Annotated in this window: 48 protein-coding genes and 1 tRNA gene; 28 read left to right on the top strand and 21 right to left on the bottom strand. The window is 59.3% G+C overall.

The features are described 5' to 3' along the window. Nucleotides 1-217: 217 nt before the first annotated feature. The 3 genes from F8A88_RS15320 to F8A88_RS15310 form a co-directional block, all read right to left on the bottom strand. On the bottom strand, nucleotides 218-1,198 hold the full coding sequence (locus F8A88_RS15320) for a DUF3089 domain-containing protein (protein ID WP_151152059.1): 981 nt from the start codon (nucleotides 1,196-1,198) through the stop codon (nucleotides 218-220). 350 nt (nucleotides 1,199-1,548) lie between these two features. Beyond that, nucleotides 1,549-2,313: an EF-hand domain-containing protein gene (locus F8A88_RS15315; RefSeq protein ID WP_161598445.1), complete on the bottom strand. Its 765-nt coding sequence runs from the start codon at nucleotides 2,311-2,313 to the stop codon at nucleotides 1,549-1,551. Nucleotides 2,314-2,717: 404 nt separating this feature from the next. After that, nucleotides 2,718-3,629 carry an ABC transporter substrate-binding protein gene (locus tag F8A88_RS15310; protein ID WP_161598444.1) on the bottom strand — a complete coding sequence of 304 codons (912 nt, stop codon included), beginning with the start codon at nucleotides 3,627-3,629 and terminating at the stop codon, nucleotides 2,718-2,720. A gap of 352 nt (nucleotides 3,630-3,981) precedes the next feature. Between F8A88_RS15310 and F8A88_RS15305 the strand changes: the two genes are divergently transcribed. Continuing rightward, entirely contained in the window at nucleotides 3,982-4,785 is an 804-nt protein-coding gene (locus F8A88_RS15305) for a substrate-binding periplasmic protein (protein ID WP_151152056.1), read from the top strand. A 99-nt stretch (nucleotides 4,786-4,884) separates the two neighbouring features. Here the strand turns inward: F8A88_RS15305 and F8A88_RS15300 are convergent, their stop codons facing one another. Continuing rightward, the gene (locus tag F8A88_RS15300) at nucleotides 4,885-5,184 is read right to left on the bottom strand and encodes a hypothetical protein (protein ID WP_151152055.1); all 300 of its coding nucleotides are present in this window, start codon (nucleotides 5,182-5,184) and stop codon (nucleotides 4,885-4,887) included. Nucleotides 5,185-5,390: 206 nt separating this feature from the next. Between F8A88_RS15300 and F8A88_RS15295 the strand changes: the two genes are divergently transcribed. After that, nucleotides 5,391-5,484, top strand: a tRNA-Sec gene (locus F8A88_RS15295). 79 nt (nucleotides 5,485-5,563) lie between these two features. Here the strand turns inward: F8A88_RS15295 and F8A88_RS15290 are convergent. Further along, the gene (locus F8A88_RS15290; RefSeq protein ID WP_161598443.1) at nucleotides 5,564-6,493 is read right to left on the bottom strand and encodes a methyltransferase domain-containing protein; all 930 of its coding nucleotides are present in this window, start codon (nucleotides 6,491-6,493) and stop codon (nucleotides 5,564-5,566) included. A 142-nt stretch (nucleotides 6,494-6,635) separates the two neighbouring features. Between F8A88_RS15290 and F8A88_RS15285 the strand changes: the two genes are divergently transcribed. Further along, nucleotides 6,636-7,106, top strand: a complete 471-nt coding sequence (locus tag F8A88_RS15285) for a GNAT family N-acetyltransferase (RefSeq protein ID WP_151152053.1) — start codon at nucleotides 6,636-6,638, stop codon at nucleotides 7,104-7,106. A gap of 114 nt (nucleotides 7,107-7,220) precedes the next feature. Continuing rightward, a complete protein-coding gene (locus F8A88_RS15280; RefSeq protein WP_151152052.1) occupies nucleotides 7,221-8,879 on the top strand; it encodes an FAD-dependent oxidoreductase in 1,659 nt (552 codons plus the stop codon). Between the two features lie 258 nt (nucleotides 8,880-9,137). Here the strand turns inward: F8A88_RS15280 and F8A88_RS15275 are convergent, their stop codons facing one another. Further along, nucleotides 9,138-10,007: a LysR family transcriptional regulator gene (locus F8A88_RS15275; protein WP_241667500.1), complete on the bottom strand. Its 870-nt coding sequence runs from the start codon at nucleotides 10,005-10,007 to the stop codon at nucleotides 9,138-9,140. Here F8A88_RS15275 and F8A88_RS15920 point away from each other — a divergent pair. Both F8A88_RS15920 and F8A88_RS15805 read left to right on the top strand, forming a co-directional pair. Next, complete coding sequence (locus F8A88_RS15920) at nucleotides 9,975-10,346, top strand: hypothetical protein (protein WP_206666414.1); 372 nt, start codon at nucleotides 9,975-9,977, stop codon at nucleotides 10,344-10,346. The genes F8A88_RS15275 and F8A88_RS15920 overlap by 33 nt on opposite strands. 210 nt (nucleotides 10,347-10,556) lie before the next feature. Beyond that, nucleotides 10,557-10,724 carry a hypothetical protein gene (locus tag F8A88_RS15805; protein WP_161598442.1) on the top strand — a complete coding sequence of 56 codons (168 nt, stop codon included), beginning with the start codon at nucleotides 10,557-10,559 and terminating at the stop codon, nucleotides 10,722-10,724. Nucleotides 10,725-10,855: 131 nt separating this feature from the next. Here F8A88_RS15805 and F8A88_RS15270 read toward each other — a convergent pair whose 3' ends face one another. The 3 genes from F8A88_RS15270 to F8A88_RS15260 form a co-directional block, all read right to left on the bottom strand. Next, the gene (locus F8A88_RS15270) at nucleotides 10,856-11,767 is read right to left on the bottom strand and encodes a LysR substrate-binding domain-containing protein (RefSeq protein ID WP_151152050.1); all 912 of its coding nucleotides are present in this window, start codon (nucleotides 11,765-11,767) and stop codon (nucleotides 10,856-10,858) included. A 281-nt stretch (nucleotides 11,768-12,048) separates the two neighbouring features. Next, the gene (locus F8A88_RS15265) at nucleotides 12,049-12,903 is read right to left on the bottom strand and encodes a tetratricopeptide repeat protein (RefSeq protein WP_151152049.1); all 855 of its coding nucleotides are present in this window, start codon (nucleotides 12,901-12,903) and stop codon (nucleotides 12,049-12,051) included. A 101-nt stretch (nucleotides 12,904-13,004) separates the two neighbouring features. Next, nucleotides 13,005-13,799, bottom strand: coding sequence for a Mut7-C RNAse domain-containing protein (locus F8A88_RS15260; protein WP_151152048.1), 795 nt, complete (start codon nucleotides 13,797-13,799; stop codon nucleotides 13,005-13,007). 5 nt (nucleotides 13,800-13,804) lie between these two features. On the opposite strand from F8A88_RS15260, the gene F8A88_RS15255 reads away from it, so the two are divergent. Together F8A88_RS15255 and pgm are read left to right on the top strand one after the other, a co-directional pair. Continuing rightward, nucleotides 13,805-15,058 (top strand): M48 family metallopeptidase, encoded by a 1,254-nt coding sequence (locus tag F8A88_RS15255; RefSeq protein ID WP_151152047.1) that lies wholly within the window; start codon nucleotides 13,805-13,807, stop codon nucleotides 15,056-15,058. A 92-nt stretch (nucleotides 15,059-15,150) separates the two neighbouring features. After that, nucleotides 15,151-16,797: a phosphoglucomutase (alpha-D-glucose-1,6-bisphosphate-dependent) gene (gene pgm, locus F8A88_RS15250; RefSeq protein ID WP_151152046.1), complete on the top strand. Its 1,647-nt coding sequence runs from the start codon at nucleotides 15,151-15,153 to the stop codon at nucleotides 16,795-16,797. A 130-nt stretch (nucleotides 16,798-16,927) separates the two neighbouring features. On the opposite strand, the gene F8A88_RS15245 is transcribed toward pgm, so the two are convergent. From F8A88_RS15245 to F8A88_RS15235, 3 genes are all read right to left on the bottom strand, one after another. After that, nucleotides 16,928-17,254: a hypothetical protein gene (locus F8A88_RS15245; RefSeq protein ID WP_421958130.1), complete on the bottom strand. Its 327-nt coding sequence runs from the start codon at nucleotides 17,252-17,254 to the stop codon at nucleotides 16,928-16,930. Between the two features lie 60 nt (nucleotides 17,255-17,314). Further along, a complete protein-coding gene (locus tag F8A88_RS15240) occupies nucleotides 17,315-18,040 on the bottom strand; it encodes a DUF4198 domain-containing protein (protein ID WP_151152045.1) in 726 nt (241 codons plus the stop codon). A 177-nt stretch (nucleotides 18,041-18,217) separates the two neighbouring features. Continuing rightward, the gene (locus F8A88_RS15235) at nucleotides 18,218-20,608 is read right to left on the bottom strand and encodes a tetratricopeptide repeat-containing diguanylate cyclase (protein WP_241667499.1); all 2,391 of its coding nucleotides are present in this window, start codon (nucleotides 20,606-20,608) and stop codon (nucleotides 18,218-18,220) included. Between the two features lie 193 nt (nucleotides 20,609-20,801). Between F8A88_RS15235 and panC the strand changes: the two genes are divergently transcribed. From panC to F8A88_RS15195, 8 genes are all read left to right on the top strand, one after another. Further along, entirely contained in the window at nucleotides 20,802-21,653 is an 852-nt protein-coding gene (panC, locus tag F8A88_RS15230; RefSeq protein WP_151152043.1) for a pantoate--beta-alanine ligase, read from the top strand. Between the two features lies 1 nt (nucleotide 21,654). Continuing rightward, nucleotides 21,655-22,035 carry an aspartate 1-decarboxylase gene (panD, locus tag F8A88_RS15225; protein WP_151152042.1) on the top strand — a complete coding sequence of 127 codons (381 nt, stop codon included), beginning with the start codon at nucleotides 21,655-21,657 and terminating at the stop codon, nucleotides 22,033-22,035. A 44-nt stretch (nucleotides 22,036-22,079) separates the two neighbouring features. Further along, entirely contained in the window at nucleotides 22,080-23,252 is a 1,173-nt protein-coding gene (gene metK, locus F8A88_RS15220) for a methionine adenosyltransferase (RefSeq protein ID WP_151152041.1), read from the top strand. A gap of 541 nt (nucleotides 23,253-23,793) precedes the next feature. Beyond that, a complete protein-coding gene (locus F8A88_RS15215; protein WP_161598441.1) occupies nucleotides 23,794-24,828 on the top strand; it encodes a transporter in 1,035 nt (344 codons plus the stop codon). Nucleotides 24,829-24,847: 19 nt separating this feature from the next. Beyond that, nucleotides 24,848-25,822: an ABC transporter substrate-binding protein gene (locus F8A88_RS15210; RefSeq protein WP_151152039.1), complete on the top strand. Its 975-nt coding sequence runs from the start codon at nucleotides 24,848-24,850 to the stop codon at nucleotides 25,820-25,822. A 44-nt stretch (nucleotides 25,823-25,866) separates the two neighbouring features. Further along, nucleotides 25,867-26,361: a MarR family winged helix-turn-helix transcriptional regulator gene (locus F8A88_RS15205; protein WP_241667498.1), complete on the top strand. Its 495-nt coding sequence runs from the start codon at nucleotides 25,867-25,869 to the stop codon at nucleotides 26,359-26,361. A 52-nt stretch (nucleotides 26,362-26,413) separates the two neighbouring features. Next, nucleotides 26,414-27,427, top strand: a complete 1,014-nt coding sequence (locus F8A88_RS15200) for a class I SAM-dependent methyltransferase (protein ID WP_151152038.1) — start codon at nucleotides 26,414-26,416, stop codon at nucleotides 27,425-27,427. Nucleotides 27,428-27,529: 102 nt separating this feature from the next. Continuing rightward, on the top strand, nucleotides 27,530-27,961 hold the full coding sequence (locus tag F8A88_RS15195; protein WP_151152037.1) for a MarR family winged helix-turn-helix transcriptional regulator: 432 nt from the start codon (nucleotides 27,530-27,532) through the stop codon (nucleotides 27,959-27,961). Here the strand turns inward: F8A88_RS15195 and F8A88_RS15190 are convergent. The 3 genes from F8A88_RS15190 to F8A88_RS15180 form a co-directional block, all read right to left on the bottom strand. Next, entirely contained in the window at nucleotides 27,954-29,195 is a 1,242-nt protein-coding gene (locus F8A88_RS15190; protein WP_151152036.1) for an EAL domain-containing protein, read from the bottom strand. The genes F8A88_RS15195 and F8A88_RS15190 overlap by 8 nt on opposite strands. A gap of 100 nt (nucleotides 29,196-29,295) precedes the next feature. After that, nucleotides 29,296-29,628, bottom strand: a complete 333-nt coding sequence (locus F8A88_RS15185) for a P-II family nitrogen regulator (RefSeq protein ID WP_151152035.1) — start codon at nucleotides 29,626-29,628, stop codon at nucleotides 29,296-29,298. A 36-nt stretch (nucleotides 29,629-29,664) separates the two neighbouring features. Further along, nucleotides 29,665-31,029, bottom strand: a complete 1,365-nt coding sequence (locus tag F8A88_RS15180) for an ammonium transporter (protein ID WP_151152034.1) — start codon at nucleotides 31,027-31,029, stop codon at nucleotides 29,665-29,667. A 516-nt stretch (nucleotides 31,030-31,545) separates the two neighbouring features. On the opposite strand from F8A88_RS15180, the gene F8A88_RS15175 reads away from it, so the two are divergent. From F8A88_RS15175 to trpA, 12 genes are all read left to right on the top strand, one after another. Further along, nucleotides 31,546-32,343, top strand: a complete 798-nt coding sequence (locus tag F8A88_RS15175) for a 2-amino-3,7-dideoxy-D-threo-hept-6-ulosonate synthase (RefSeq protein ID WP_151152033.1) — start codon at nucleotides 31,546-31,548, stop codon at nucleotides 32,341-32,343. A gap of 19 nt (nucleotides 32,344-32,362) precedes the next feature. After that, entirely contained in the window at nucleotides 32,363-33,346 is a 984-nt protein-coding gene (locus F8A88_RS15170) for a 3-dehydroquinate synthase II family protein (protein ID WP_151152032.1), read from the top strand. A 3-nt stretch (nucleotides 33,347-33,349) separates the two neighbouring features. Further along, complete coding sequence (gene pheA, locus F8A88_RS15165; RefSeq protein WP_151152031.1) at nucleotides 33,350-34,450, top strand: prephenate dehydratase; 1,101 nt, start codon at nucleotides 33,350-33,352, stop codon at nucleotides 34,448-34,450. A gap of 1 nt (nucleotide 34,451) precedes the next feature. Continuing rightward, complete coding sequence (gene aroA, locus F8A88_RS15160) at nucleotides 34,452-35,816, top strand: 3-phosphoshikimate 1-carboxyvinyltransferase (protein WP_151152030.1); 1,365 nt, start codon at nucleotides 34,452-34,454, stop codon at nucleotides 35,814-35,816. Nucleotide 35,817: 1 nt separating this feature from the next. Beyond that, on the top strand, nucleotides 35,818-36,600 hold the full coding sequence (locus F8A88_RS15155; RefSeq protein WP_151152029.1) for a prephenate dehydrogenase/arogenate dehydrogenase family protein: 783 nt from the start codon (nucleotides 35,818-35,820) through the stop codon (nucleotides 36,598-36,600). A 78-nt stretch (nucleotides 36,601-36,678) separates the two neighbouring features. Next, entirely contained in the window at nucleotides 36,679-38,118 is a 1,440-nt protein-coding gene (locus F8A88_RS15150; RefSeq protein WP_151152028.1) for an anthranilate synthase component I family protein, read from the top strand. Then, nucleotides 38,099-38,671, top strand: coding sequence for an anthranilate synthase component II (locus F8A88_RS15145; protein WP_151152027.1), 573 nt, complete (start codon nucleotides 38,099-38,101; stop codon nucleotides 38,669-38,671). The genes F8A88_RS15150 and F8A88_RS15145 overlap by 20 nt, the downstream gene beginning before the upstream one ends. Before the next feature lie 11 nt (nucleotides 38,672-38,682). Continuing rightward, nucleotides 38,683-39,693, top strand: coding sequence for an anthranilate phosphoribosyltransferase (trpD, locus tag F8A88_RS15140; RefSeq protein ID WP_151152026.1), 1,011 nt, complete (start codon nucleotides 38,683-38,685; stop codon nucleotides 39,691-39,693). Beyond that, nucleotides 39,683-40,453 carry an indole-3-glycerol phosphate synthase TrpC gene (locus F8A88_RS15135; protein ID WP_151152025.1) on the top strand — a complete coding sequence of 257 codons (771 nt, stop codon included), beginning with the start codon at nucleotides 39,683-39,685 and terminating at the stop codon, nucleotides 40,451-40,453. The genes trpD and F8A88_RS15135 overlap by 11 nt, the downstream gene beginning before the upstream one ends. After that, nucleotides 40,450-41,070 carry a phosphoribosylanthranilate isomerase gene (locus F8A88_RS15130; RefSeq protein ID WP_151152024.1) on the top strand — a complete coding sequence of 207 codons (621 nt, stop codon included), beginning with the start codon at nucleotides 40,450-40,452 and terminating at the stop codon, nucleotides 41,068-41,070. The genes F8A88_RS15135 and F8A88_RS15130 overlap by 4 nt, the downstream gene beginning before the upstream one ends. A gap of 5 nt (nucleotides 41,071-41,075) precedes the next feature. Beyond that, nucleotides 41,076-42,248: a tryptophan synthase subunit beta gene (trpB, locus tag F8A88_RS15125; protein WP_151152023.1), complete on the top strand. Its 1,173-nt coding sequence runs from the start codon at nucleotides 41,076-41,078 to the stop codon at nucleotides 42,246-42,248. Nucleotides 42,249-42,250: 2 nt separating this feature from the next. Continuing rightward, nucleotides 42,251-43,021, top strand: coding sequence for a tryptophan synthase subunit alpha (trpA, locus tag F8A88_RS15120; protein ID WP_151152022.1), 771 nt, complete (start codon nucleotides 42,251-42,253; stop codon nucleotides 43,019-43,021). Between the two features lie 85 nt (nucleotides 43,022-43,106). On the opposite strand, the gene F8A88_RS15115 is transcribed toward trpA, so the two are convergent. From F8A88_RS15115 to F8A88_RS15090, 6 genes are all read right to left on the bottom strand, one after another. Next, entirely contained in the window at nucleotides 43,107-43,814 is a 708-nt protein-coding gene (locus F8A88_RS15115) for a hypothetical protein (RefSeq protein ID WP_151152021.1), read from the bottom strand. Between the two features lie 142 nt (nucleotides 43,815-43,956). Further along, nucleotides 43,957-44,328, bottom strand: a complete 372-nt coding sequence (tmcA, locus tag F8A88_RS15110) for an acidic tetraheme cytochrome c3 TmcA (RefSeq protein WP_151152020.1) — start codon at nucleotides 44,326-44,328, stop codon at nucleotides 43,957-43,959. Between the two features lie 12 nt (nucleotides 44,329-44,340). Beyond that, nucleotides 44,341-45,681, bottom strand: coding sequence for an electron transfer complex ferredoxin TmcB (gene tmcB, locus F8A88_RS15105; RefSeq protein ID WP_151152019.1), 1,341 nt, complete (start codon nucleotides 45,679-45,681; stop codon nucleotides 44,341-44,343). A 23-nt stretch (nucleotides 45,682-45,704) separates the two neighbouring features. Continuing rightward, a complete protein-coding gene (gene tmcC / locus F8A88_RS15100) occupies nucleotides 45,705-46,367 on the bottom strand; it encodes a TmcC family electron transfer complex membrane anchor subunit (protein ID WP_151152018.1) in 663 nt (220 codons plus the stop codon). Between the two features lie 11 nt (nucleotides 46,368-46,378). Further along, nucleotides 46,379-47,629, bottom strand: a complete 1,251-nt coding sequence (tmcD, locus tag F8A88_RS15095) for an electron transfer complex subunit TmcD (protein WP_151152017.1) — start codon at nucleotides 47,627-47,629, stop codon at nucleotides 46,379-46,381. A gap of 533 nt (nucleotides 47,630-48,162) precedes the next feature. Further along, a complete protein-coding gene (locus F8A88_RS15090) occupies nucleotides 48,163-48,924 on the bottom strand; it encodes a class I SAM-dependent methyltransferase (protein ID WP_151152016.1) in 762 nt (253 codons plus the stop codon). Nucleotides 48,925-49,073: the final 149 nt, after the last annotated feature.

Here is a 49,073-nt window from a genome sequence, read left to right as displayed (position 1 = left end):
CCCATCGTCTAGCCTGGCCCAGGACGACGGCCTTTCACGCCGTTAACAGGGGTTCAAATCCCCTTGGGGACGCCATCAAAAGTTCAGAGCAGTCGCTTCATGCGGCTGCTCTTTTTCGTGGTCAATCGTTCAACAAAACTTTCCACAAGAGGATGGTCAGTCCCCGGCCGATAAAACGAAAAAGGACCGGTGGATTTCCCCCCGGCCCCTTGCTGCGCTATTGTTTCAGATATGCGTCGATGCGGTCCCGGACATTCTGCTCCAGATTGCGGTACCAGAAGGCGTAATCGAACTTATGCAGAACGCCTTTCGGGAAATGGCCCAGTTCCAATTCATCCGGGGGCGTCGTGACCAGTGCGCCGCTCTTTGTATCGACCTGCGCACCAGTGTAATGTGGCACCTCGCGTTTCACGGTGCCTTTGAAATCATCAAAAAACACCGCACCCAGATTCAGACTCTTGTCTGCCGGGGTTTCATACGTGGTCCATGTGAGCGGATTGATGCAAATGGCGCCGGGACGCAACACCGGGGAACCGGTCGCTCCGGGAGCTTGTGTATTCCACGAAATGACCACCCCGGTATCGTTCGCCTTTTGTGCGGGTTTTATCCAGGGATAGGCTTGCAGATCCTTGTCCGTGACCGAGAAGCCGATGACGTAGGCCGCCACGAGTTGCTTCTGCAGTTTCGGGTCATGAAATCGGCTTCGCAACAGGTCGAGCATGACCACCGACCCCTGGCTGTGGGAGGCGAGAATGAAGGGGCGCCCATGGTTGAGAAAGGAAAGATAATGGTCGAAGGCACGGTGCACATCGTCCGCGCCGATACGGAAATAGCTGTTCAGGGTCATATCCTTGAGCGGGTCAAGGCAGGCAAAGGATACCTGCCGATAATACGGCGCAAAAAGATTGGCGGACGATGAATACACCCCGGCCTGAGCCTTGAGCAGGCCCTGAACGTCAGCGCGCAGTTCCGTGTTGAACACGTCCATGTTTTTCGGACAGGTTCCGGGGTAGATCGTGGGGTAAACGTAGAACACGTCGACCGGCTTATCCGGGCTGTCGGGCCTGGCTGCCCAGCTGATGTCTTTTGAATAATCGGGGCAGGCGGGAATATCGCACGATGCTTTTTCCTGCGCGGCCATGGCGCTTGTGCCCAAAAGAATACCCAGCAGACAGATGCTCATCAAAAGTGCTCGCATATTGATCTCCAGTGGTTGTTTACGACCACATAACAGCTATAAAAATATAGGAAAAGTATTATAACAGAATCGTCACTGGCCGACAAAACCGCCCCGCAGCAACCAACACGCAGGGAAAGCATGCGCTGTTTCCCCGGTTCCTTTTTTCCAGCACAACCTTAAAAAAACAAAGACGAGTCCTTTCCAGCATACAGAGAAAGAACCCGTCTTGATCTTCCAATGGAAAACGAATCGTAGCGGGGAATAAGCGCATCTCTCTCGTCCATGAGGGAGATGCTCTTGAAATGCCGCCGAACCCCAAGACGGACTTCCCGGCCACGGCTCTCCTGCCGCGCCCGGCGCTGCCCGCTCTAAATCAACTGCTGTTGCTGCTGATACGCTTGCGTGGCAAAACGCTGCGACATGGCCGAAAGCAATCCCTCGCCCATGCTCTGCAATTCAGATGCAGCTTCGGTATCGCCCTGGTTGAAGGCCTGCAGCAATTCTTCCACGGAAACAACACCGTCCTCATTCAGGTCGTACTCGTCGTATTCCTCTTCATCGGTCTCCCCGCTGGAACCGGACGATCCCGAAGACGCGGCGGCCGTCTGCTCTGCTCCTTCCGCCATGGACGGCGGGGGCGTCATGCCTTCGGCCATTTTGTCCTGCATGTCGGCGCTCAGCTCTTCGGCAGTAATGTAGCCGTCGCCGTCGCTGTCAATAATGTTAAAATGTTCCTCATCCAACGGCGTTTCCTCAAAGCTCAGCAGCCCGTCACCGTCCGCATCGTCCTGTTCGAAGATGGACGAAACCATATCCTCGACGTTGCCGGTCTGCATCAGAACGCTGAGTTGGCCCATGGCGGCGCTTTGTTCCATGTGCGCCTGCATGTCCGAACTCAATTCCTCCGAGGAAATGAAACCGTCGCCATCGGTGTCGATGGAGCTGAAACGGTCCTCGTCAAGGGGGGTCTCTTCAAGACTCAGCAGACCGTCGCCGTCTGCGTCGTCCTGCTCGAAAATGGACGAAACGACCTCGTCCGCCCCCGGCCTTTGCGTTTGCGAAGAACCAAATGCTCCCTGAAAGCTGAAGCACGCGCTCGACGTGCTTGAACCATCCATTGCCGAGATGCTCATCATGCTCTCCTTTCTGGTTGAAAATGACATGGCGGCAGGAATTGCCCGTTGCAATTCATGGACAGGGTGCAGCAAGGAACAGGCCCGAGAAGAAATACCGACCAGGACAAGACCGCCCAATTCCCATTGAAGCGAAACAGCGAGACATTTCACAAACAAAACAAAAGGAATCGGACCGCCTGTTTCCCGGCAGAGGCAAACACGTGAAAAATGAACACTGTTTCCACGGCATGTCGGCCAGTTAGCGGCAAAAAAGATTGTTGAATCTCGGCACGAATAAAGGCGGAAGGTTGTTCAGTTCACGCCCTGAAAATGGGTGAATATTCAGAATTGTTAAGTTTTATCAAGAGAACCCTCAACATCCCGAAAAAACGCTTTGCGGTAAAATTTTCCGGACATCACCGTCACTGGCCGATGGATGAACGGTAGATGGTCCTCTTCTCGATTTCGAGGGGAAGAACCAGTCCAAATCGCTGCAGTTGCCTGCGGTTGAATACGAACTGTCCCTTCTGGCTGCCGTTGACCAAGGGCAACCGCGGAGATTTGAGATCAAGAATGCCCAGAGCCAATTCTGCAGCCATGCGGCCATGCTCCTCGCCGCTGATCACATAGGCTCCAACCACACCATCGTCACCCACCGCATAGTCCTGACTGGCAAATACCGGCACCGGACTGTTTTCGGACGCCCAGCGCACCACACGCCCCACAGACACATGCTCGCCCCGGCTGTCCCTGAATGCATGGAACACGGGCATGAGGATGAAATCATACTCCGTTGCGCCAAGCATGGCTTCTTTCCACACGTCCCAATCCGCAGCAATCATGTAATCCACGTGAACGCCTTCCACGGACACATTTATCCGCCCGCCAAAGGTGGCATCCCGTATGGCCATGGCCGTCCGGCTGGAATCCATGAGCACCAGCGCCTTTGCCGCTTCGGGCATCACTTCTTTCAGGTAACGGATCCATGGAAAAAGAGGAAGCCGTTCCAGTATGCCGGTCATATTTGCGGGGAGTTCCTTGAAATACCGCCTGAGATTCTTGTTGATGCCAAAAAAGACCACGGGCGTACCGTAATCGCTTAACGGCTTCCAGAGCAGGGCCAGGGCATTGTCGTCTCCGAGCATGATCAGGTCCGGCCGGAAGGTTCGCACACGTTCCATGGCGGCTTCGGCCATACGCGCAAACCGGCTCTCAGGAATCCGTTTGGTATCCAGATAGCAGTATTCAACCACCATGTCGTCAGGAAAAACGGCCTCAAGTCCTTGGTTGCATTGCGTGGTCCACGGCATTCCCTCGTGATAACTGTGTATCACGAACACTCTTTCCTGCCCGGCCACAGCACTGGTTGCAAACAACACAACAACGATGCCGAAAAAAAAGTAACCAAACCTCATGCCCACCCCTGAAGCTGTATCCAGACACGCGCTCACTCTTCTGCCATTTGATCTTTTGATGAAACCAGAAACCATGCCTTGTGAACAGTATTTTATCGCACGCCCATACATGAACACTCCAAATCAACGTATATGGTAACAATTTGCTGGCAATCCGACTTTCGACAGCATAGGGTGCGGATTCATTTTTTCAGGACAACAGCAACAACGAACCCACCCCGCAGAACCATAATAATAGTTCGCTCCAACGATATTCTGATATTCATTCCTCATGTCGACAACCATCCGTCATACCTTCAGCCGGGCACAACGGCGCTCCGGACAGTTCTTCCTGGGATTGTTGGCCGCACTCATCCTGTTTGCCTGTCCGGCCAAGGCTGCGGAGGTCCTGCGCATCGGCTATACCGAATTCCCTCCCTTCCATTGGCACAACGACGAGGGCAATGTCTGCGGATTCTTCCATGAGATTATTCAGGAAGCCGCAAAACGCATGAATCTTGAAGTGGAATGGACACAATGCCCCTGGGGGCGGTGTCAGGAAAATGTGCGGCTTGGGGAACTGGACGGCCTGCTCACGGTCCCCACGACAGAACGGCTGGAATACACTGTCACCAACAAGACCCCGTTCTACGTCAAACACCGCCATCTGTTCACGTATGCCGGGCATCCGCGGCTCGATGCGATCCGATCCGTGAAAACCATAGACGACATCGCCCAAAAGGGTCTCTCGGTAATCACCTATGTGGGAAACGGCGCATTCAACCGCGAAATCAGCTCGTACGACATCAAGGTCTACACCACCACAACAATTCCCCGCATATGGAAAATGTTGGCCATCAAACGCGGCGACATCGTCATCGAATGGCCGACAGGCGCATGGGAAAACATTCGCCGCCTGGGCCTTGAAGGCAAAATCATAGAAACCGAATCCGTACTGGAATCGCTTCCGTTTCACCTCCTGATCCGCAAGGGGCATCCGTTGGCAAAAAGAACGGGGGAATTCGAAGCGACGTTCCGGCAGATGAAGCAGGACGGCACCATGGATCGCATACTCAAGGGCCACCATACCGAGTGACTCTCGCCCCGTGATCCCCTCGGCATTGTCATGGGGAGAACAAAGGCGGACGCAAGAAACGGGCCCGACAAGGGTCGGCCCATGCGGTTCTGGGCGGCGCTAACGGCACAAGGGTGCGGAACCCGGTGCAAGCCCGCTCAGATACTGGGCAACCGGGCCGGCGCTGTCCGGCGAAAGTTCGGCTCCGTTGGCCACCATGCGGCGCACGGTCTTTTCCCACCCGGCATCATCCTTGACGCCCAGCATGCGGCATATGCGCTTGGTCCCATGGCAACTGGAACATGCTTGCCGAACGCCCTCGCCCATGTCGTCCGCGCCCACGGCAACCGCACAAATGCACAGGCACATCAACAACGCCGCCACCACACTCAATCCCCTGAAACGAACAGTCCCTTTCATGCGCGAACCTCTCTTTTTCCGTGCCCAGCCGCCCATCGGCAGGGGCGATCACATGCATTCAGACAATCAACATACCACGCTGCGAAAAAAAGTATAGCGCGTTACAATGATTTTTTCACACGCGCACAGACAGGCTGAAGAGCCTGTTGGCCACGCACATTCTGTTGAAATCATGGTCTGTTCCTGCTATCCTGCATCTCCTGCAGGGAAGCGTTTCGTCACCGGTGTGGCGCCCGGGCTTCAAACCCGGTGGGCGGGCTAACCCTCGCCGGTAGGTTCGACTCCTATACGCTTCCGCCATAAACAAAAAAGGCCTGCACATGCAGGCCTTTTTTGTTTATGCGAACATACGGGGCGATGCCCGAAACGACAGAAAAAACTACGATTTACCCATTTTCTCATGGAGTCGCTTTGCCTTTTCGAGCGATCGCTGGAAACCGCTGGGTACGATCGGATGAGCAATGAGCGGCGGATTGTGTGCAAGCGGATTCGGGGTGATCAGCCGATACGACTCAAGATAGCAGTCTCGGGGCGTGGGTGCGCAATCCTCCGGGGTCCTGTCCTTGACGAGTGTCACAATCAGGGAAGTGGCCAGAAAGAGCGGATAGGTTTCACCAATGTCGTAGGGCATGGCAATGTCTATAGGCTTTAGGTCCATCTCCCCCAACTCCGGAGGAGGAAGCCGCAACACATGCATCTCCCTTTTTTCCTGCAGACGGGCAATATCCACATTATTCGGTATTTCGGGTATGTACATTTCCACCTTGAACCCGGCGACAAAAGCAATATCCACAAGACTCTTGAGCGTATACCAACGGATATGGGTGTAATCCCACGTTCCGCCGGAAACATATGGAAAATCTCCGGTCAAGACATGATACAGGCACGTCCATGACTGGGCATTGGGAACCTGAAGAATGACCTTTCCGCCATGGGCCAGGTACTTATTGAATTTCTTGAGAACATACCAGGGGTCATAGGTATGTTCCAGCGACATGGGGGCAAGAATGTAGTTGAAAAAATTCTCGTATTCCTCTTCAAGCCAAGCGTCTGGCTTATTCAGATCGATGAGCCACGCTCCATCCAAAAGCCCGTCCATCTGCGCGATGGCGTGGGGGCTCACCTCCACCCCGTACATCTCCCGGCAGCCCCGATCCCGTTCCAGCCCCAGCAAAAGCGAGCCGTCGCCAAATCCGTATTCAAATATACGCGTTGACCCCTCGGGAACCTGCATGGCTATCTCATGACGATAGTTCCCGGCCTCCAACCGTTTGTCGACGATTTCGTCTTTGCGTTTTTTCTTGTCCATATACAAATAGATACTTACCGCCCCTTCCGTGGTCAACAGTAAAAAAGAACACAGAAACCGATCCTGCCCCCCCTTCACCTTGGCCGCTTTCCTGTGATATGGGCAAAAAAAACGACATAAAAAAAACAGGCTGGCACATATCATGAGCGACATACGAGTCAGGACCATGTTCGCGGGCGAGGAGGACGCCGTGTGCGAACTGGTGAACCGATCCTTCATGCAGGCCGTGGCTCCGGGGTATTCGGGCGACGGCATCGCGGAATTCAGGAAACACGCCCAACCCGAAGCCATGGCCGCGCGCTGCGAAAACGGCAATATCGTGCTCGTGGCCGAAAAGGACTTCGAGACCGTAGGCATGATCGAGATGCGCGAAGAAAAACACATCTGCTTCTTTTTCGTGGATCCGGACGAACAGCGGCAGGGCATTGGCCGCGCCCTGCTGGACGAAGCCCTTGTCCTCTGCGGCGAATCCCGCGAGATCACGGTAAATTCATCGCCAAATTCCGTGGCCGTGTACGAGCGCTTCGGATTCCTTGCAAGCGGGCCGGAGCAGGAAAAGAACGGCATTCGCTTCATGCCCATGACCCTGAAAAATCCACGGGCATCGGTCTGACGAAAAACGTACACACGGCTTGACGCACGAAAAACCCCGTGCATAATACTCCTATGAAAGTAGGCTTCCGTCCCCTGCCCGAAGCAGGAGAACCAACCACGCCAAGGAGGACGCATGACCGCGCCCGACCATACGAGTAGTGAGAACCGAGAGTGGTTCATTCCCGAAGAATCGCGTCAGCAACTCGCCGAACATTTCGGCAAGCTCACCAACAACGTTGAAATCCTCGTCTTTACCGAAGACGGGGAAAATGAACCCTTCAACGAATTCGCGCACAAGTTCGTGGGGGATATCGGCCGGCTCTCCGACAAGGTCACCGCCCGATTCCTGTCCATGGACTCGGATGAGGCGCGCCAAGCCAAGGTCGACCTCTCGCCCACCATACTCATTGCCCCGGACCGCTACGACATACGCTTCCGCGGCGCGCCCATGGGCGAGGAAGGCCGCTCGTTCGTTACGGCCGTGGTATTGGCGGGCATGGGTGAATCCGGCCTTTCCAAGCAATCGAAACAACTGCTGGCGGAACTGGACGAAAACCGCGAGGCAATCGTATTTGTGAACCCCTCCTGCCCGTATTGTCCGGGGCAGGTCATCAATGCCATCAAATGCGCGGTGGAACTGCCGGGCACGGTTTCCGCACATTGCGTGGAAACCACGGAAAATCAGGAATTGGCCATGCAACACGACGTGGGTTCCGTGCCGCATACGATCATCAATGATTCCCATGAAATTCTCGGCTATATGCCCGAGGAACGATTCGTGGTAGAGCTGGCAACGCTCCAGGATGCCGAGGAACTGGCCGGGGAATTGGGCCGCGAACAGGGCGACCACCAACATGATGCGGCTGATGCAGCCGTGGAGGTGGACCTTGTGGTGGTGGGGGCAGGCCCCGCCGGGCTCACGGCAGGCATTTACGCGGAACGGGCCGGACTGCGCACCGTTGTGCTGGAAAAATCCGTGGTGGGCGGACAGGTGACCCTGACACCGGTGGTGGAAAACTATCCCGGCTTCACCACGGTTCCGGGCAAGCAGCTCATGGACATCATGAGCGAACACGCCCGCGAATACGTGACCATCATGGAAGGCGAACAAGTCGATGAAATCAAAATCGGCCGGAACATCGAGGTCTTCACGAACCGGGGCACCTATGTGGCCCGGGGGCTGATATTGGCCACGGGCGGCTCATACCGCAGTCTCGGCGTGCCGGGCGAGGACAAATACTACGGCAAAGGCGTCAACTACTGCGCCACCTGCGACGGCTACCTGTTCAAAGGCAAGAAGGTCGCCATCGTTGGCGGCGGCAACACGGCCCTGACCGATGCCCTGCACCTCAAGAACCTGGGCGTGGACGTGACCATCATCCATCGGCGCGACGAATTCCGCGCCCAGCAGCACCTTCGGGATTCCGTGGAGCAGGAAGATGTTCATGTTTTGTGGAACACGGTGGTGGACGAAATCCGTGGAGACGGCAAGCACGTGACCACGCTGGCCCTGCGCAACGTCGGGGACGATTCCGAGACCGAACTGCCCGTGGACGGGGTTTTCGTGGCCATAGGGCAGGATGTGAACACCGAGCTGGCAAAAATGATCGGCCTGACCCTGACCGACAAGGGATTCGTGCAGGCGGATGCGTCCATGCGCACCAACATCCCGCGCATCTATGCGGCCGGCGACATCGTGGGCGGAGTGCAGCAGATCGTCACGGCAATCGGTGAAGGCTCGGTGGCTGCCATGTCCGCATTCGAAGACATGAGCCATCCCTACTGGAAGTAGGAGCGCTCACAGCTCGCGCCGACAGCACAAGAAATCCCCGTGCGACTCCTGTGCGCGGGGATTATCTTTGCGGCACGTTGCCGCTATTGCGCCCGCAAAAGACATACCCCTGAACCATTGTCACTCCCCCCGACAGGCTGACGAAAAAAGTGCGCGGGCAAGACGCAAGAAAAGCGCAGGACCGACGCGTACCCCATATACGCGAAGGAATGCGCATTTTGCGGCAAACAAAGCCATCGTGTTTCTATCGCCAGCCAGCTAGATGGCGCAGCTCTCTCCCTGATGACAAAAGCGCTGCATGACCTTGATGAACATGTCCAGCCCTGCGGCCGTGTCGTTCCTGCGCCAGATCAGCCGCAGCTCGCTCATGGGGCGGCGCTCCTTCCAGTGCATGGAGACCAGCCGCACACTGCGCGGGCAAACCTGCGCCATGCGCGCCGGAACAAAACTCACGCCCATGCCTGCGGCCACCAACGCCAGCCGGGTCAGATGCGGGTCCACCTCCTGCACGATGCGGGGGCGGATATTGGCGGATTCGAACATGGCGTTGAGCGTTTCCCATGTGGCCGGATAGTGCTCGCGGGGCAGCATGATCAGCGGCTGCCGGTCCAGGGCGCGGATGCCTATGCGGCCACTGCGCGCCAAGGCATTGTCCTCACGCACGGCCAGCATATACGGCTCCAGCAGGAATGTAAGCCACTCCAATGAATTGTACCCTTCCTCGGCCCGGGACTGGATAATGCCCGCGTCCAGATGCCCGTCGCGCACCGCGTCGATCACGTCCTGCGAATGCACATCCTTGATATCGAGCACAATTCCGGGGTGCTGTTTGCGGAACTCGGCCATGGCTTCCGGAAAATGGGACTGCGCGGCCGAACTGATGAACCCGACACGCAGCCTGCCGATCTCGCCGCGCGATATCCGCCGCACCTGATCCGCACCGGCTTCCAGCACATCCAGCGTGTTGCGGGCAACGCTCAGAAACTGAATGCCCTCGCGGGTCAACTCCACCTTGCGCCGGTTGCGGTCCAGCAGACGCACGCCAAGGTCTTCCTCCAGCTTCTTGATCTGCTGGCTCAACGGAGGCTGTGCCATGTGCAGGCGCTCCGCAGCACGACCAAAATGCATTTCCTCAGCCACGGCAATGAAATATCTCAGCTGTCTCAGTTCCATGATATCGTTTTCGTCTCACACGTTGCGCAAAATAATATTGGACGCACGTTTTTTTCGAGCCATACTGAAGGCAAATTCCGGAATCCATGGGAATTTCCGGCAACCGCAACCTGTCGGGAGGAAGTCATGCATCACAATCCTTATGATGTCGAGCGGCAAATGCATCATGAATTATGCATGATTCAAACGCATTACAAACACCATGCACCAAGGAGAACAGCACCCGGAACAATTATCCGCGCCACGGCGGGGGTGGTCGGAATGGTGGGCGCAATCCTTGCGTTCACACTTTGACCATAGGCCCGAAACGCGCGACCGCGCAACAAAATGAATGCAAATCGGTATTTTTCTCTGTGGAAAATAATAAATCCGAAGCAAAACATGACTGGTAATACGGTTTTCATATCAGAAACCAATGAAAACAATATTGGACACAAATCGCTGCGGAGCCATAGTTGAACCACGCAAAGGCAAACAAACTCTCCAGAAACGGAGGAGACCACCATGGTTTACAGCATATTTGAACTTGAACACGACATGTGCAGGGAAATCCGGGAATCTGCCGGCTTCGTCAGCCAGGACCGTCCAACCAGGGAAGCTCCCCTGCGAGGCATCGTACGCGCCGCACTGGGAGTCGCCGCGTTCGCCGTGCTCGTGCCCCTGTGCTTCTGACCGGGAACAGCCACACATATTTTTCCAACGGATTCATTCCAAACATGCGCGAAAAGGCCCGGGTCACTTGATCCGGGCCTTTTCATTTGCCACACGCCCCAAAAAAGGAATGGCCACGTTCGTCACCCCCCTCAACAGTGATCGGGAGCGACAACGTCGGTACGCCGAAACACTTCCACCACGTTCAGAAAACGGTCCAGCAACGGCCCCTCGCTCTCCCGGTTCCAGACCATGGTGATTTCCCATGACGGCAAGGCCTGACGAACAGGTACAAAGCAGACATCCCTGCCATGGCCCCGCCGCGACGAATCCGGCACAAGGGCGCAACCCAACCCCGTGGCAACAAGCGCAATGGTGCTCTGTTCGGAATTGGACTCCTGCACGATTTTCGGACTGAATCCTGCCTCGCGGAAGCTGGCGATGAAGCTGTCGAACAACTGGGGCTGCAAATGACGGGGATAAAAAATCATGGGTTCGTCGCGAAGTTCCCGGATGTCCACAGACGCGCGACCCGCAAGGAAATGGCCGTCCGGTACAACCAGAACATACGGTTCCCGCAGAAACAGACGCGAGGGGAACTCTTCAAACTCCCTCCCCTGCGCATGGACGAACGCAACGTCCATGCGTCCACTGCGCAGCATGCGCAACTGATCGCGACTGGCGGCCGTGGTCAGGTCGAGCCGCACGTCCGGGTTCTCGCGCCGGAACACGCGGAGCGCTTCAGGCAAAAGGCTGAGCGACGCAGGCCCCATGAAGCCCACGGCAAGACGCCCATGCTTGCCCCTGGCCAGATCACGGGTCCTGTCCACGGCCCTGTCCAGCCCGGCCAGCAGGCGGCGCGCCTCATCCAGAAACAATTCTCCCTCCGGGGTCAGCTTCACGCTCCGGCTGGTGCGCGCAAAAAGCCGGACCTCCATTTCCTCTTCCAGTTGCCGTATCTGCTGGCTCAAAGGCGGCTGGGCGATATGCAGCCGTTTGGCAGCACGCCCAAAGTGCAACTCCTCGGCCACGGCCAGAAAATAGCGAATGTGTCGTAATTCCATGATCAATACTTAACAAATATCAATCATGATGTAAAAAGATATTGGACATCTTGGTCGGTTTGGGGAAAAACGTATTCACGGCGCACGGAGGAACACTCCACAGCCGCACACGATCATTGATATACGAATAATATTTTTCGACCGGCTTCCTGTCGAAGGGAAGAAATCAAATGCCGGGGCGGTCCCGGCACATTGTCTGGTGGTGTTGCGACCCGGTCGGAAAAAAAGGCCCGCGTTTCCTTACGGAACGCGGGCCTTTCTATTTGCTGTCGGCAAAACGGCTAGAAATCGAGCTTGATGGCGCCGCCCTTGCCTTTGGAGACCTTTCCGGCCGCATTGAAAATTTTTGGTTCCACGCGTTTGAGGATCTTCTTGGCGTCTGCATTGAGCGGATTGCGCTCCAGGACTCCCTGAGCCTGACGATGCGCCTCGGCCCAATCCCGGCGGGAAAGGCTGATCTTGGCCAGCTTGAGCATCAGGCTCTCGGTTCCCCCCAACCGCCGCATGGCGTCCTTGACCGCATCCGCGGCCTTGTCCAGTTCTCCCTGAGCCTCGAACGCGGCGATCAGCCCGCCATGTGCCCGCTGGTCCGAACCGTTGCGTTCCAGCCCGCGCTTGAAATATTCCACGGCCTCTCCCGGCAGTCCGCCCATAAGCAGCCGGTTGCCGATGTCGGAATCAATCCCCTCGATATCCGAATAGTATTCGGAAGCCTTGCGAAAAATCTTGCGCGCCTCCAGAGGGTCGCCCTTGCTGATGAGTTCCTGCGCCTTGAGCAGGTTGTCGTCCAACACGCCCAAACGCTTGCGCTGGCGGGCCACCTTGGACTTTTCTATGGCTTCCTTGAGCTTGTCGTGCAAACGCCTGAGGGTCTGGTAAAAAAGCTTTTCCTTTCCTCGCACATAGCTGAGTCCGTTAGGAAAAAGCTTCCGAATCATGGTCATGCCGTTGAGGTCCTTGATGGCTTCTTCCAGCAGGGCCTGAACCTCGAATTTCTCACGACCAAAGACCTTGCTCCCGGTCACGCCGTTCACGGCGCGCGCAAGGGACGCAAGCGTTTTCAGGTAATCGTTCTTGGCGGCATAGGCGCGGGCACGCGCTATGTCCTCACGAATGGTTTTCCCATTAACACTCATGGCAACTCCCACCCTCCCTTCACGAAGGGTCTTGAAACAAGGTAACCAAGTATACCCATTTTATCAAGAATGTAAAAGCAAGCCGCAGGATTACGGCTCTTTTACTCTGCGCGGATGTCCAAAGCGGCAAGCCGCCGGGCAAACTCCTGCTGGTGCGTTCCCGGCCAGTACACGCGGCCGCATTGCGGGCAGCGGCGAAAAACGTTGTGGTACAATATGGTCTTCGGCTCCAAAAGATGCAATATTTCAGCCTTTTCCACCGATACGGTTTCCACGTTGCAGCGCAGGCAGCGCCGGAACATTGCCGGAGCACGGCGGATACCCAAAAAGGTGGTCACCTCGGCCAGCTGTCCGTCAGGGTCACGGCTGCGCACCAGACGTCCCCAGGCGATGCAGGACCTTTTGAGCAAGGCGCGGTCCGCAGTGAGCACGAAACGGCCTTCCTCAAACGCCATCCGCGCGATGTACGGATCGTCCCAGTCCCGGTCATAGGCCGCGTCAAAACCCATGGCGCGCAAAAGCATGGCCAGCCGGGCCACGTTCTCGTCCACCACGAACCGCAGTTCGGATAACGGCTCGGGGCGCAAAAGCGTGGCACGAGTCACATCCACAGGCCATGCGGCATCCGGGACAGCGGCGTTGTCCGCAGCAATGTCCGCCGACAGAAGCTCCACAACCTTCCCGGGCAGCAGCAAATGATCGAACCCCACGGATTCATTGTCCGCCAGCACGCCGTAAATCTCTGTATGCGGAACGCCCACGGACTCCACAACGTCCTTGATTGACGCCCGCCGGCCCAATGGATAGCGTATATTTCCATCAACATGCCCCTGCCTGAGCAGGTCGACAAGTTCGCCGCGAAACACCAAACGGGCGCAACCATCATCACCGGACATCAGCCATGAACCTCTTTCTTGCTGTCATTCTCGCCTCGCTCATAGGCGTATATCTGCTGCATCTCACGGCCCGCAGGCTCAACGCCGCAGCCCTTTCCCCGGACCTGCCCCCGGAATTCGCGGACATGACCGATGCAAAAAAATATGCGCGCTCGCAGGAATACGCGCGGGCCAACATGCGCTTTCAGAACGTGTCGGAAACCGTTTCCCTGCTGCTCGTACTGGGGTTCATCCTGCTGGGCGGCTTCAACGCCCTGGATCTCGCGGTCCGTTCCTTGGGCATGGGGCCGCTGGCCACGGGTCTGGCCTTTTGCGGCGCATTGGCGCTGTTCTCTTCCATAACCGACCTGCCGCTGGACATATACCACACCTTTGTTCTGGAAAAACGCTTTGGATTCAATACCACAACTGCGGCTACCTTTGTAGCGGACAGGATCAAGGGGCTGGTTCTGGGCGCCGTGCTGGGCGGCGTGCTGCTGACCGCCATCCTATGGTTCCTGCGCGTGGCCGGACAGCAGGCATGGCTGTGGTGCTGGGGTTTTGCCGTGGCCTTTTCCCTGCTGCTGACCTACATCGGCCCCCAATGGCTGCTGCCCATTTTCAACCGATTCACCCCGCTGGAATCCGGGGAACTGCGCACGGCCATCGAACAATACGCCCACGGCCAGAACTTCGCCCTGAGCGGCATCTTCGTCATGGACGGTTCCAAGCGCAGCACCAAGGCCAACGCCTTTTTCACGGGGTTCGGCCGCACCCGGCGCATCGCCCTGTTCGACACGCTCATGAAACGGCACGACACCGATGAAATCGTGGGGGTGCTGGCCCATGAGGTGGGCCACGCAAAACTCGGGCACATCAAGAAACGGCTGTTGGCCTCCATCCTCCAGACAGGGCTGCTGTTCTATTTCATGAGCCTGTTTCTGGACAATCACGCCCTGTTCGACGCTTTCGGCATGCAGCATGTGAGCCACCACGCCGGGCTGGTATTCCTTGCCCTGCTCTACACGCCCGTATCCCTGTGCCTGTCGCTGGCGGCAAACGCCATGAGCCGCAAACACGAATTTCAGGCCGACGCCTTTGCCGCACAGACAACGGGCGATCCGCACGCGCTGGCCCGGGCCCTGAAACGGCTGTCCGTGGACAGCCTCTCCAATCTCACGCCTCATCCGCTCACGGTCTGGCTCGGCCACGGGCATCCGCCCGTGCTGCAACGCATCCGGCGGCTGGAAAGCATGGGCGCGGCGGATTCTCCCGACTGATAATGTTCTTGCACCACTTGCCGGACTCCATGGATTACGCCATACTCGGCAACGGACCGTAATATCGTATTTTCAATGCCCCGGAGGCTTGCATGGCACTGCACGAACTGGCCGGAAAACCGGCCCCGCAACGGCTGCTTACGGACATTCCCCGACTTGTTGCCGCCTATTACCTGAACGAACCCGATGCGCACGACCCGGCCCAGCAGGTCAGCTTCGGCACGTCCGGCCACCGGGGCAGTTCCATGGATTGCAGTTTCAACGAAGCCCATATCGCAGCCATTGCACAGGCCATCTGCGAGTACCGGGCAGCCAAGGGCATTGACGGCCCCCTGTTCATGGGCAAGGACACCCATGCCCTGTCCGAGCCGGCACTGTGCACGGCGCTGGAAGTCCTTGCCGCCAACGGCGTTCACACGCGCGTGCAGCAGGGAGGCGGTTTCACGCCCACCCCGGTGATTTCCCACGCCATCCTGACCTGGAACCGGGACAACGCGTCCACGGCGGACGGCGTGGTCATCACGCCATCGCACAATCCCCCGCGCGACGGCGGATTCAAGTACAATCCGCCCCACGGCGGACCAGCCGACTCCGACGTGACCGGCATCATCCAGAAACGCGCCAACCAACTGCTCGCGACCGGACTCGGTTCCGTGAAACGCATACCCCATGCACGCGCGCTCAAGGCGGACTGCGTGCAGGAACACGATTACGTGCTGCCTTACGTCCACGACCTGAAAAACGTGCTGGACATGCCCGCGATAGCCGCACAGGGGCTGAAGATCGGCGTGGACCCGCTCGGCGGGGCGGGCATCGGCTTTTGGGAACCCATTGCGGACATCTACGGTCTGGACCTGACCGTCACCAACGACCGCGTGGACCCGGCATTTTCCTTCATGTGTGTGGACAAGGACGGCAAGATCCGCATGGACTGCTCCTCGCCCCACGCCATGGCATCCCTGATCCGGCTCAAGGACGATTTCGACATTGCCTTCGGCAACGACCCGGATTACGACCGCCACGGCATCGTTACCCGCAGCTCCGGGCTGCTCAACCCCAACCATTATCTGGCCGTTGCCGTGGACTACCTGTTCCGCAGCCGCACAGGCTGGAACCAAAATGCGGCCATCGGCAAGACGCTGGTATCCAGCTCCATGATCGACCGCGTGGCACAGGGGCTGGACCGCCGCGTGCACGAGGTTCCCGTGGGCTTCAAATGGTTCGTGCAGGGATTGCTGGACGGTTCCTGTGCCTTCGGAGGCGAGGAATCAGCCGGGGCCAGCTTCACGCGCACGGACGGCACGGTCTGGACCACGGACAAGGACGGCATCATCATGGATTTGCTGGCCGCGGAAATCACGGCCCAGACAGGCCGCGACCCGGGCGAACTCTATGCCGCACTCGAGGAACGGCACGGCTCCCCGGTCTATGAACGCATGGACGCCCCGGCCACGCCCGAACAGAAGGCGGCGTTTGCCGCCCTGACCCCGGGCATGATCACGGCCGACGAACTGGCCGGTGAACCCATCACTGCGATCTTGACCAACGCGCCGGGCAATGATGCGCCCATCGGCGGGCTTAAGGTGGTCACGGAAAACGGCTGGTTTGCGGCCCGTCCCTCCGGGACCGAGGCCATCTACAAGATATATGCGGAAAGCTTCCGGGGCAAAGAGCATCTGGCACAGATTCAGGCCGAGGCAAAGGCCATCGTGAATCAGGCCTTTGAAAACGCCGGTTGATCAATCCGGAGGCCGCTGGAGGCCTTTGCGGAAACGACAAAACGAAACAAGGCCGACGCGCACGTTACGCGCCGGCCTGTGATTTTTGTTCATCCGTGTTCCCGCCGGACATCATGGACGGCCTGAAACGTCACTCCGTTATGTCGTCCCCGCTGATCTCCACCTGATGCCCGGGCCCCGCATCCATGATGACCATGTAATAGCCCGTGGGTTTTTCAAACGAGAACTCGCTGTCCTCGTTCATGGCTCCCCGCACAAGGGTCCTGTCCGAACCGTTGCGCACGAAGACCTTCACGCCCGCGGCCGAGGAACCGTCCGAGAATCCACCCTCGCATGTGACAGTGCCGTCCCCGTTGTCCGCGCATGAGCACAGGGCGGAGTGGGCAAAGGCCGCCCCGCAAAAAAGGCACATGCACAGGACAAGGGAAAGGGCCGCTGTGATCCCGCTGTTTTTCACAATACTCTCCTTATAGACAGACCGGACCGGGAACGCATGCGCCCCGGCCCGGAAAAGCATTTATTTTTTGGTGGTAAAACTCAGGGAAAAGGCGAACCAGACACGACGGGTGTCGTCAAGACGCTTTTCGTACTTGCCGATGATCAACTGCCGCCCCTTGGGACCGACCTTGACCATGACCGGGCTGGAGCCGTCAAAATCCGTCATCTCCGGATGCTCGATATGGGAATCCGAGGTTTTGGAAACACGCGCGCCCTGCCCGGGCATGGGCTTGCCCTCGAAATACAGCATCACGGGCAGTGTGTCGCCTTCCTTCAGTTTTGTCGGGTCCTTGAGGGGAACGACTTCCGTGCGCATGCCGACGGGCTTGTCCATGAACGGTTGCCAGGAGACGATTTCCTTGGACAATTTGTAGGAGCGGCCCTCGTCCAGAATGGTTCCGCAGACCTCGCGCGGCGCCGGGAAATTGCGCCAGCCGTCTTCCTCGGTGTTGTACCAATACCTGTTGTTGAAATCGACGGTGATCAGGGCGAATTCGTCGTTGAGGTGCGCAAAGGCCTCGCCCTTGTGGTATTCGGGCTCCAACGCCACCTTCCACTCATTGGGGGTGATGCCGGTCAAGGCCGTGATGCGCGAGATGGGATACGGATCCGTGGCACCGGGATGGCCGTAGAGCAACCAGACGCGATCGCCCCGTTTTTCCAGCCACATGTCGTGGGCCTGCGCCGCAGCGGACACCATGAGTACGCACAGGATGACGCCCAAGAAAACAATACGTCTGAACATGAATCCTCCATTACTGTCTAAGTGAATATGGTTTTCATTTTCAACAAGAACCGGAGGAATACCTATGTCACAAAAAAGTGTCAACATTTTACACCCTGAAACGGGGTAAATTACTCGGAAGACATGACAACAACTTGAATATGCAGGAATAATCAGAAAGCACTGCCGTCGAAGGGTTTACCCTGCGGCCCGGCCCCGGACCTTGCGGGCCTCCTCGTCCTTGCCCTGTTCCAGCAGGGCGCGCACAAGGGTTTCCCAGTATTCGTCGCGGGCCGGATTCAGGGCCGCGCTCTGCCGCGCCAGCACTTCGGCGATCTGCGGGTCTTCCCCGGTTTCCAGATACAGCCCGGCCAGCATGTGCATGGCCTGATCGTCGTTGTGATTGGCGTTGAGGGCCAGATGCAGGCATTCGCGGCACTGCTCGTGGTCGCCCAGTGCGCGATGCACCCGGGCCATGGAGCGCAGCACCAGGCGCTCGCCGCCGGGCAGGTCCTGTGCGCCGGAATACCAGCGCAGGGCTTGCTTCAGGTCCTTGTCGCGCTCGGCAAGGTTGCCCAGGCGAATCATGCTGAACACATGCTCGCTGTCCTGCTTAAGACACAACTCGTAGGCCTCGCGAGCCTTGTCCAGCCTGCCGAGCCGGTGGTTGGCCCAGCCGAGGTTGTACAGGGCCATGGCGTCCGTGGGGTCGATTTCCAGTACGGCGGAAAACTCCTGCCGGGCCTCGGCAAGCTTGCCGAGTTGCGCATAGCATATGCCCAGCGAGTTGCGCGCCAGCAGGTTGCCCGCGTCCGCCAGCAGTGCCAGCTTGTATTCTTCCACGGCGCCGTAGATGTCCCCGTCCGTGAACAGGCGGTCCGCCACAAGGTTCATGGACACGGAATCGAACACGGCCACGCACGGCTCGGGCAGCAGCGAGGCATGGTCAAGAGCCTTGCGGGAATTGTCCAGCATGTCCGTGCGCCGGAAATTGAGATACGGGTACACGGCTCCGCCGATGGCCACGGTGATGTCCAGATGCTCGGAGGCCAGTTTTTCCAGCGCGGACGCGGCCGCACGCAGCCCGGGACCGTCCACGTCCGGAACATGGAAAATCACGCCGCCCAGCCCGTATCGGCCGGCCATGGCGTTTTCGCCAAATATCTCCATACCCTGTTCACGTATGCTGCGGGCCATGGAATCCATGAAATCCTGATACGTGCCGGGGTGCTCGCCCGGTTCATCCAACAGCCTGACCAGCGCGAGGCCAAACCGCGATTCGGACTGGCGCGCCGTTTCGAAGCGGGAAATGAAATCCCTGTATGCGTAAAGCCCGGTGGCGGGTTCCTTTCGTGACATGTCGTCCGTTTCGGTTCGGGGTTCAAAGATGCTTTCGTGCTCGGCCACAAGGCGCAGGCGGTCGCCCGCACTTACAGGGAAGGCCGGGTCCCCCGCGTGCAGAAGCTCGGCAAAGGCCATCTCCTCCTGCACCTCGATGAGTACGGCCTCGCCCTTGTACAGGGTGGGATAGCGGCCGGAAAGGTGCTCGTCCTCGGTGATGGCGGCCGTGGCCAACTGCCGGGAACGGGGCGAACTGACCAGAAACCGCTGGCCCACACGCGCACGCACGTTACCGCCAAGGCTCACGGCCATGCGTTCCATGGGCAGCATTTCCAACACCTTGCCGCCCTTTTCCAGAATGTCCGCATAGGCGAATACCCGGTTGCGGCCCAGATCCTTGGCCGTGGAAACAGCGCGGCGCGCACGGCGCAGCAGCACGCGGGCCTGCTCGGCAGGGGACTTGCGGAATTGCGGACCGTCCAGAGCCTGCGGGTAGTTGGCATAGCCCACGCTGGCGGAAAAACGAATGGTGTCGCCGGTCACGTCGTCGACAAACGACAACTTGTCGATGCCTTCCCGAATGACTTCGGCCAACTGAAAGCAGGCCTTGGGCTTGGCGTCCGGCAGCAGGATGGCGAACTTGTCGTTGCCGAAACGGGCGGCGCTCACATGGTGCGGACAGACCAGATCCAGCAAACGGCCCACCTCGGCCACCATGTCGTCGCCCACAAGGTAGCCGTAGCGCTCGCAAACACGGCGAAAACGGTCAAGGTCCACAAATATGACGCCGAAGGTGCCGGAGAACGTGGGCATGTCCAGCGGCTTGGCCGAACACGTGCCCGTGTGCAGGCAATCCTGCACCTGCTCGATGGAGCGGGTCAGTTCGCTGAGAAAAAAATCGCGATTGTACAGGGAAGTCAGCGGATCAATGATAACGCGGCGCTCAAGGGCCATGCGCTCCAGCACGGCCGTGGCAAGGGCCATGATATATGTCGGACCGACCTTGGGCGCGGCAAGCTTCACTCCCCGGGCCACGAAATACCCGAGCAGACGGCCACGGAGCACCAGCGGCAGCAACAGCTCGCGGTCCTCACGCCGGTATTCGGGCTGCGCCCGCGCACCGGCTTCCTGCGGGTCCTCGTCCGTGCGGGGAAAAAACAGGCTGTATGAAGAAAAGGAAAGAAACCCGGCCAACGCGTCCTTGAGCGCATGCTCGCAATCAATGAGCTGCTGGCGCGTGAGGGTCATGCACCCATCCACGAAAGCGTCTTGTTTCGTCCTCATATCCGGGAGCTTACATGCCCCGCGGCCTTTGCACAAACAAAACTTTTGATCAGACGGAAGAGACCCCCGTTCCCTTATATCAAGACATAAAGATATAGACATTCGATCCGAAATATCATAGCTAGAAATTCCTGCGTGGCGTTACTCAGGAAAGACAATGAAACGAATAAAATACACAGAAGACCTCCAACGGCAATGCGCCGAATGGCGGGCAAAAGGCCTCAAAGTCGGCCTTGTGCCCACAATGGGCTATTTCCACGACGGCCATCTCGCGCTCATGGACCATGCGCGTTCCATGTGCGACAAACTGGTTGTGACCCTGTTCGTCAACCCTACGCAGTTCGGTCCCAACGAGGACCTGGACGCCTACCCCCACGACCTTGAGCGGGACAGCCAACTGGCCTGGGACCATGGAGCGGACCTGCTCTTTGCCCCTGCTCCCGAGGCCATGTATGCCCCGGACCATGCCACATGGGTCGAGGTGCCCGAACTGGCGCAGAACCTGTGCGGCGAATCCCGGCCCACGCACTTTCGCGGCGTGTGCACCGTGGTCATGAAGCTGTTCATGCTCACCCTGCCGCACGTGGCCGTTTTCGGCCAAAAGGACTGGCAGCAACTGGCCATCCTCAAACGCATGGTGCGCGACCTGAACATCCCTGTGGACATTCAGGGACACCCCATCGTGCGGGAAAAGGACGGGCTGGCCCTGAGCTCACGCAACGCCTACCTCACACCGGAGGAACGCGAGCACGCACCGTTCATCCGCAAGGCCTTGCTCGAAGCACGGAAACTGGCGCAGCAGGGCGAAACCGACGCTTTGGTCATCAAGGACTTCATCCGCCAACGCCTCGGGCAGACCATGCCCATGGCCGAGCCGGATTACATAGAAATGGTTGACCCGAACAGCATACAGCCCATAATGGCCGTTGCGGATTCGGCGCTGATTGCCGTGGCCGTCCGTCTGGGCAAGGCCCGGCTCATAGACAACATTCTCATCAAGGTAGATTGAAGTGGCCAAACGATGCTTCCTGAGCGCCAAGATTCATGGCGCCACCATCACCTGCGCCAAGCTGGAATACCATGGGAGCCTTTCCATCGATACCCGGCTCATGGACGAAGTGGGCATTCTGCCCTTCGAGCAGGTGGACGTATACAATATCGACAACGGCGAACGCCTGACGACGTACGCCATTCCGGGAACCGAAGGCGAAATATGCCTCAACGGCGCGGCCGCCCACAAGGGCAAGATCGGCCAGCGCATCATCATCGCCACCTATGCGTGGATCGATGAAGACGAGGACACCGCCGCCCGGCGACCCAAGGTGGTCATTGCGGACAAGGACAACAAGGTCGAGACCGTCATCGACTATGCCGACAGCCTGGGCCTCTAGGACTGCGGACCGATTCAACCCAAAGGACACAGGAGAAACACACCATGCTTTTCCCCAAGGGCAAGTACCTCTTCACCTCGGAATCCGTTACCGAAGGACACCCGGACAAGGTCGCCGACCAGATTTCCGACGCCATTCTCGACGCCATCATGGCACAGGACCCGGAGTGCCGCGTTGCCTGCGAAACCCTGGTCACCACGGGCATGGCCTTCATCGCCGGTGAAATTTCCACCAACGCCTACGCCCATTTCCCGGACATCGTCCGCGAAACCATCAAGGACATCGGCTACAACAGCTCGGACACCATGGGCTTCGACTGGCAAACCTGCGCGGTCATCTCTTCGGTGGACAAGCAGTCCGCGGACATCGCACAGGGCGTGGACCGCACCAAGCCCGAAGAACAGGGCGCGGGCGACCAGGGCATGATGTTCGGTTTCGCCACCAAGGAAACCCCGACCCTGATGCCCACCCCCATCTACTACGCACACAAGCTTTCCAGCCGCCTGACCCAGGTGCGCAAGGAAGGCGTGCTCGACTTTTTGCGCCCGGACGGCAAGACTCAGGTATGCGTGGAATTCGTGGATGGCAAGCCCGTGCGCATCGACAACGTGGTGGTCTCCTCCCAGCATGCGGAAAGCATCAGCCAGGGCGACCTTGAAGACGCCATCATGGAAGAGGTCGTCAAAAAAAGCCTGCCCGCAGAACTGATCGACGAAAATCTCAAGGCCTACATCAACCCCACCGGACGCTTCGTAGTGGGCGGTCCCGTGGGCGACTGCGGCCTGACCGGACGCAAGATCATCAACGACACCTACGGCGGCGCGGGCGCGCACGGTGGCGGCGCGTTCTCGGGCAAGGACCCCTCCAAGGTGGACCGCTCCGGCGCATACATGGCGCGTTACGTGGCCAAGAACGTGGTGGCCTCCGGCCTTGCCGACGAATGCGAAGTGCAGATCGCCTACGCCATCGGCGTTGCCGAACCCGTCTCCGTTGTGGTCAGCTCCCGCGGCACCGGACAGGTCTCGGACGAACAGCTCACCAAGGCCGTGACCGAGGTCTTTGACCTTCGCCCCTACTACATCATCGACCGCCTGAAGCTCAAAAGGCCCATCTACCGCAAGTCCACCAACTACGGCCACTTCGGCCGCGAGCTTCCCGAATTCCAGTGGGAACAGACCGACGCGGTGGACGACCTGCGCACGGCCTGCAAAATCTAGCTCGAAACGAACAGAACAAAAACACAGGGGCGGCATCCGAAAGGATGCCGCCCCTGACTGTTTTTACGCAGGCTGTCGAGAAAGGTTCGGAGGCAAGGCGAAAGAAAAAAGCCGGGCCGACGCGTACCTCACGTACGCGAGGATCGGATATTTTCGCATCAACGCAGCAACCGGGCTTTTATCGACAGCCTGAAACGGCATCCGAAAGGATGCCGCCCCTGATTGTTTTTTACGCAGGCTGTCGAGAAAAGTTCGGAGGCAAGGCGAAAGAAAAAAGCCAGGCCGAAACTGGTCCAACCAAAAAATCAATCATCCCCTGCAATTACCACTGCCCCCCATTGGCAATACGGCCAACGCCTTTGACCAGCAAAGCAACACGCCCCGCCAACAATTCCCGCACGTTAGATGCCGAAATATACCGCAACAGTTCTCAATGTTTGCAATTCATTTGCACACATTGATTGTGATTATTGATTTCAATATCATTCGCTTCGATTTTGTTTGTGCCCAAACAGTTTACAAAAGAAGGAGTTCACCAACCATGCGTCACGTTCCATCATTGGTGGTAGCGTTGCTGCTTTGCACCCTGCTGGCGGTCCCGGCATTTGCCGACGGCCCCATAATGGGCAAAGGAGCGCAATCCGGGGTCGCTGCCAAGGCCCTGCCCAACAAGAAAGCCCCCAAGCCGGTCGGCCCGGTCAACATGTCCACCGGCACGGTCTTTCCCAAGGGCAAGCTCGCCACCAGCCTCAAATACATCTATTTCGACAAGAACGACCTCTATGACGGAGGAACCACCAAGGGCGGCACCTACAACGGCAAATACGACCGTTGGCAGCACACCCTGAAGATGGGCATCCGCTACGGCCTGTTCGACGATTTCGACATCCGGGCCATGATCCCCTTTCACTTCAAGGGCGTGAAACGCCGCGCACGCGCCGGCACTCCCAACGAGACCACGCGCACGGACTACAACGAAGGTCTGGGCGACATCGTGCTCATGGGACGCTACGGGCTGCTGACCCAGCGCAAGGGCGATCCTTTCTCCCTGTCCGTGGGCGCGGGCCTGAAGCTGCCCACCGGCAATTCGGACCTGCAGAACGAACCGCCCTTCAACGCCAAATGCGATTACATGGGACCGGGATTCCAGCTCGGCACCGGTTCGTGGGACCCCAAATTCGAAGTGGGCGCCACCTACATGTTCGGCCAGTCCCGTCTGGACGCGCACTGCATGCTGACCCTGCCCACCGAGGGTGACCACGAAATGCGCAAGGGCGACAACTTCAAGTACAACGTCGGATACGGCTATGCGCTGAACCGCCTCATCGACCTCGAGATGGAACTCAACGGCGTCATTGCGGACAAAAACCGCGCCGGAGGAGCGGTCGTGGACAACACGGGCGGCCACACCCTGTACCTGACCCCGGGCGTACACTTCAAGATCCGCAAGGGTCTCAACGTGGGATTGGCCACGCCCATCGTCATCTACCGCGACCTGAACGCCGATCCGGACACCAACAAATACTCCATAGGCGAAGACATGCGCGTGGTCTTCAAGATCGGCGCAAGCTTCTAAACAACATCAGGAGAAAGCCATGTATAACCGTACCAAGAAAATCAGCACGAACCTGACCACACTGGTCCTGACCCTCGTGTTCGTCATGGGCCTTGCGGCCATTTGCCAGGCGGCACCCAAGCCCAAACCCAAAATGATCAAGGCCGTCATGCTCGGCGACCGACTCGTGGACGTCGCCTACAATCTGGGCGTGCTGCCCGAATACATGTCCGTGCGCGGCTCCATGTGGCCCATGGCCGGAAAAATCAAGGCCGCCACGCAGATCGTGGGCTGCCCCAAGTGCGTGGTCAGCAAACGCCCCCACACCATCCCCGATCTGGTCATGAAACAGGGCATCAAACGCGTGATCATCGAAAAGTCCGCCAACTTCTGCCTGTACATGCCCTCGGCCAATCCCGTGAAGGTTGTCCCCCTGCTCAAGGACACGGACGCCACCATCGAATACGTGGACTTTTCCAAGGGCGTGGTCCCGGCCATCCGCCAGCTTGCCAAGCTGCTGAACGTGGAAGAAAAGGGCGAAAAGCTCATCGCCTCCTACCAGAAGGCGTACAAGGCCGTTGAAAGCGGCCTGCCCGAGCAGGGGCTGGGCAAAAAAGTCGTGATCCTCAACGGCGTGTACAGCAAGGCCACGGGCAAAACCTTCCTGAGCGTTGAAGCGCCCGGCGGCTATGCGGACCAATACATGCTCGCCCCTCTGGGCTGCACCAACGCGGGCGCAGCCTTTGCCCCGCCGAGTGGAGCCGTTTCCCGCGGCATGTACCGCGTGCGCACCCTCAAGGCCCTCACCGAGGCCAAGCCGGACGTCATCGTCGTCACGGGCGCGGCATGGGCCGTGCAGGTCGCCCTGCAGAAACAAATCGAGAAGAATCCGGCCCTGCTTTCCGTTCCGGCATTGAAAACAGGCGCCGTGTTCACCCTGCCCCGCTACATCGACGGCAGCGTTGTGGAATATCCGTGCATCTTCAACCAGTGGAAGGCCGCACTGAGCAACTAGCCGACCCACAGAACCGGGCTGCGGTCCATACCGCGGCCCGGTTCATGAACAAAAACGTCGTACAGCGTATATATCACCACATGCGAACCATGGACGACATGCGTGCAGAATTCAGCCTTCTGGGCAAGCTGCTCGACAAATACACGAGAATCGAAAAACAGCCGCAGGATTTCGGCGTGGGGTTTACCATACACCCTACGGAAATACACACGGTGGCGACCCTGTGGGCGGCAGGCGAAATGAGCATTTCCGAGCTGGCCAAGGATGCAGCCGTGACCCGGGGCGCCATGTCGCAAATGATCGCCAAGCTGGAAAAAAAGGGGCTTGTCTACAAACGCACGGCACCGGACAACCAGTCCAAGACGCTGGTCGGCCCCACCGAACTGGGCAAGCAGGCTCAGGAAGGGCACGCCCGCTTTCATGCACAGCGCGACAAGGAATTCCTGCAATACATGGCCAAGCTCCCGGATGACGAATACAAAACCATACGGGAATTTCTGGTGACCATGAACAAATGGATGGACACCTACCAACGATAATTTTTTTTTACGCAAAGCGTATAGCAGCTAAACACAAAAAAGGAGCAATATCATGCCGTTCCCGCAACCAACAACATCCTTTTCCCCGGTGGAAAACATTCTTTGCGAATCGGTCAACGCACAGGCCATTCTCCACGCCGCGCGCCTGAACATCTTCGACCACCTTGAAGAACGCCCAATGGACACGGACGCCCTTGCCCAAAAGACCGGACTGGCCGCAAAGCCGCTGGAGGCCCTGCTGGACATGTTGGCCGGCCGGGGATTGCTGTCCAAAAACGACGCCACATACGCAAACACGCCCATGACCAGCGAATATCTTGTGAATACGTCGCCCCTGTATCAGGGCAAGGCCATGGAGTTGAACGAACGGTTCTACGCTCTGGTGCGGGACTCCATGCCCGAAGTGCTTTCGGGCCAAAGCATGGAGCGGGCGGAAACCGACAAGAGCTGGAGCACGCCGGAAACAATGGACGGCACCCTGCAGCATGCGCTCAACGGCCAGTTGCAGATGGCCGTGGATTTCATTGCCGAAATGCCCGAATTCCCGTCCATGCGCGCCATGGCCGACATCGGCGGCAATCACGGCCATTATTCCATGGAGTTGCTGCACCGCAACCCGAAGCTGCAGAGCACCCTGTTCGATCTGGAACACGTTCTGGAAGCGGCCGCAAAGCGCTGCAGGGCCAATGGCTACGGTGACAGGGTGACCTGCCTTCCCCTGGACATCCGCACGGACAGCCTGCCGGACAAGGCGTTCGACATGGTTTTCACCTCCCACGTGCTCTACGCCTGCACACCGGAACTCGATGCTGTTTTCAAGAATATCCACGCATCGCTCAAGCCCGGAGGCTGCGTCGTCTCCCACCACTTCACACAGGAAGGCGGCGCTTCCCGCCTGTACCGGGACACCACGGAATTCATCGCCCGGCTGGCCGGGTACGAAACCCACCACCTTTCACGCAACCGGCTGGAATCCTCACTGCGCAAGGCTGGCTTCAATGAGTTCGAGCAAACATATACCGGTTGTGACAAAAACACCCTGCTGCTGGTGGCACGCCGGGATTGATCCCTCCTGATAAAAAGGGCGGAGGGGAAATCTGCCTCCGCCCTTTCCTGTTCCACATTGACAAGAGCGGGGACCGGCCATACCGTTTGGCCCATGCAATCAATGGAATCCATGCAAGCCGCGTTTTCCGCCCTGAACCGGGCCATGCAGACCCACACCCGGGTCAGTACCATGTCCTTCGACTTCGGGGTGGGCCGACCGCTGTCCCCGGACGAAATTCACGCCATCGCCGCCGTGGACGCCGAACGCGGTTCCACGATCGCAGAAATGGCCGAAGCCCTCGGAAAAACCGGCCAGGAAACCGGTCCGCTGGCCGACCAACTCTGCAACGACGGATTGTTGGAAAAGAAAGAGGGCGGTTACCGGCTCACCGAACAGGGACTGCGCGCGCAGGAAAACCATCTGGGATTCCACATCGAGCGCGACAAGCACTTTCTGGCCTACATCGCCTCGCTGGACGAGGACGCCTTTGCCCAATTCAGCGAAACCTGCCGCCAGATGGAACAGTGGATGGATTCCTATCTCATCAGCTAGGATTGTCCGGTTCGCTCCCGTGGGAAATGTCCGCACACAGGATCAGGTCGCGCCCCATCTTCCGATGATGAAACACGTGGGAAATGGTGATGCAGCGATTGCCCGAGGCCAATGAGATGTACGGGGTCGTGGTGAATTTCTCCAGTCCGGCACGCAGGGGCAGATAGTATTCCTTGAGGGAATGGTCCGTACCCTGCTCGGCGGGTTCGTAAAGCAGCCGCTTGCTTTTCCTGAGCTTCAGGGGATTGCAGATGGTACGGGAAATCTGGATGCCCCGCATGTCCAGCACATACAGGCATTCGATGCGCGGATGCGCCTCCAGATACCGGATCAGATCATGATCCAGCCCTCCCTCTCCTGCCGCCAACTCCATGCCCAGCGTGAGCATGAGCGCATCATACTGCGACAAACGATGTTTATCCCTGTTGATGCGCTCGGTGGCCCGCTCCTTGAACAGGGCGGCAAGGCCCTCCACACGTTTCTCTATGTCCGGAAAATCCTGGGCAGGGTCACCGGGACGGGCAAAATAGTACCCCTGAAAAACATCCACGCCGTTTTCCAGCAGGCACAGGGCCTCGTCCTGCGTTTCCACGCCTTCGGCCACCACAAGCGCACCAATGCGTCCGGCCAGCTGCACAAAACTCTTGGCCACTTCCAGCTTGTGAAAATGCCGGTCAATGCCCGCCACCAGCGAGCGGTCCATCTTGAGCACGTCCGGCTTGATCATGGGAATGCGGTCCAGATTCGAATACCCCGCACCCACGTCGTCCAGCGCGATGAGAAAATTCTTGTTCCGGTAGAACTCCACGAAATCCAAAAGCACGTCCATGTCCGCGGCCTTGGACTCGATAATTTCAATGATCACGTTGCTGGGCGATATGCCCAATCGTTTGACAGCCTTGAGCAGGCACCCCGAACCGCGGGTGTGACAGGTCAGGCAGGACACGTCCATATTCAGGGAAAGCATCATGGAACGGTTGCCGCCGTGCAGGCAGGCAAAGGACTGCAGGGCCTTGTTGCGACAAGCCCGGTCCAGCTCCAGCCGTGCATGAACGTCCGGAGCCATGGCAAACAGGGTTTGCGGCGATATGGACTGACCGCTTTGCGGGTCTGTGCAGCGGGTCAGGGCCTCGTAGGCGAAGACCGCTTTGCGCTTGAGAGAGACTATGGGCTGAAAAACCGTATGCAACCTATCCTGGTGCAGCAGTTCATCGAGAGGTGTGGGAGGTTGCATGAGGCTCTCCGATCTGGTGGCTTGTCAGGAAAGCCGGGGCGGCCATGGCCGCCCCGGCCCTTGAGATCATATGTGATCGCACTTCCCTGATGAATGCGGACTAGAGGATTCCGTCCTCTCCGGTCCTGATGCGCATGGCCTTTGCCAGTTCCACGACGAAGATCACGCCGTCGCCTTCCTTGCCGGTCTTGCCTGCGCTGTTGATGGCTTCGATGCAGGGATCGAGGAAGGTGTCGTTGACCGCGATCTCGAGCCTGATCTTCTTGAGCAGGTTCACCTCGATCTCGACGCCGCGGTAGGTTTCCGTGAACCCCTTCTGGCGTCCCGAGCCGAGCACGTTGGTCACGGACAGGGAGTAGATCTCCTTGGCGTACAGTGCCTGCTTCACGTCGTTGAGCTTTTCGGGCCTGATATATGCTATTACGAGCTTCATGGCGTAGTATCCTCCTTGGATGTACGGTTGTTTTGCTTACTCGGTGGTGAAGAGCTGGAACCCGTTGTAGGACTCGGAGCCGTGCTCGGCGATGTCCAGACCCTTGAGTTCCTCTTCCTTGGAGACGCGCAGACCGAACAGGGCCTTGAGCACCGAGAACATCACGTAGCCGCCGCCGAAGCCCCAGGCCAGAAACGCACCGGCTCCGAGGAGCTGCACGCCCAGCAGGCTCGCGCCGCCGCCCATGAACAGGCCGTCGCCCACATTGAACAGACCGCAGGCGATGGTGCCCCATGCACCGCACACGCCGTGAACGGAAGAGGCGCCCACCGGGTCGTCGATCTTGAGGACCTTGTCGATGAATTCAATGGACAGAACCACCAGCACGCCGGCCACCAGACCGATGATGATGGAAGAACCGGGGGTGACCGTGGCACAGGGGGCGGTGATGCCCACCAGACCGGCCAGCGCGCCGTTCATGGTCATGGAGATGTCCGACTTGCCGTAACGCAGTCTGGAGAAGGTCATGGCGGCAACCGTACCGGCAGCGGCGGACAGGGAGGTGTTCATGGCGATAAGACCGATGGTGTTGTCCGCAGTGGTGGTGGAACCGGGGTTGAATCCGAACCAGCCGAACCAGAGGATGAACACGCCCAGACCGGCCAGCGGGATGTTGTGACCCGGAATGGCCTTGGCCTTGCCGTCCTCGGTGTACTTGCCCACGCGCGGGCCGAGCACCATGGCGCCAGCCAGGGCCAGCCAGCCGCCCAGAGAATGGACCACGCTGGAGCCTGCGAAATCACAGAATCCGAGAGCCTCCAACCAGCCTGCGCCGTCATCGCCCAACCACAGGCTGCCCCAGGCCCAGTGGCCGGAAACCGGATAGATGAAGCCGGTGACGATCAGGGACACCAGAACGTAGTTGGAAAATTTGGTGCGCTCGGCCATGCCGCCGGAAACGATGGTGGCGGCGGTGGCGGCGAATACGCTCTGGAAGAACCAGAAGGTGTAGGTCCAGGGCAGGTCGCCATCGGCAACCCCGGCCAGCGAGAAGCCGGATGTTCCGATGAACCCGCCCATGTCCGAGCCGAACATCAGCGCAAAACCGAACAGGAAAAAGATGATGGAACCCGCTGCAAAGTCCAGGAAGTTCTTCATCATGATGTTGCCCGCACTTTTTGCGCGGGTGAATCCGGCCTCAACGCAGCCAAAACCGGCCTGCATGAACATGACCAGAATGGCCGCCAGCAGGGTCCAGAGAATGTTGGCGTTGTCCTGAGTGAGAAACGCGACTTCGTCACCAGCTACGGCTGCGGCGGGAATTGCCCAAAGAGACAAGACCGCGAGTGACAGCAGCACCTTCTTGTGCCGGATACCGGCATGAGACAGTCCGAAAAGCATGTTTGTTTCCTCCTTGTGGAAATGCGTTGCTAACTGCCCCCCTTAAGGCAACCTCCGTGCCAAATAGATTAACCCCCTGTTATAACTGTATATAACTCTGTAAATTACATTTCGGGAAAGACGATTATCTGTACATTTTTGTCACAAAACACACGCTGCGAACAACGCTATTTACTAATTTGTAATTCTTGTGGCCGTCGAAAAAGCGTTTCCTTATTATTTTTACAAATAATGTAATATATAAATAAAAATTTTTTCCGCTTGACATTGTCCACGGAACTGCACTAGCTCTTTGGTCATGGACAAAACTTTCAGCAACAACCTCTTTTCCTACCTGTATTTTTGGTACTGGTTTACCGATGCCCGCGGGCACGGAAGGGATGCGTTGTAGCCGAAAGACAGGTACACCAAAATGAACTTCCAAGGGCCGCGGGCGTAAAGCCGGCGGCCCTTTTGTTTTATCCGAAGGCCAAAACCGGCGGTCCGGGTCCGAGGGGACACCCAAGGAGATTGAACATGCATATCGGAAAAGCCATCAGGTTGGAGCGTATCTTCAACCGCAACACAGGACGCACCATCGTGGTTCCCATGGACCATGGCGTGACTGTCGGACCCATCGACGGCATCGTGGACATGAAGGAGGCCGTGGGACGCGTTGTGGAAGGCGGCGCCAACGCCGTGATCGAACACAAGGGCCTTGTTCGCTGCGGCCACCGGGCCGAAGGCAAGGACATCGGCCTCATCGTTCATCTTTCCGCGTCCACCTGCCTCTCCCCCCTGCCCAACGCCAAAACCCTCGTGGGTTCCGTGGAAGACGCGGTCCGCCTCGGCGCGGACGCGGTCAGCATCCACTGCAACCTCGCGGACGAGGCCGAAGCCACCATGCTGCACGATTTCGGAAAAATCGCATCCAGCGCAGCCAACTGGGGCATGCCCCTGCTGGCCATGGTCTACGCCCGCGGTCCCAAAATCGAAAACGAATACGACCCTGAAGTGGTGGCGCATTGCGCCCGCGTGGGCACGGAACTGGGCGCAGACGTGGTCAAGGTCTGCTACACCGGCGACCCGGAAACCTTCTCCCACGTCACCGACGCCTGCTGCATTCCCGTGGTCATCGCCGGTGGACCCAAGCTTGACAGCACCCGGGATTTCCTGCGTATGGTTCACGATTCCATAGAAGCAGGAGGCGCTGGCCTTTCCGTAGGCCGCAACGTGTTCCAGCACAAGGACCCCACCCGGCTGGTGGAAGCGCTGAACATGGTCGTGCATCAGGATGTGGAAGTGGACGAAGCCCTCGCCCATGTCGGCGAATAAAACAAGGACCGTATCAGACATGAAACGCATCATCTTCAAGGCTGTTCCCTACGACAAGAATCTGGTCACGCTGGCACTGGAATCCGGCGTGGACGCGGTCATGGTGGAGTCCGAACACGTCAAGGGCGTTCAGGACCTCGGGCGTGTGGAGGTCATCACGCCCAAGCAGATGCCTGCCCAGCCCGTGAACGAGAAAAAGGATGAGGAAACAGCCGTACAACGCATCCAAAAGGGCGAAAACATCGTGCTGCAACAGGGCTGGGAAATCATTCCCGTGGAAAACATCCTTGCCCAGGTGGATTCGCTGGCCGTGGAAGCCGAATCACTGGACACGGCCATACTGGCAGCAGGCGTGCTGGAACGCGGGGCCGACACCATCGTGGTCCTGCCCGAAGCCGCCGCCGACCTGAAACGGATCGTCAAGGAACTCAAACTTTCGCAGGGGACCATGGAACTCGAAACCGCTGTCGTCACGGAAGTCGCCCCGGCCGGTCTCGGCCACCGCGTGTGCGTGGACACCACGAGCATGCTGAACAAGGGGCAGGGAATGCTGGTGGGCAATTCCTCGGCCTTCACCTTCCTTGTGCATGCGGAAACCGAATCCAACCCCTATGTGGCCGCCCGCCCGTTCCGCATCAACGCGGGAGCCGTGCACGCCTACTGCGCCATGCCCGGCGACAAGACCAGCTACCTCGAGGAGCTCTCCTCGGGCACTGAAGTACTCATCGTGGGTCACGACGGAGCCTCCTCGCTGGCCACGGTGGGCCGCTGCAAGGTGGAAGTCCGGCCCATGCTGCTCATCAAGGCCGAGATCAAGACCAAGGACGGCGTGCGCGAAGGACAGGTCTTCCTGCAAAACGCCGAGACCATCCGCGTGGTCACGCCCGAAGGCGAACCCGTGAGCGTGGTCAAGGTCAAGCCCGGTGACAAGCTGCTGGTCCGCACCGATCAGGCCGGACGCCATTTCGGCATGCGCATCACCGAGGAAATCAAGGAAGGCTAGGCCATGTCGGACACGACCGGAAAACCGCTCGAAAGCATGCGGGCACGCATCGACAGGCTGGACAAAGAGCTTGTGGACCTGCTCAACGCCCGCGCACAGGTCAGCCTCGAGGTGGGCCGCCACAAGGCCGAAAACAACGCGCCCATCTACATGCCCTTTCGCGAACGCGAGGTCATGAACAAGATAGCCCACGGCAACCCCGGCCCCCTGCCGGAAAAGCACCTGCGCGCCATCTACAAGGAGATCATGTCCTCCTCGCGCAGGCTGCAACGCCCGGAACGCACGGTCTACCTCGGGCCCGAGGGCACGTTCTCCTATTTTGCGGCCCTGGCCCACATGGGCCATTCCCAATACCTGACCCCCAAGGCCAATTTCGAGGAAATTTTCCGGGCCGTGGCCGACGAGGGCGCGGAACTGGGCGTGATCCCGCTGGAAAATTCCCTTGAAGGCACCGTGGGACAGGTGGCGGACCTGTTCATGAAATACCCGGTCTACATTCAGGGCGAAATCTACAACCGCATCAGCCATTGCCTCATGAGCAAATCAGGCGACATGGCCTCGGTAAAAAGCGTGCTTTCGCATCCGCAGCCGCTTGAGCAATGCCGCGAATGGCTGGATGCCAACCTGCCGGGCATCCCGCGCAGGACCACGGATTCCACCGCGGCCGCAGCCGAAACCGCGAGTGATGACGACACCGTGGCCATCGTGGGCAATGAGCGGCTGGCGGAAATGTACGGGCTGAACCTGCTGGGCCAGCGCATCGAGGACCACCCGGACAACTGGACGCGCTTTCTGGTCATCGCGCCCTCGCCCTGCCGCGAGGACGAACGCGACAAGACCTCGCTTTTGTTCACCATACCGGACAGCCCGGGCGCACTGGCCAGAATCCTGAACACGCTGGCCGGAAGCGGCATCAACATGACCAAGCTGGAATCGCGCCCGGTACGCGGCGAAAAATGGAAATACGTCTTTTTCACGGACCTCGAGTGCGACCTCACTAAGGCGGAATACGAATCAATGTTGAACACGCTGCGCGAGCAGTGCCACACCCTGCGCGTTCTGGGAACCTACCCCTCGGCACGCACGGACGGCGGAGAACAATAGCATGACACCCAGCAATCCCAACGGCATCATCACGGTTCAGGCGCCCGCTTCCAAGTCCCTTTCCCACCGGACCCTCATCGCGGGTTCGCTGGCAAACGGCCAGTCCATCATCACCGGGCTTCTGGATTCGGACGACATCAAGCGCACCATGGACTGCCTGAGCGCATGCGGTGCGAGCTTCTCGGATACCGAAGGCGGAGCCGTGCGCGTGCAGGGCATGGAAGACGGCCCACGCGGCGGCAACCACGACGGACGCAACCGCGCCGACGAGCCGCACGAACTCTTCGTGCACGAATCCGGCACCACCTGCCGACTCATGACCGCGGTGGCAGCGGCTGGCAAGGGAACATTCCGCGTGCACGGCGCCCCGCGCATGCACGAACGCCCCATGAAGGAATTGGTGGAAGCACTTTCGCGCCTCGGCGTGCGCTTCACTTTCGAGGAACAAGAGGGCCACCTGCCTTTTGTCATGGAAACCAAGGGCTACCGCAAAAAGACCGTGGACATCACACTCGAGGAATCGAGCCAGTACCTTTCCGGTCTGCTGCTGGGCGCGCCGCTTTCCGAAAAACCCGTGCTGATAACGGTTTCCGGCAAAAAGGCCGTGAGTTGGCCCTATGTGGCGCTCACGCTCCAGATCATGGAAGACTTCAAGGCCGCATTTGCCGTGGAAATCCTCAAGGACGGACGCTGGACCGAAGTGCCGTGGCGCTCCATCCGGCAGGTGGAACCCGGCGCCCTGCGCTTTCATGTGGAAGCGTCCGGTTTTGAGGCCGCCAACTACCGCGTGGAAGGCGACTGGAGCAACTCTTCCTACTTCCTTGCGGCCGGAGCCATCGGCAAGCATCCGGTCAAGGTGCTGGGCATCGGCCCGGATTCGCATCAGGGCGACCATGCCATCATCGACATTCTGGCCCAGATGGGGGCTGGCCTGAACGTGACCCCGGACAAGGGCATCACCATCTACCCGCGCAAGCTCAGGGGCATCAACGTGGACATGAGCAAATGCCCGGACCTCGTGCCCACGGTAGCCGTGGTGGCGGCCCATGCGGTCAGCCCCACCACAATCCACAATGTGGCGCACCTGCGCATCAAGGAATGCGACCGGCTGCAGGCCTGCGCAGAGCAGATAGCCAAGACCGGCTGCAAGGTGGAGCAGTTCGATGACGGCATGACCATCACGCCCGCGCCGCTGGCATCCGGCACGGCCATCGACTTTGAAACATACGGGGACCACCGCATCGCCATGAGCATGTCCCTGTTCGAACTTTCGGGCATCAGCCCCAACCTCGACAACCCCGCCTGCGTGGGCAAATCCTTTCCCCAATTCTTTGAAGAATGGGAAAAGGTAGTGGAAGGTCAGTAGCATGGAACCCCAATTCCGGCACATGTCCATAGTGGGCGCACAAGGCCAGATGGGCAGCCTGTTCTCGAAACGCTTTCGGGAACTGGGCTGCTTCGTGGCCGAGCTGGACCAGCCGCTTGAGCAGGAGGCCATCGAACGGGCCCTGAGCAAAAGCGACCTCGTGCTGCTCTGCGTTCCGGTCACGGCCATGGCCGATGTGCTGGACAAAATCATGCCCCACATGGACGAACAGGCCGTGCTCGCGGACGTTGGCTCGGTCAAGGAATTGCCCCTGCGCGCCATGCTCAAGGCGCACGCCGGTCCGGTGGTGGGAACCCACCCCCTGTTCGGCCCGGTCATTCCCGAAGGCTTCGCACCCCGGGTGGCCGTTGTTCCGGGCAGGGAGAAACACGCACGACAAGCCGACCAGGTGGCCACCCTGTTCCATGAGGCCGGATTCGATCCGTTCATGACCACGGCCGCGGAACACGACAAGGCCATGGCCTTCATACAGGGGCTCAACTTCACCACCACGGCTGCCTACCTCGCCGCCGCAGGACGGTGCCCGGGCATCGAAAACTACGTGACGCCCTCGTTCAACCGCAGGCTGGACGCCGCCCGCAAGATGTTCACCAAGGACAGCGAACTCTTCGGCACCATTGCGGACGCCAACCCCTACCTGCAGGAAACCGCACGCCAGTTCATGACCCTGTTCAGCCTTGCCGCCGGCGGCGAGCTGGATCTTCTGGCATCTCTGGCACAGTGGTGGTGGCGCAACGAAAACCCACGGGAGGATTGCGTCTGAGCCACGGCAGAAACCAATGAAAGCCAGGCCGCACTCCTCCGGGAGGCGGCCTTTTTTTTACAACAAAACGGAGGAACAATGGACCCCATTCATCTGAAACAATACGGGAAATGGCTCCCGGCAGACGTGCAGACACCCATCAGCCTGTACCTCGGGCTCGTGGGCGACCGCCCCGGCATCCTGCTGGAATCCGCGGAAGTGGACGGACGGCTCGGCCGCTACAGCCTCATTGCCTGGGATTTCCGCCTGACCCTGCACCCGGTGGACGGCAAGCTGGCCGTGGATGTTTGCGACGAGCGGCTGGAACCGCTCAAGGCGCTGGACGGCATGGGCTATCTGGAAGGGTTGCGCCGCGCTTCCCGGCTCATCAACGTGGAGCAGGAGGCCGACCACGGGCGCGACGGCCTGCCCGGACTCACGCGCGGGCTGTACGGCTATTTCGGCTACGGCACGGGCGGCATGTTCGAGCCCAAGTTGGCCCAGGCTCTGCCGCCGGAACAGGCCGAAGCCTGCATGGCCCTGCCCGGACAGATCGTGCTTTTCGACCACCTGCGCCACTCCTGCTGCTACCTGAGCCTTGACAAGGAAGCCACCCCCCGCCCGGCCGCCACGGAATGGGGCATGGATCTTGCCGCGCCCGAGGCAGGACAGCCCAGCGTGGACCCCGGCAAGGAGGAATACATGCGCGGCGTGGAAAAGGCCAAGGAGCTCATTGCCGAGGGCGAATGCATCCAGGTGGTGCTGTCCACCCGCTTCTCGGTGCCGGTTCCCGACGATCCGTTCCGCATCTACCGCAGGCTCCGGCAGGCCAACCCCTCGCCGTTCATGTTCTTCATGCGCTTTCCCAAGTCCGTGCAGTCCGGCACCGTGCTGCTCGGTTCCTCGCCGGAGATGATGGTGCGCTGCGACAAGGGCGCGCTGGAAGTGCGGCCCATCGCAGGGACCCGCCCGCGTGGCCACAATGAAAAGGAAGACCTCGAACTGGAAAAGGAACTGCTGGCCGATCCCAAGGAACGGGCCGAGCACGTCATGCTGGTGGACCTCGGGCGCAACGACCTTGGCCGCATTTCCAAACCCGGCACCGTGGAAGTGCGCAAATTCATGAACGTGGAACGTTTCTCCCACGTCATGCACCTGACCTCCTATGTGGAAGGCGAACTCAAGGACGACATGGACGCCATCGACGTGTTGCAGTCCACGTTCCCGGCCGGCACGCTCTCGGGCGCTCCCAAGGTGCGGGCCATGGAGATCATCGCGGAGCTGGAACAGCGCGACCGCGGACCCTACGGCGGCTGCATCGGCTGGATGGGGCTGGGCAAGGACGCGGTCAGTCTGGACACGGGCATCACCATCCGCAGCATGTGGATCCGCAACGGCCAGTGCAACTGGCAGGCCGGGGCCGGGATCGTCTATGACTCGGACCCGGAAAAGGAATGGCAGGAATGCAACAACAAGGCCCGGGTGCTGCTCGAGGTCATAACCGGCAAGGGAGCAGGCGATGTTTTTACTCATAGATAATTACGACTCGTTCACCTTCAATCTGGTGCAGGCGTTCCAGCAGTTGGGCGCGGACCCGGTGGTGGTGCGCAACGACAAGTCCGAGCTGCTGGAACTGGCGGGCAACGGCAAACTGGAGCGGGTGTGCATCTCCCCCGGCCCCAGCACCCCGCACAATGCGGGCTACTGTCTTGAATTCCTGTCCCTGTTGCCGCCGGTGGTTCCGGTCATGGGCGTGTGCCTCGGCCACCAGTGCCTTGGCGCGTTTGCCGGAGCCACCGTGAACCGCAACCACCGCATCATGCACGGCAAGACCTCCAAGATATTCCACAACGGCGAAGGCCTGTTCAAGGACATTGCCGACGGCATGGAGGTCTGCCGCTACCACTCGCTGACCGTGCGCGCCGAAGAAGCCGCGGACAAGCTGGAAATCACGGCCACGGCAGACCGCGACGAGGTCATGGGCCTGCGCTACAAGGACCGGCCGTGGCACGGCGTGCAGTTCCACCCGGAATCGATCCTCACGCCCAAGGGACCGCAACTGCTCGACAACTTCCTGAAAATGTCCGCATAAAGGAGAAGGATATGACCATTACGGAAATACTGGAACAGCTGGCAAAGGGCGAAGCCCTTTCGGACCGGCAGGCCGACATGGCCTTCGGCATGCTCATGGACGGCGAACTGGACTCGGCAGCGGCCGGAGCCTTTCTCATGGGCTTGCGCGCCAAGGGCGAGGACTCCACGGATCTGGCCTCGGGCGTGCGCGCGGGCCTGAACCATGCGCGGACCATTCCCGGGTACACGGACGGCAGCGCGGGCGTGCCGGTCATCGACACCTGCGGCACGGGCGGCGACGGCTCCCTGAGCTTCAACTGCTCCACGGCCGTGGCCCTGTTCCTTGCGGACATGGGCCACAAGGTGGCCAAGCACGGCAACCGCTCGGTATCCTCGTCCTGCGGCAGCGCGGACGTGCTCGAGGAGCTGGGCGTACCCCTGATGCAGGCCCCCGAGGACGCGGCCAAGTCGCTGAATGAAAACAACTTCGCCTTCCTGTTCGCGCCCAACTACCACCCGGCCTTCAAATACGTCATGCCCGTACGGCAGGCGCTGGGCATCCGCACCCTGTTCAACCTCATGGGCCCCCTGCTCAACCCGGCGCGTCCCAGCCACCAGCTGCTGGGCGTGGGTGATCCCTCCAAGCTCCAGATCATGGGCGAAACCCTGCTGCTCACCGGCGTGGACCGTGCCATGGTCATTGCCGGGGCGGGCGGATTCGACGAAGTGACCACCTTCGGCCCGGCGCGCGGCTACCTGCTGCACGACGGCATCATGGAAAAAACCACGGTCAACCCGGACCGGCTCGGATTCCCGGCCTACTCGCCGGACGACGTGCGCGTGCGGGACAAGGATCACGCCGTGGCGGTTATGCGCGACATCCTCGACGGCACGGGCCCGCAGGCCATGATGGACATGGTGGCCGTGAACCTGGCGGTCTGCCTGCACCTGCTGGAACAGGAACCGTTGCGCGAATGCGCAGACAAAGCCCGGGACGCTGTCAGTCAGGGACTGACAAAGGGGTTGCCCCATGCTGGATAAGTTCCGCATCGCCAAGCAGGAGGAAATCGAAGTCCTGCGCAAGGAATTCATGGAAGGACGCATTCCCGCAATGTACGAGGGAACCAGACCGGGCTTTGCCGAGGCCATCCGGGCCAAGGGACCGGGCGCGGTCATCGCGGAGTTCAAGCCCGCCTCGCCCTCCAAAGGGGTGCTGCGTGAACACGCCAACCCGCTGGACTTTGTGGAGGCATACGCGAACAACGGCGCGGCAGCCATGAGCGTGCTCACGGAGCCGCAGTACTTCAAGGGCCACCCCGACTACCTGTTCATGTGCGCGGACCGGGGCCTGCCGCTTTTGCGCAAGGACTTCATCGTGGACCCGCTGCAGGTGGCCATGACCGCGTCCAGTCCGGCATCGGCCGTGCTGCTCATCGCGCGCATGTTCGGCTCCAGCCACGAGTTGCGTGAAATGGTGCAGTTGGCCGAGGCCGCAGGACTGGAACCCGTGACCGAAGTGTTTGACGAGGCCGACCTTGATTCCGCGCGGGAAGCCGGGGCCAGCATCATTCAGGTCAACAACCGCGACCTGAACACCCTGACCACCACGCTGGACATTTCGCGCAGGCTCATGGACAAACAGGATGGAGAGCTGTGGATCAGCGCCAGCGGCGTGGACAGCCGCGAGCAGATCGAGGAAATGGCCGGGCTGGGCTTTGACGCCGTGCTCATCGGCACCAGCCTGATGCTGGCCGACGATCCGGGCGCCATGCTGGCCCGACTCACCGGAGTGGACGCATGACCAAGGTCAAGATATGCGGACTTACCCGCGAGCAGGACGTGCGCCTGTGCTGCGAATCCGGCGTGGACTTCATGGGCTTCATCTTCCATGAACCCAGCCCGCGCAACGTGGACCCGAAATTCGCGGCCCGCGCGCACTGCCCCACCGCCGCCAAGGTAGGCGTATTCGTGCGCCAGACTCCCGCACAAATCCGGGAGATCATGGACCGCTGCAACCTCGACTATGCCCAGCTGCACGGAGACCAGACTCCCGACGACTGCCGCGAGGTGGGTTCGGGCCGGGTCATCAAGGCTCTCTGGCCCGAGCGGTGCGGCTCGCCCCAGGCCCTGCAACAGGAAATCGACCGCTTTGCCGGAGCCTGCGCCTACCTGCTCTTTGATGCGGGCAGCAGTGGCGGCGGACACGGCAAAACCATTGATTTTAGCTATCTTCAAGACATTGAAATAAAACAAAATTGGTTTCTTGCAGGCGGATTGAAGCCGGACAACGTCGAGCTGGCCCTGCAACAGAACCCCACGGTACTGGACATCAATTCCGGCGTGGAATCCGCTCCGGGAATCAAGGACGCAACCAAACTGCGTGCGGCGCTCACGCGCATCGCAGATCACAAAGGATAACGATCATGAAAAAAGGTTATTTCGGCGATTACGGCGGACAGTTCGTGCCCGAGCTGCTCATGCCGCCGCTGCTGGAACTGGAACAGGCCATGGACACCATCATGGTTTCAAAGGAATTTCAGGACGAATTCGCGGCCCTGCTCAAGGAGTGCGTGGGGCGGCCTTCGGCCCTGACCTTCTGCCCCAACCTCTCGCACGATATCGGCGTGAACCTGTGGCTCAAACGCGAAGACCTGAACCACACGGGGGCGCACAAGATCAACAATACGCTGGGGCAGGCCCTGCTGGCCAAAAAGATGGGCAAAAAAATGCTGCTCACGGAAACCGGGGCGGGCATGAACGGCGTGGCCACGGCAACGGCTGCGGCCATGATGGACATGGGCTGCAAGGTCTACATGGGCGCGGTGGACGTTGAACGCCAATCCCTGAACGTGCGGCGCATGGAACTGCTGGGCGCGGAGGTCGTGGCCGTGGAATCCGGCACCCGCACGCTCAAGGACGCCATCAACGAAGCCCTGCGTTGCTGGATTTCCACGCAGGAGACAACACACTACTGCTTTGGCACGGCTGCCGGGCCGCACCCGTTCCCCCTGCTGGTGCGCGAACTTCAAGCCGTGGTGGGCCGCGAGGCGCGCATGCAGTACGTGGAGCGCAACGGCGCGCTGCCCGATGTGGTCTGCGCCTGCGTGGGCGGCGGGTCCAACGCCATCGGCGCGTTCCATGCCTTTGTGCCGGACGAATCGGTGCAGCTGGTGGGCGTGGAAGCCGCCGGCACCGGTGAGCCGGGCTGCTTCAACTCCGCGCCCCTGAACCTGGGCACGGACGGGGTGCTGCACGGCACCAAAAGCAAGCTGCTCCAGACCGACGACGGCCAGATCATGCCATCCCATTCCGTGGCCGCGGGGCTGGATTATCCGGGCGTGGGCCCGGAACACGCCGCATTGCAGGCCGCCGGTCGCGCGATCTACGGCAGCGTCAACGATGAGCAGGCCCTGAACGCATTCAAGACCCTGTCCCGCCGCGAGGGCATCATCCCGGCACTGGAAAGTTCCCATGCCGTGGCATGGGTTCTGGAAAACGCGGACAAACTGCAAGGCAAGAACGTGCTGGTCAACCTGTCCGGCCGCGGCGACAAGGACATGGACATTGTCGAGCACGTGCTCGATCAGGGAGAATAATCATGAGTGTTTCACCGCTGAATACCAAGATTCGCGAGGCCAACGCCAAGGGCAAGGTCGCCCTTGTGCCCTATCTTCCCGCTGGCTACCCCACCCGCGAAAGGTTCTGGGAAGAGCTGGACAAACTGGACGCGGCCGGGGCTTCGGTCATTGAAATCGGCATGCCCTTTTCCGACCCCGTGGCCGACGGCCCGGTGGTGGAGGCGGCCTGCCTCAAGGTGCTGGAAGACGGCATCACCCTGCAATGGATTCTGGACGGACTCAGGGAACGCAAGGGCCGTTACAACGCCGCGCTGCTGCTCATGGGCTATTTGAATCCGGTTTTACAATACGGGCCGGAACGCTTTGCGCGGGCCTGCGCCGAGGGCGGGGTCTCCGGGCTGATCATCGCGGACATGCCCATTGACGAGGCCGGGTTCCTGACCGACGCGCTCAAACCCCACAACGTGGAACTGATCCCGCTGGTGGGCCTGAATACCTCGCGCGAACGCCTGGAAATGTACGCCAAGGACGCGGGCGGTTTCGTATACATGGTCTCGGTGCTGGGCACCACGGGCCAACGCGACTCCCTGCCCGCGCGGGTCAAGGAAAAGCTGGCCGAGGTGCGCGAAGTCTTCGACATTCCCGTGGCGCTGGGCTTCGGGCTCAAGCACCCGGATCAGGTCGCACCTTTTGCCGGGCTCATGGACGCGGCCGTAATCGGCTCCGCGCTCATCAGCCACATCGAGGCCGGGGGCGACGCGGCCTCCTACATGGACATCTGGACCTCCTGACAATAAAAAAGCGGAGGCGGTCAAAAACCGCCTCCGCTCTCATGGCTCAGGCAATTCAAAAAAATATCATATCACAACAATCAACTTACCCGTTTCGTCGGGACACACCCTGCTCAGCACCCCTGAAAACGGTATCCATTTCCGCAAATATCTGATTGACGCGCTTCTCGTCGTCCGGGGTCAGGTTCCACTTATCAAGCTTGTCCATGAGCTGACCGAGCTCGGTTTCCAGATCATTGATTCGTTGTTCATCCTCGGGCTGAAGCGGCGGCGCTTCCTGTTCCCCGAACAGATCGCCCAGCTCCTGCATGATGGCGTCCGCGCGCTCGCGCTGTTCTGCGGTCATGGGCTTGTCGCCCGCATACAGCGACTCAAGCTCCGCTTCAAGGGAATACACCTGTTTGAGGTCCTGAAGGCGGTTTCCGTCGGCAGGGTCTTCGCCGTTTATCTCGCACATGCGGGCATGAATTTCCTCCACGCGCTCCCACTGTGTTTCCGTCAGGCGGCGAAAACCGCCTGCTTCGCCCACCATGGTTTCCATCTCGCCCACCAAATCCTGCACCTCGCGGCGTTCTCCGGGCGAAAGATCTGCCATGCGTTTGCGCGCCTCTTCCTCTGCCTGCACGCGCTGCCGGGCCGCGCCCGAAAGGGACAGCCGCACCGTGGAACCGGTCTCCCGGGTTTCCGGTTTGCCGGAATCCATGCGCTGCGCCGCCTCGTTGCCGCCGTCGTCGGCGGAACGAACGCGCAAGCCATATGCCTGTATGCCGAGACCATTAATGCTCAAAGCCATTACCCACTCCTTGTCATACCGCACAGGGCGGTTCTTTCCCTTCGGTGGGTACGATGCAAAACGCGGTCCGGAAAAATATTCCCAAAAAAAGGGCCGCCGGAAATACCGGCGGCCCCTCGGGCTTTCCTCTTGGCGGAAAACGCTACTTCACGTGGCATTCACCACAGGCCACAGGGCCTTTCTTGGCCTCTTCGTGACAGGTGATGCACTGCTTGTGATACGCTTCCTTGAGGTTCATGGAGCCGTCGTCGGTCTTCACGTCGTGACAATCCACGCAGGTAACGGGGTCGCCTTCGATGAGTTCGCCGTCTTCAATGCCTTCGTGGTGGCAGGGCAGACAGCCGTCGAGTCCGGCTTTTTCATTATGCTCGTCGTGCATGAACGGCACGGCCGGGCGTTGCAGTTTTCCAAAGGACGGGTCCTTGATCTCGGTAATGTCTTCCTGGCTGAACGCAGGAAGGATGAAGACCAGAACCGCGGCCACCGCCAGCAAGATGGTGATGCATTTCTTCATGGTGTCTCCTCCCTACTCTTCCACGGCCTTGGTCTTGACCATGTTTGCGTAGATGATGTCGCCGAGGAACTTGAGATCAAGCCCCAGTTCGTAATGTTCGATGATATCTTCCAGTCCACCGTGGCAGTTGTGACACGGAGCGATAACGGTTTTCACGCCTTGCTCGGCAGCGGCCCGAAGCTGGTCCGCCTTGGCCCGGTTGCCGTCCATGCGCACGTTCTTGAACGGGGGACCGCAGTTGATGACGCCGCCGCCTGCCGCACAGCAGAAGTTGTGCTCGGCATTGGGCTGCATCTCAATGTAGGACTCGCATATCTCGCTGACCACGTAGCGCAATTCGTTCATCAGGCCGCGGCCGCGAATGACGTTGCACGGGTCATGGATGGTCACGGGACCGGGGAACTTCTCGGCCATCTTGATCTTGCCAGTCTTGAGCAGATGGGCAAAGAACTCGATGGAGTGAACGACCTCGACCGGATAATCCTTCCAGCCGAGCCAGCGGTTGCCCTGGTCGTAAACCGACCGGAAGGCATGGCCGCATTCGCCCATGACGATCTTCTTGGAGTGCAGCTTCTGGGCGCTTTCAAAGTGAATGCGCTTGAGGCGGCCCATCATTTCGAAGTCGCCGGAGTACATGGCCATGTCCGAGTTGTCCCAACCGGGCATGCTCGGCATGGTCCAGTTCACGCCGGCTTCATGCAGGATGGCTCCGGCCTGATAGATCAGGTGCGTACGGAACTTGGGCTCGGGTCCGATGACCGAGTAGTAGACGTCCGCGCCGTCCTTATCCAGCGGAATGCGCATGTCCGGGAACTCGTCGCGGGCTTCCTCTTCCTGCCAGAGCAGGGAGTCGGTCCACTCGTCGTCCTTGACCCACATCTGGTTCATGGTGGCGGAATGGCTGTGCGCGGTGTCCTGCAGATACTGCGGGGTGACGCCCAGCTTGTGGCAGATGCGGCGCACAACCGACATCATGTAACCGGTGTCGATGCCCAGCGGGCAGTAATGCACGCAACGACGGCACAGGTTGCATTCGGTGTAGGCGATCTGCGCACACTGATAGATGAAGTCCGGACCGACCTTGCCCTTCTTGTCCAGCAGGATGCTGATGGTCTGCGTAACCTTGCCCGCCGGGGAATAGCTGGGGTCGTTGTCGTGGGACACATAATAATGACATGCGCTGGCGCAAAGGCCGCACCGCACGCAGGTGTCATGATATACCTTGAGTTTGGCTCCGGTTTCGCCGGAGAAAACCTCGTTGACGGTCTTTTCGATCTTTTCCGGCGTCAGACGGTCGATGCCGGTCTGAAGGCCGATGTCGTCAACTTTCCTGTCGAATATCTTGTTATACACTGCTAGATCCTCCTTGTACTCGGCTACCAGTCATTGCAGTGACGCACGCCCTGGAACTCGGACCCGATGTAAACACGGGAGTACCAGCCGAGAATGGCGTGGCTGAGCCTGCCGAACGGAATGAACACCAGCCATGCGACGCCGGTGATCACGTGCAGGACGATCATGAACTGGTAGTTGAGAATCTGATGATACGCCAGGAAGCCGGTCAGGAACGGTGCAACGGCGATGATCAGGGTCATCCAGTCCTTCCAGGTGGTCAGAAAGGCGACTTCCTTGACGGCAATGCGACGATACGCGAAGAACGCGGCCGCCAGAATCACCAGCACGGTCATGGTGTCTGCCACGGTGTCGGGCAGGGCCACCCAGGAAACGCCGAACCACTGGTACCAGAGGTCGATGTGCGCACCCAGGAAAACGGGCACGGCCAGAAGACAGATATGGAACGCGAAGGTTGCCACGGTCATGGCCGGATTCGATTTCCAGCCCAGCGTGGCAAACGGGGTGATCCAGTGCATGATGGAGTTGAAGCCATAGGACGCCTTGACATAGGCCAAGGAAGAAACGTCCTTTTTCTTGGCTTCGCTGTACAGCGAGGCCATACGATACAGGCTTCCCAGAATGAACACGGCCCAACCGAACCATGCCAGGGGGCCGGTGACTACGTCGTAAATGCTGTTATACATTTCCTTCCCCCTTATTTGAATTCGCTGACGTCAGCGACGATGCGAATGTATTCCTTGCCGTTGCGAGCCTTGATCAGCACCTTGGAGCTGTCCGGGCTGAAGGCAGGTTCAAAGCACTGGTCGAATTCTTCGCCGAATGCCTTGCCATTGACCATGATTGTCTGCTTGGAACCCATGTCCACGCGAGCAGCGCAGTTGGCGCTGTCCGCGCTGAACACCGGACGCCAGATCATCTCGAAGCTGCCGGGCCAGAACTTGTTGTCAATCATGACCTTGTAGCGGCGGTCGTGGCCACGGGCCACGGCGGCGGCGCGCTGTCCATCCGGACTCACGGCCACATCGTAGACAACGGCGGCGCTCACGCTCCACGGAGCATCGTTCTTGACCAGGGTGAACTCGCCGTAGCTCGGGGAACACACGGCCCAGATGTCGCCCTGCGCAGTGAAGCGTTGCTTCCAGAGCTGGGTGTACTTGGGCTGCCAGATGATGTTGTTGTTTTCGGCCAGGCCCCACTTGCCGCCAATGCGGACAGGAGCGACCACGGCGCCGGAAACCGGATTGAAGGCCGGAGCCCACACGCCGTTGTACGAAGTGCCCCATTTCTTGCCGTCCACGGCAATGGAGTATTCGTACAGGGAAGTGCGCACCTCGCAGGCCACGCTCTTGGAATCCGGGCTGAAGGTCGGATTGTACACGTTCATGACCAAATCGCCGATGGCTTCGCCATCCACGGCCAGGCTGAACACGCCGTCCTGAAACTTGTATATCTCGGCCTGCCCCATGGGCTCCACCTGAACGGCGGCGGCAGTGCGCGAGCCATCAGGGCTGAGACAGAAGTTGTTGCCGTTTTCGAAAAGATTGTCCCAGAGCTTGCCGTCCACGGCCATGCCATAGCGCATGTCCTGCTGCACGGCAGTGGCCACATGACCGCCAGCGCTCTTCAGATCCCAGGCAAAACCGTATCCCTCTTCCCATGTTTCACCATCGACGTACACGAACCACTCCATGTCCTGAGACACGTAAGCAGCCAGCTTGCCGTCCTGGTCAAACCGCGGGCAAATGATTTTTTCGTAAACGGTTTCGCCGAGCTTTCCGTTGACACACATTGCGAATTCCGCGGGCGCGGTACAGGCGACACATGCCACCTTTTCGCCGTCCGGGCTCACGTGCCACTCTTCCAGCCACTCGGAACCCTGCTCACAGTCGGAGAAGGTCTCCTTCCTGCGGCCCGGCTCCCAATTCCAGCCATTGGTGTTCTGCATAATATTCCTCCCAACCAGTCTACTACATTCGTCGATCATGCCGACAACGTGCAGCGAAAAAAAGTCTGCGATGCCGTCATGACAACACCGACGCCGTAGAAAAATCGCCACAACCAAAAGCAATTCACGCTACGGAAAACCCATTCCGCACATGCGCAAATCGCTTGAAAAAATGTGAAACTCAGGGCGTGAGTTACCATGCAACTCGAATTTCCGCAATCGGTATTGTCAATCAGGTCTTACTGGGTCGATCATATAATCCATACTTTTTTGTCTCTGGATTCCGGGCGGATAAAATCTTCCGGTATCGGCTCCCGGACATCTCCGGGGACGCAAAACGCCGTCCAGACCAGACGCGGCACAGCGACAGCCACACACCGACATACTCAATCAACCCAAGGCCAACCCCGGACCGAAACACCCTGCCTCAACCGAAGTCCGACTGCCTGGCCGAATGGTGCGCCCATATGCAGCCGTCCTTTGTTTGATTACGGATGAACTCCGGCTGTTCAATATACCGAAGTTCTCCACCTCTAGATCTTTTTGGCTATATACACGCCATAACTATAATAATCCTGAAACTTGTCATAAAGCGCCATTTCGGCCTTTTCACATTCGACAATCTCCTTGGCCAAGGCACTCGTCCCATTTCGATCCAGAAACGCGTCCAACCCCTCCCGTATGGGACGATAGTAATTATCGATCCAGCAACGGGGAGGCAGGTAGAAGTAGCCTTCAGGGCTGTAGCCATGGCGTTCCAGAATTTCCATCTTCGCTGAAGCAACACTGATTTCCGGATACTCAGCATCCCAGTGAGACTGAAGTTCGAACGGGCGTTCGGCCGTCAACCACGTGATTTCCGAAATGACGAGTTTGCCTCCCGGCTTCAGAAACCGCTTCCACGCCGACACTCCGGCCTCAAAGCCCATGTTGTAAATCGCCCCCTCCGACCAGATGAGATCAAACTCTTCATCGGCAAACGGCAATGCATCCATGGAGCAATTCATGGTGGTGATCATATCCGCCGAGCTTCCCAGCTGTTTTTTTGCTCTGGCCTGAAGTTCCTCAAGGAACTCAGGCAGGAAGTCCACGGCGATAATTTCGGCATCCAATTCCTTGGCAAGTTGCAGGGTCGAAGCGCCTGTGCCGCAACCTATATCCGCAACCTTGAGTGGGCGCGAGTTGTCGACCCCGGCCAGCTTCAGAGCCTGCCTTGTCTCGTTTTCGCCCCCCGGGCCTTGCCTGAAATTTGATATATGCAGGTCAATCAGAAGCTGTAATTGCAAATCGTCCATGATCATTCTCCACCCTATCCCATTCAACTCGACGGCATGTCCCCCAAACAAACCGCTCTGGCGGGCGAGAAACGGACGGGGGCAAGGCGCAAGAAAATGGCGGGCTCGACGCGTACAACACGTACGCGAGAGGTCGCCGTTCTCGCAGC

This window comes from Pseudodesulfovibrio senegalensis, from assembly GCF_008830225.1.
GTDB lineage: Bacteria > Desulfobacterota > Desulfovibrionia > Desulfovibrionales > Desulfovibrionaceae > Pseudodesulfovibrio > Pseudodesulfovibrio senegalensis.
Note: the sequence above shows the minus strand (reverse complement) of the source record. Positions and strands in the feature narration are given on the sequence as shown.

Excerpts from the sequence above, each read along its gene's own strand:
- F8A88_RS15265 (WP_151152049.1), bottom strand. The coding sequence starts at position 12,903 with ATGAGTGTTAATGGGAAAACCATTCGTGAGGACATAGCGCGTGCCCGC.
- F8A88_RS15150 (WP_151152028.1), top strand. The coding sequence starts at position 36,679 with ATGGACCCCATTCATCTGAAACAATACGGGAAATGGCTCCCGGCAGAC.
- metK (WP_151152041.1), top strand. The coding sequence starts at position 22,080 with ATGCTTTTCCCCAAGGGCAAGTACCTCTTCACCTCGGAATCCGTTACC.
- trpA (WP_151152022.1), top strand. The coding sequence starts at position 42,251 with ATGAGTGTTTCACCGCTGAATACCAAGATTCGCGAGGCCAACGCCAAG.
- F8A88_RS15275 (WP_241667500.1), bottom strand. The coding sequence starts at position 10,007 with ATGCATTTTGGTCGTGCTGCGGAGCGCCTGCACATGGCACAGCCTCCG.
- trpD (WP_151152026.1), top strand. The coding sequence starts at position 38,683 with ATGACCATTACGGAAATACTGGAACAGCTGGCAAAGGGCGAAGCCCTT.
- F8A88_RS15155 (WP_151152029.1), top strand. The coding sequence starts at position 35,818 with ATGGAACCCCAATTCCGGCACATGTCCATAGTGGGCGCACAAGGCCAG.
- F8A88_RS15215 (WP_161598441.1), top strand. The coding sequence starts at position 23,794 with ATGCGTCACGTTCCATCATTGGTGGTAGCGTTGCTGCTTTGCACCCTG.
- F8A88_RS15115 (WP_151152021.1), bottom strand. The coding sequence starts at position 43,814 with ATGGCTTTGAGCATTAATGGTCTCGGCATACAGGCATATGGCTTGCGC.
- F8A88_RS15130 (WP_151152024.1), top strand. The coding sequence starts at position 40,450 with ATGACCAAGGTCAAGATATGCGGACTTACCCGCGAGCAGGACGTGCGC.
- F8A88_RS15805 (WP_161598442.1), top strand. The coding sequence starts at position 10,557 with ATGGTTTACAGCATATTTGAACTTGAACACGACATGTGCAGGGAAATC.
- pgm (WP_151152046.1), top strand. The coding sequence starts at position 15,151 with ATGGCACTGCACGAACTGGCCGGAAAACCGGCCCCGCAACGGCTGCTT.
- F8A88_RS15170 (WP_151152032.1), top strand. The coding sequence starts at position 32,363 with ATGAAACGCATCATCTTCAAGGCTGTTCCCTACGACAAGAATCTGGTC.
- F8A88_RS15210 (WP_151152039.1), top strand. The coding sequence starts at position 24,848 with ATGTATAACCGTACCAAGAAAATCAGCACGAACCTGACCACACTGGTC.
- F8A88_RS15315 (WP_161598445.1), bottom strand. The coding sequence starts at position 2,313 with ATGAGCATCTCGGCAATGGATGGTTCAAGCACGTCGAGCGCGTGCTTC.
- F8A88_RS15255 (WP_151152047.1), top strand. The coding sequence starts at position 13,805 with ATGAACCTCTTTCTTGCTGTCATTCTCGCCTCGCTCATAGGCGTATAT.
- F8A88_RS15240 (WP_151152045.1), bottom strand. The coding sequence starts at position 18,040 with ATGTTCAGACGTATTGTTTTCTTGGGCGTCATCCTGTGCGTACTCATG.
- F8A88_RS15190 (WP_151152036.1), bottom strand. The coding sequence starts at position 29,195 with ATGCAACCTCCCACACCTCTCGATGAACTGCTGCACCAGGATAGGTTG.
- F8A88_RS15180 (WP_151152034.1), bottom strand. The coding sequence starts at position 31,029 with ATGCTTTTCGGACTGTCTCATGCCGGTATCCGGCACAAGAAGGTGCTG.
- panC (WP_151152043.1), top strand. The coding sequence starts at position 20,802 with ATGAAACGAATAAAATACACAGAAGACCTCCAACGGCAATGCGCCGAA.
- trpB (WP_151152023.1), top strand. The coding sequence starts at position 41,076 with ATGAAAAAAGGTTATTTCGGCGATTACGGCGGACAGTTCGTGCCCGAG.
- F8A88_RS15195 (WP_151152037.1), top strand. The coding sequence starts at position 27,530 with ATGGAATCCATGCAAGCCGCGTTTTCCGCCCTGAACCGGGCCATGCAG.
- F8A88_RS15185 (WP_151152035.1), bottom strand. The coding sequence starts at position 29,628 with ATGAAGCTCGTAATAGCATATATCAGGCCCGAAAAGCTCAACGACGTG.
- F8A88_RS15175 (WP_151152033.1), top strand. The coding sequence starts at position 31,546 with ATGCATATCGGAAAAGCCATCAGGTTGGAGCGTATCTTCAACCGCAAC.
- F8A88_RS15235 (WP_241667499.1), bottom strand. The coding sequence starts at position 20,608 with ATGACCCTCACGCGCCAGCAGCTCATTGATTGCGAGCATGCGCTCAAG.
- tmcC (WP_151152018.1), bottom strand. The coding sequence starts at position 46,367 with ATGTATAACAGCATTTACGACGTAGTCACCGGCCCCCTGGCATGGTTC.
- tmcD (WP_151152017.1), bottom strand. The coding sequence starts at position 47,629 with ATGCAGAACACCAATGGCTGGAATTGGGAGCCGGGCCGCAGGAAGGAG.
- F8A88_RS15270 (WP_151152050.1), bottom strand. The coding sequence starts at position 11,767 with ATGGAATTACGACACATTCGCTATTTTCTGGCCGTGGCCGAGGAGTTG.
- F8A88_RS15090 (WP_151152016.1), bottom strand. The coding sequence starts at position 48,924 with ATGGACGATTTGCAATTACAGCTTCTGATTGACCTGCATATATCAAAT.
- F8A88_RS15290 (WP_161598443.1), bottom strand. The coding sequence starts at position 6,493 with ATGGACAAGAAAAAACGCAAAGACGAAATCGTCGACAAACGGTTGGAG.
- F8A88_RS15305 (WP_151152056.1), top strand. The coding sequence starts at position 3,982 with ATGTCGACAACCATCCGTCATACCTTCAGCCGGGCACAACGGCGCTCC.
- pheA (WP_151152031.1), top strand. The coding sequence starts at position 33,350 with ATGTCGGACACGACCGGAAAACCGCTCGAAAGCATGCGGGCACGCATC.
- F8A88_RS15135 (WP_151152025.1), top strand. The coding sequence starts at position 39,683 with ATGCTGGATAAGTTCCGCATCGCCAAGCAGGAGGAAATCGAAGTCCTG.
- F8A88_RS15285 (WP_151152053.1), top strand. The coding sequence starts at position 6,636 with ATGAGCGACATACGAGTCAGGACCATGTTCGCGGGCGAGGAGGACGCC.
- F8A88_RS15145 (WP_151152027.1), top strand. The coding sequence starts at position 38,099 with ATGTTTTTACTCATAGATAATTACGACTCGTTCACCTTCAATCTGGTG.
- F8A88_RS15260 (WP_151152048.1), bottom strand. The coding sequence starts at position 13,799 with ATGTCCGGTGATGATGGTTGCGCCCGTTTGGTGTTTCGCGGCGAACTT.
- F8A88_RS15300 (WP_151152055.1), bottom strand. The coding sequence starts at position 5,184 with ATGAAAGGGACTGTTCGTTTCAGGGGATTGAGTGTGGTGGCGGCGTTG.
- F8A88_RS15200 (WP_151152038.1), top strand. The coding sequence starts at position 26,414 with ATGCCGTTCCCGCAACCAACAACATCCTTTTCCCCGGTGGAAAACATT.
- aroA (WP_151152030.1), top strand. The coding sequence starts at position 34,452 with ATGACACCCAGCAATCCCAACGGCATCATCACGGTTCAGGCGCCCGCT.
- F8A88_RS15280 (WP_151152052.1), top strand. The coding sequence starts at position 7,221 with ATGACCGCGCCCGACCATACGAGTAGTGAGAACCGAGAGTGGTTCATT.
- tmcA (WP_151152020.1), bottom strand. The coding sequence starts at position 44,328 with ATGAAGAAATGCATCACCATCTTGCTGGCGGTGGCCGCGGTTCTGGTC.
- F8A88_RS15205 (WP_241667498.1), top strand. The coding sequence starts at position 25,867 with ATGAACAAAAACGTCGTACAGCGTATATATCACCACATGCGAACCATG.
- F8A88_RS15320 (WP_151152059.1), bottom strand. The coding sequence starts at position 1,198 with ATGCGAGCACTTTTGATGAGCATCTGTCTGCTGGGTATTCTTTTGGGC.